Origin of the sequence: Micromonospora zhanjiangensis (assembly GCF_042650605.1) — a bacterium.
Lineage (GTDB): Bacteria > Actinomycetota > Actinomycetes > Mycobacteriales > Micromonosporaceae > Micromonospora_J > Micromonospora_J zhanjiangensis.
Genome location: NZ_JBHSBN010000018.1, coordinates 1 through 56,290, shown reverse-complemented (window position 1 = coordinate 56,290; position 56,290 = coordinate 1). Strand labels below are relative to the sequence as shown.

52 protein-coding genes and 3 pseudogenes (1 of these 55 cut by a window edge) are annotated in these 56,290 nt (G+C 72.6%); 18 read left to right on the top strand and 37 right to left on the bottom strand.

Features of this window, described 5'->3' with window-relative positions:
• The 7 genes from ACFOX0_RS22960 to eno form a co-directional block, all read right to left on the bottom strand.
• Positions 1–261: the start of a transglutaminase domain-containing protein gene (locus ACFOX0_RS22960; protein ID WP_377549479.1), read on the bottom strand. 699 nt of this gene lie to the left of the window's left edge; the window shows 261 of its 960 coding nt (coding positions 1–261); it begins with the start codon at positions 259–261; its stop codon lies off the left edge, out of view.
• Between the two features lie 125 nt (positions 262–386).
• On the bottom strand, positions 387–1,475 hold the full coding sequence (locus ACFOX0_RS22955; protein WP_377549478.1) for a hypothetical protein: 1,089 nt from the start codon (positions 1,473–1,475) through the stop codon (positions 387–389).
• 37 nt (positions 1,476–1,512) lie between these two features.
• Positions 1,513–2,538 (bottom strand): Ppx/GppA phosphatase family protein, encoded by a 1,026-nt coding sequence (locus tag ACFOX0_RS22950; RefSeq protein ID WP_377549606.1) that lies wholly within the window; start codon positions 2,536–2,538, stop codon positions 1,513–1,515.
• A gap of 133 nt (positions 2,539–2,671) precedes the next feature.
• Positions 2,672–3,178, bottom strand: coding sequence for an amino-acid N-acetyltransferase (locus ACFOX0_RS22945; protein ID WP_377549476.1), 507 nt, complete (start codon positions 3,176–3,178; stop codon positions 2,672–2,674).
• Positions 3,168–3,734 carry a DUF501 domain-containing protein gene (locus ACFOX0_RS22940; RefSeq protein ID WP_377549604.1) on the bottom strand — a complete coding sequence of 189 codons (567 nt, stop codon included), beginning with the start codon at positions 3,732–3,734 and terminating at the stop codon, positions 3,168–3,170. The genes ACFOX0_RS22945 and ACFOX0_RS22940 overlap by 11 nt, the downstream gene beginning before the upstream one ends.
• An 8-nt stretch (positions 3,735–3,742) precedes the next feature.
• Positions 3,743–4,384 carry an FtsB family cell division protein gene (locus tag ACFOX0_RS22935; RefSeq protein ID WP_377549474.1) on the bottom strand — a complete coding sequence of 214 codons (642 nt, stop codon included), beginning with the start codon at positions 4,382–4,384 and terminating at the stop codon, positions 3,743–3,745.
• A gap of 159 nt (positions 4,385–4,543) precedes the next feature.
• Positions 4,544–5,827, bottom strand: coding sequence for a phosphopyruvate hydratase (gene eno / locus ACFOX0_RS22930; RefSeq protein WP_377549472.1), 1,284 nt, complete (start codon positions 5,825–5,827; stop codon positions 4,544–4,546).
• Between the two features lie 261 nt (positions 5,828–6,088).
• On the opposite strand from eno, the gene ACFOX0_RS22925 reads away from it, so the two are divergent.
• Entirely contained in the window at positions 6,089–6,796 is a 708-nt protein-coding gene (locus ACFOX0_RS22925; protein WP_377549470.1) for a hypothetical protein, read from the top strand.
• 21 nt (positions 6,797–6,817) lie between these two features.
• On the opposite strand, the gene ACFOX0_RS22920 is transcribed toward ACFOX0_RS22925, so the two are convergent.
• On the bottom strand, positions 6,818–8,437 hold the full coding sequence (locus ACFOX0_RS22920) for a DUF885 domain-containing protein (protein ID WP_377549468.1): 1,620 nt from the start codon (positions 8,435–8,437) through the stop codon (positions 6,818–6,820).
• 74 nt (positions 8,438–8,511) lie between these two features.
• Between ACFOX0_RS22920 and ACFOX0_RS22915 the strand changes: the two genes are divergently transcribed.
• Positions 8,512–9,636 carry a DMT family transporter gene (locus ACFOX0_RS22915; RefSeq protein ID WP_377549466.1) on the top strand — a complete coding sequence of 375 codons (1,125 nt, stop codon included), beginning with the start codon at positions 8,512–8,514 and terminating at the stop codon, positions 9,634–9,636.
• Here ACFOX0_RS22915 and ACFOX0_RS22910 read toward each other — a convergent pair.
• The 5 genes from ACFOX0_RS22910 to ACFOX0_RS22890 form a co-directional block, all read right to left on the bottom strand.
• A complete protein-coding gene (locus ACFOX0_RS22910) occupies positions 9,623–10,603 on the bottom strand; it encodes a nucleoside triphosphate pyrophosphohydrolase (protein WP_377549465.1) in 981 nt (326 codons plus the stop codon). The genes ACFOX0_RS22915 and ACFOX0_RS22910 overlap by 14 nt on opposite strands.
• A 2-nt stretch (positions 10,604–10,605) precedes the next feature.
• Positions 10,606–11,310 (bottom strand): hypothetical protein, encoded by a 705-nt coding sequence (locus ACFOX0_RS22905; RefSeq protein WP_377549463.1) that lies wholly within the window; start codon positions 11,308–11,310, stop codon positions 10,606–10,608.
• Positions 11,311–11,471: 161 nt separating this feature from the next.
• Entirely contained in the window at positions 11,472–15,107 is a 3,636-nt protein-coding gene (mfd, locus tag ACFOX0_RS22900) for a transcription-repair coupling factor (protein ID WP_377549461.1), read from the bottom strand.
• A 213-nt stretch (positions 15,108–15,320) separates the two neighbouring features.
• On the bottom strand, positions 15,321–15,974 hold the full coding sequence (locus ACFOX0_RS22895; RefSeq protein ID WP_377549459.1) for a response regulator: 654 nt from the start codon (positions 15,972–15,974) through the stop codon (positions 15,321–15,323).
• Entirely contained in the window at positions 15,971–17,278 is a 1,308-nt protein-coding gene (locus ACFOX0_RS22890) for a sensor histidine kinase (protein WP_377549457.1), read from the bottom strand. Before ACFOX0_RS22890 ends, ACFOX0_RS22895 begins: the two co-directional genes overlap by 4 nt.
• Positions 17,279–17,511: 233 nt before the next feature.
• On the opposite strand from ACFOX0_RS22890, the gene ACFOX0_RS22885 reads away from it, so the two are divergent.
• Entirely contained in the window at positions 17,512–18,660 is a 1,149-nt protein-coding gene (locus ACFOX0_RS22885) for a serine hydrolase domain-containing protein (RefSeq protein WP_377549455.1), read from the top strand.
• A gap of 25 nt (positions 18,661–18,685) precedes the next feature.
• Here the strand turns inward: ACFOX0_RS22885 and ACFOX0_RS22880 are convergent, their stop codons facing one another.
• Positions 18,686–18,994 carry a hypothetical protein gene (locus ACFOX0_RS22880; protein WP_377549453.1) on the bottom strand — a complete coding sequence of 103 codons (309 nt, stop codon included), beginning with the start codon at positions 18,992–18,994 and terminating at the stop codon, positions 18,686–18,688.
• On the opposite strand from ACFOX0_RS22880, the gene ACFOX0_RS22875 reads away from it, so the two are divergent.
• Both ACFOX0_RS22875 and ACFOX0_RS22870 read left to right on the top strand, forming a co-directional pair.
• Positions 18,993–19,295: a winged helix-turn-helix domain-containing protein gene (locus ACFOX0_RS22875; protein WP_377549451.1), complete on the top strand. Its 303-nt coding sequence runs from the start codon at positions 18,993–18,995 to the stop codon at positions 19,293–19,295. The genes ACFOX0_RS22880 and ACFOX0_RS22875 overlap by 2 nt on opposite strands.
• Positions 19,292–19,546: pseudogene (locus ACFOX0_RS22870) on the top strand (NUDIX hydrolase); the annotation flags it as partial. The gene ACFOX0_RS22875 and the pseudogene ACFOX0_RS22870, both read left to right, overlap by 4 nt.
• Positions 19,547–19,741: 195 nt before the next feature.
• On the opposite strand, the gene ACFOX0_RS22865 reads toward ACFOX0_RS22870, so the two are convergent.
• The 4 genes from ACFOX0_RS22865 to ACFOX0_RS22850 all read right to left on the bottom strand — a co-directional run bounded on the left by ACFOX0_RS22865 (position 19,742) and on the right by ACFOX0_RS22850 (position 22,016).
• Positions 19,742–20,197, bottom strand: coding sequence for an SRPBCC family protein (locus ACFOX0_RS22865; RefSeq protein WP_377549449.1), 456 nt, complete (start codon positions 20,195–20,197; stop codon positions 19,742–19,744).
• Complete coding sequence (locus tag ACFOX0_RS22860; protein WP_377549447.1) at positions 20,190–20,534, bottom strand: ArsR/SmtB family transcription factor; 345 nt, start codon at positions 20,532–20,534, stop codon at positions 20,190–20,192. Before ACFOX0_RS22860 ends, ACFOX0_RS22865 begins: the two co-directional genes overlap by 8 nt.
• A gap of 8 nt (positions 20,535–20,542) precedes the next feature.
• Entirely contained in the window at positions 20,543–20,914 is a 372-nt protein-coding gene (locus ACFOX0_RS22855) for a VOC family protein (RefSeq protein ID WP_377549445.1), read from the bottom strand.
• Between the two features lie 61 nt (positions 20,915–20,975).
• Complete coding sequence (locus tag ACFOX0_RS22850) at positions 20,976–22,016, bottom strand: S66 family peptidase (protein WP_377549443.1); 1,041 nt, start codon at positions 22,014–22,016, stop codon at positions 20,976–20,978.
• A gap of 53 nt (positions 22,017–22,069) precedes the next feature.
• On the opposite strand from ACFOX0_RS22850, the gene ACFOX0_RS22845 reads away from it, so the two are divergent.
• Together ACFOX0_RS22845 and ppc are read left to right on the top strand one after the other, a co-directional pair.
• Positions 22,070–23,134: a hypothetical protein gene (locus tag ACFOX0_RS22845; protein ID WP_377549441.1), complete on the top strand. Its 1,065-nt coding sequence runs from the start codon at positions 22,070–22,072 to the stop codon at positions 23,132–23,134.
• A 175-nt stretch (positions 23,135–23,309) separates the two neighbouring features.
• Positions 23,310–26,096 (top strand): phosphoenolpyruvate carboxylase, encoded by a 2,787-nt coding sequence (ppc, locus tag ACFOX0_RS22840; protein WP_377549439.1) that lies wholly within the window; start codon positions 23,310–23,312, stop codon positions 26,094–26,096.
• A 134-nt stretch (positions 26,097–26,230) separates the two neighbouring features.
• Here ppc and ACFOX0_RS22835 read toward each other — a convergent pair whose 3' ends face one another.
• From ACFOX0_RS22835 to ACFOX0_RS22820, 4 genes are read right to left on the bottom strand one after another with little or no spacing between them, the layout of a single operon-like run.
• A complete protein-coding gene (locus ACFOX0_RS22835; protein WP_377549437.1) occupies positions 26,231–26,944 on the bottom strand; it encodes an ABC transporter permease in 714 nt (237 codons plus the stop codon).
• A gap of 2 nt (positions 26,945–26,946) precedes the next feature.
• Positions 26,947–27,858, bottom strand: coding sequence for an ABC transporter ATP-binding protein (locus ACFOX0_RS22830; RefSeq protein ID WP_377549435.1), 912 nt, complete (start codon positions 27,856–27,858; stop codon positions 26,947–26,949).
• Positions 27,855–28,760, bottom strand: a complete 906-nt coding sequence (locus ACFOX0_RS22825; protein ID WP_377549433.1) for an ABC transporter permease — start codon at positions 28,758–28,760, stop codon at positions 27,855–27,857. Before ACFOX0_RS22825 ends, ACFOX0_RS22830 begins: the two co-directional genes overlap by 4 nt.
• Entirely contained in the window at positions 28,747–29,667 is a 921-nt protein-coding gene (locus ACFOX0_RS22820) for an ABC transporter ATP-binding protein (RefSeq protein ID WP_377549431.1), read from the bottom strand. Before ACFOX0_RS22820 ends, ACFOX0_RS22825 begins: the two co-directional genes overlap by 14 nt.
• Positions 29,668–29,872: 205 nt before the next feature.
• On the opposite strand from ACFOX0_RS22820, the gene ACFOX0_RS22815 reads away from it, so the two are divergent.
• From ACFOX0_RS22815 to galT, 3 genes are all read left to right on the top strand, one after another.
• Positions 29,873–30,469, top strand: a complete 597-nt coding sequence (locus ACFOX0_RS22815; protein ID WP_377549429.1) for a DM13 domain-containing protein — start codon at positions 29,873–29,875, stop codon at positions 30,467–30,469.
• A gap of 181 nt (positions 30,470–30,650) precedes the next feature.
• Complete coding sequence (cysC, locus tag ACFOX0_RS22810) at positions 30,651–32,180, top strand: adenylyl-sulfate kinase (RefSeq protein ID WP_377549427.1); 1,530 nt, start codon at positions 30,651–30,653, stop codon at positions 32,178–32,180.
• A 49-nt stretch (positions 32,181–32,229) separates the two neighbouring features.
• Entirely contained in the window at positions 32,230–33,309 is a 1,080-nt protein-coding gene (galT, locus tag ACFOX0_RS22805; RefSeq protein WP_377549425.1) for a galactose-1-phosphate uridylyltransferase, read from the top strand.
• A gap of 302 nt (positions 33,310–33,611) precedes the next feature.
• On the opposite strand, the gene ACFOX0_RS22800 is transcribed toward galT, so the two are convergent.
• The 3 genes from ACFOX0_RS22800 to ACFOX0_RS22790 form a co-directional block, all read right to left on the bottom strand.
• The gene (locus ACFOX0_RS22800; RefSeq protein ID WP_377549602.1) at positions 33,612–34,829 is read right to left on the bottom strand and encodes an NADP-dependent isocitrate dehydrogenase; all 1,218 of its coding nucleotides are present in this window, start codon (positions 34,827–34,829) and stop codon (positions 33,612–33,614) included.
• 239 nt (positions 34,830–35,068) lie between these two features.
• Positions 35,069–36,022, bottom strand: a complete 954-nt coding sequence (locus ACFOX0_RS22795) for a malate dehydrogenase (RefSeq protein WP_377549423.1) — start codon at positions 36,020–36,022, stop codon at positions 35,069–35,071.
• A gap of 125 nt (positions 36,023–36,147) precedes the next feature.
• Positions 36,148–37,008: a bifunctional methylenetetrahydrofolate dehydrogenase/methenyltetrahydrofolate cyclohydrolase gene (locus ACFOX0_RS22790; protein WP_377549421.1), complete on the bottom strand. Its 861-nt coding sequence runs from the start codon at positions 37,006–37,008 to the stop codon at positions 36,148–36,150.
• A 167-nt stretch (positions 37,009–37,175) separates the two neighbouring features.
• Between ACFOX0_RS22790 and ACFOX0_RS22785 the strand changes: the two genes are divergently transcribed.
• Positions 37,176–37,751, top strand: a complete 576-nt coding sequence (locus ACFOX0_RS22785; RefSeq protein WP_377549419.1) for a hypothetical protein — start codon at positions 37,176–37,178, stop codon at positions 37,749–37,751.
• A 66-nt stretch (positions 37,752–37,817) separates the two neighbouring features.
• On the opposite strand, the gene purH is transcribed toward ACFOX0_RS22785, so the two are convergent.
• Positions 37,818–39,419, bottom strand: a complete 1,602-nt coding sequence (purH, locus tag ACFOX0_RS22780; protein ID WP_377549600.1) for a bifunctional phosphoribosylaminoimidazolecarboxamide formyltransferase/IMP cyclohydrolase — start codon at positions 39,417–39,419, stop codon at positions 37,818–37,820.
• Positions 39,420–40,037, bottom strand: a pseudogene (gene purN / locus ACFOX0_RS22775) (phosphoribosylglycinamide formyltransferase); the annotation flags it as partial.
• 230 nt (positions 40,038–40,267) lie between these two features.
• Between purN and ACFOX0_RS22770 the strand changes: the two are divergent.
• Both ACFOX0_RS22770 and ACFOX0_RS22765 read left to right on the top strand, forming a co-directional pair.
• The gene (locus tag ACFOX0_RS22770; RefSeq protein ID WP_377549417.1) at positions 40,268–40,567 is read left to right on the top strand and encodes a CD225/dispanin family protein; all 300 of its coding nucleotides are present in this window, start codon (positions 40,268–40,270) and stop codon (positions 40,565–40,567) included.
• A gap of 24 nt (positions 40,568–40,591) precedes the next feature.
• Positions 40,592–41,245, top strand: coding sequence for a DUF4190 domain-containing protein (locus ACFOX0_RS22765; protein WP_377549415.1), 654 nt, complete (start codon positions 40,592–40,594; stop codon positions 41,243–41,245).
• A 271-nt stretch (positions 41,246–41,516) separates the two neighbouring features.
• Here ACFOX0_RS22765 and ACFOX0_RS22760 read toward each other — a convergent pair whose 3' ends face one another.
• Positions 41,517–42,827: a cell division protein PerM gene (locus ACFOX0_RS22760; protein ID WP_377549413.1), complete on the bottom strand. Its 1,311-nt coding sequence runs from the start codon at positions 42,825–42,827 to the stop codon at positions 41,517–41,519.
• 156 nt (positions 42,828–42,983) lie between these two features.
• Between ACFOX0_RS22760 and ACFOX0_RS22755 the strand changes: the two genes are divergently transcribed.
• The gene (locus tag ACFOX0_RS22755) at positions 42,984–43,235 is read left to right on the top strand and encodes a DUF4190 domain-containing protein (protein WP_377549411.1); all 252 of its coding nucleotides are present in this window, start codon (positions 42,984–42,986) and stop codon (positions 43,233–43,235) included.
• An 85-nt stretch (positions 43,236–43,320) separates the two neighbouring features.
• Here the strand turns inward: ACFOX0_RS22755 and sucD are convergent, their stop codons facing one another.
• The 3 genes from sucD to ACFOX0_RS22740 form a co-directional block, all read right to left on the bottom strand.
• Entirely contained in the window at positions 43,321–44,208 is an 888-nt protein-coding gene (sucD, locus tag ACFOX0_RS22750; RefSeq protein ID WP_377549409.1) for a succinate--CoA ligase subunit alpha, read from the bottom strand.
• Positions 44,209–44,210: 2 nt separating this feature from the next.
• Entirely contained in the window at positions 44,211–45,389 is a 1,179-nt protein-coding gene (sucC, locus tag ACFOX0_RS22745; protein WP_377549407.1) for an ADP-forming succinate--CoA ligase subunit beta, read from the bottom strand.
• 466 nt (positions 45,390–45,855) lie between these two features.
• Positions 45,856–46,260, bottom strand: coding sequence for a cobalamin B12-binding domain-containing protein (locus ACFOX0_RS22740; protein WP_377549405.1), 405 nt, complete (start codon positions 46,258–46,260; stop codon positions 45,856–45,858).
• Between the two features lie 514 nt (positions 46,261–46,774).
• Between ACFOX0_RS22740 and ACFOX0_RS22735 the strand changes: the two genes are divergently transcribed.
• Both ACFOX0_RS22735 and ACFOX0_RS22730 read left to right on the top strand, forming a co-directional pair.
• Positions 46,775–47,491, top strand: a complete 717-nt coding sequence (locus ACFOX0_RS22735) for a M23 family metallopeptidase (protein WP_377549403.1) — start codon at positions 46,775–46,777, stop codon at positions 47,489–47,491.
• A 275-nt stretch (positions 47,492–47,766) separates the two neighbouring features.
• Positions 47,767–48,519: a M23 family metallopeptidase gene (locus ACFOX0_RS22730; RefSeq protein WP_377549401.1), complete on the top strand. Its 753-nt coding sequence runs from the start codon at positions 47,767–47,769 to the stop codon at positions 48,517–48,519.
• Positions 48,520–48,531: 12 nt separating this feature from the next.
• Here ACFOX0_RS22730 and pcrA read toward each other — a convergent pair whose 3' ends face one another.
• The gene (gene pcrA, locus ACFOX0_RS22725) at positions 48,532–50,949 is read right to left on the bottom strand and encodes a DNA helicase PcrA (RefSeq protein ID WP_377549399.1); all 2,418 of its coding nucleotides are present in this window, start codon (positions 50,947–50,949) and stop codon (positions 48,532–48,534) included.
• A gap of 77 nt (positions 50,950–51,026) precedes the next feature.
• Between pcrA and ACFOX0_RS22720 the strand changes: the two genes are divergently transcribed.
• Both ACFOX0_RS22720 and ACFOX0_RS22715 read left to right on the top strand, forming a co-directional pair.
• Positions 51,027–51,203 carry a hypothetical protein gene (locus tag ACFOX0_RS22720; protein WP_377549397.1) on the top strand — a complete coding sequence of 59 codons (177 nt, stop codon included), beginning with the start codon at positions 51,027–51,029 and terminating at the stop codon, positions 51,201–51,203.
• Positions 51,204–51,480: 277 nt separating this feature from the next.
• The gene (locus tag ACFOX0_RS22715) at positions 51,481–51,792 is read left to right on the top strand and encodes a chorismate mutase (protein WP_377549395.1); all 312 of its coding nucleotides are present in this window, start codon (positions 51,481–51,483) and stop codon (positions 51,790–51,792) included.
• Positions 51,793–51,894: 102 nt separating this feature from the next.
• Here the strand turns inward: ACFOX0_RS22715 and ACFOX0_RS22710 are convergent, their stop codons facing one another.
• The 5 genes and pseudogenes from ACFOX0_RS22710 to ACFOX0_RS22690 all read right to left on the bottom strand — a co-directional run.
• Positions 51,895–52,908, bottom strand: a complete 1,014-nt coding sequence (locus ACFOX0_RS22710) for an ABC transporter ATP-binding protein (protein ID WP_377549393.1) — start codon at positions 52,906–52,908, stop codon at positions 51,895–51,897.
• Complete coding sequence (locus ACFOX0_RS22705) at positions 52,901–53,944, bottom strand: ABC transporter ATP-binding protein (RefSeq protein ID WP_377549391.1); 1,044 nt, start codon at positions 53,942–53,944, stop codon at positions 52,901–52,903. Before ACFOX0_RS22705 ends, ACFOX0_RS22710 begins: the two co-directional genes overlap by 8 nt.
• 8 nt (positions 53,945–53,952) lie before the next feature.
• Complete coding sequence (locus tag ACFOX0_RS22700) at positions 53,953–54,930, bottom strand: ABC transporter permease (protein ID WP_377549389.1); 978 nt, start codon at positions 54,928–54,930, stop codon at positions 53,953–53,955.
• Entirely contained in the window at positions 54,923–55,849 is a 927-nt protein-coding gene (locus tag ACFOX0_RS22695; RefSeq protein ID WP_377549387.1) for an ABC transporter permease, read from the bottom strand. The genes ACFOX0_RS22700 and ACFOX0_RS22695 overlap by 8 nt, the downstream gene beginning before the upstream one ends.
• 142 nt (positions 55,850–55,991) lie before the next feature.
• Positions 55,992–56,290 (bottom strand): annotated as a pseudogene (locus tag ACFOX0_RS22690) (ABC transporter substrate-binding protein); the annotation flags it as partial.

Genomic DNA, 56,290 nt, shown 5'->3' with positions numbered 1-56,290 from the left:
TCGGGGTACGTCCAGCGGCCGGTCGTCGCGCTCGGCGATCCGGGCCAGCAACTGCTCCACCGGCCGCAGGTGGACGGTCTCCCGGTCGGCGTCGGTGAGCGTCACCCCGTACACCTGGGTGAGGTGTTCGTGGACGAGCAGGCCGTGCCCGGCGCGGACGGCACCCGGCAGGTCGGCGGGCATGGTGTCCAGCAGGCCCGCGTACGCCCCGGGCGAGGTCATCCGGCCGGGGCGGGTGTGGGGGAACCGGGTGTCGGTCATCTTTGCCTCCTGACGGTCAGCCGCCGGACCGTGGACACCGGCCGACGCGTCACGCAGAGGATGGCCTAATTTCGGCCTGTTCCACCACCCCGCCCAACCGGGCCGGCGGGCGGCATTTTCACTCACTAGCCGTTGAAACGTTCCCAGTCGAGGCGGGAGCGCAGCGGCCGGAGGGCGGAGCGTTGCCGGCTGCCGACGTTCAGCCAGATACCGTCCTCGCCGACGTCGGCGGCCTCGACGACCAGGCCGGGTGTCACCCAGAGGCGCGTCGGGTCGCCGGGCACCCGCATCGGTCGCAGCGGGACCGGAGCCATGTCCGCGACGAACCGGTCCAGGGTCCGCTGGTCGACGGTGGCGAAGCCGGTGAACGGGGCGCTGGACACCGCCTCCTTCACGGCGAACTGGAGCAGGAAGCGGCTGAGCCGTTCCCGCTCCCGCAACCGGTCCGGGCCGCCGTCGTACCAGACGACCGGGTCGTCCTCGGTGGGGTCGATCAGCGCCCACCAGACGCCCTGGTTCTCGGCCGCGAACGTCACCAGCGGCTCGTCGTCCTCGTACTCGATCTCGTCCAGCGGCGTGAGGTGGTCCTGCCGGCCGAGGACGTCCTCACGGCCGGCGGCGACGTCGTGAAACGCCAGCAACGCCGACGGCAGTCGCATGGCCGCCGGTCGGGGCGCGACCGGTGGCACCGGCACGTCGGCGTACCAGCCGGTGACGAACGACCGCAGCGCCCCGACCGGATCCCGCGGTACGTCGGCCAGCCACTCGATGCCGGGCACCGGCAACACCGGCGTCGGGCGCACCAGGTCCAGCAGGTCGTGGGGCAACCGTTCGGGCCAGGTCAGTTCCGCGTACGTGAGGACGCCCAGCTCACCGGTCCAGGGATCCATCCCGTCGTAGCGGCTCACGGCCTGACGGAGCGTGCCGAGAGCGAGGCAGCCGTCGGCCGTCCGGACGAAGCCCAGCAGCGGTTGCCCGGCCACGTTCTTCGCGTGTATCCACCGGCTCAGCACGCCGGGCAGCGGCTCGCGCAGGATCAGGGTGTTCGCGTTGTCGACGGCGCTGCCGCCCGGCCGGTCGCCCGCCTCGACGATGACGACCAGGGCGTCCGCCCCGTACCCGAAGGTCACCCCGTCGCCCCGCTCGACCTCGGCGTCCGGGCCTGCGGCGGTGACCGCCACCCGCTCCGGTACGACCGGCCACCCCTTGATCATCGGGCGAGTATAGGAGCGGTCCGCTGCCGGCGACGCGCTACAGCAGGCCGTAGGCGATGCCGTCGAGGATGTCGTGTTCGCTGGCGATCACCGCGTCCTTGCCGGCCCGCCGCATGATCGTCTGCAGCACCAGCGCGCCGGCGCCGATCACGTCGGCCCGGCCGGGGTGCATGACCGGGATCTCCAGCCGCTGGGCCGAGGTACGCGCCAGCAGGTCGGCGGTCACCTTGGCCACCTCGTCGTAGGAGATCCGGGCGTGGTGGATGCGTTCCGGGTCGTACCCGCCGAGGCCGAGCGCGATGGCCGCGACGGTGGTCACCGAGCCGGCCAGGCCGACCAGGGTGGCCGCCTCCCGGCCCGGCACGGCCGCCAGCGCCCGGTCCACGGCTGCGGTGACGTCCGCCTCGGCCGCGGCCAGTTCGGCCGCCGACGGCGGGTCGTCGTGCAGGTGCCGCTCGGTCATCCGAACACAACCGACATCCACCGAGACCGCCGCGTGCACCGCCACCCCGGCGGCGCCCGCGCCGGCCCGCGCCAGGCCGCCGACCGGGTCGCCGCCGGCCCGGGTCGGGCCGCCGGGCGCGCTGGCCCCGGCGGCCGGGTCGGTCCGGGAGCCGACCACGAACTCGGTCGAGCCGCCGCCGATGTCGACCACCAGGAACGGCGCCGGCACGTCGGCCGGCAGGCCGCGCACCGCGCCGGTGAAGGAGAGCCGCGCCTCCTCGTCGCCGCTGACCACCTCGGGCTCGACCCCGAGGGTACGGAGCACCATGGCCCGGAACTCGTCCGCGTTCTCGGCGTCCCGGGAGGCGGAGGTGGCGACCATGCGCACCTGCTCCGCGCCCAGCAGCTCGATCTCGGCGGCGTAGTCGGCCAGCGTCGCGCGGGTCCGTTCGATCGCCTCGGGGGCCAGCCGGCCGGTCCGGTCCACGTCCTGGCCCAGCCGGACGATCTCCATCCGGCGCAGCACGTCCACCAGTGGCGCGGTCGCTCCGGCCGCCGGATCCGGCAGGTCGGCCACCAGCAGCCGGATGGAGTTGGTCCCGCAGTCGATCGCCGCCACTCTCGTCACGGCTGTCACCTTACGGCCACCGACCCGGCCGAGCGACGACCCGGCCGACGCACCGGATCAGCCCGGCTGGTGCCGGCCGGCCGGCGCACCGCGGGCCCGGCCGGCGGCGGGGCCGCCCGCGGAATCAGAGGCGCAGCAGCATCCGGGTGTTGCCCAGGGTGTTCGGCTTGACCCGGTCCAGCTCCAGGAACTCGGCCACACCCTCGTCGTACGAGCGGAGCAGTTGTTCGTAGACGGCGTGCGGCACCGGGGCGGCGTCGATCTCGACGAAGCCGAACGAGCCGAAGAAACCGGTCTCGAAGGTGAGCACGAAGACCCGGGTCACGCCCAGCTCCCGGGCGGTGGTCAGCAGTTCGGTGACGATCCGACGGCCGATCTTCATGCCCTGGCACTCCGGGTCGACCGCCACCGTGCGGATCTCGGCCAGGTCCTCCCACATCACGTGCAGCGCCCCGCAGCCGACGATCGCGCCGTCGGTCGGGCGCTGCGCCACCCGGAACTCCTGCACGTGTTCGTACAGGGTGACGGTGGCCTTGTCGAGCAGCAGCCCCGGGCCTTGCAGGTCGATCAGCCGGCGGATGCCCCGTACGTCCGCGGTCCGGGCCCGCCGGATCAGGACGTCACCGTCCATCGGGGTTCTCGGGCAGGTCGACGCAGGGGCCGGCGGTCCACCACGGCTCGATCAGGGCCAGGGTCTCGTCCCCGAAGGGATTCACCCCGGGGCCGGCGCCGAGCGCGTGCCCGACGTGCACGTGCAGGCACTTCACCCGGCCGGGCATGCCGCCGGCGGAGATGCCGGCGATCTCCGGGACCTGTCCGACGGCCTCCCGGCGGGTCAGGTAGTCCTCGTGTGCGGCCCGGTAGCGGGCGGCCAGCTCCGGGTCGGCGGCCAGCCGGTCGGCCATCTCGCGCATCAGTCCGGCCGACTCCAGCCGGCTGCACGCGGCGGTGGCCCGGGGGCAGGTCAGGTAGAACAGGGTCGGGAACGGCGTACCGTCGGCGAGCCGAGGGGTCGTCTCCACCACGTCGGGCAGGCCGCACGGGCAGCGGTGGGCCACCGCGCGGGTGCCCCGGGGCGGGCGGCCGAGCTGCGCCTGGACCGCGGCCAGGTCCCGCCCGGTGGCCTCGGTGCGCCGCGGCGGGGGTACGGACTCCGCCGCGCTGGGCCCGGGCCCCGGATCGTTCACCCGGTCGTTCACTGGCGGTGTCCTTCGCCGTCGGCGGCCCGGATGCTCGACCACAGCGTGTCGTACCAGGGGTCGGCCGGTTGGTTCGGTGTGCCGCCGGCCGGCTGGCCGGGGTTCGCGGGCGCGGCCTGCGGGTCGTCCAGCACCACCAGCGGCACCTGGTCGGGATAGACCATGTAGAACCGCTTCCGCGCCTGGGCCTTGATGTACTCCGGGTCGTCCCAGAGCCGGGCCTTCTCCGACAGCTCACCGATCTTCTTGCGCTGCTCGGCCAGGGCCGCCTCGCGCCGGGCGATCTCGGACTGCTGGCTCAGGTAGACCCGGATCGGGTAGGTGTAGGCCAGGGCGAGCGCGATCAGCACCCCGAGCAGGATGGTCGCCCGGCCGGTGAACCGCCGTGGCTCGGCCGCGGTGGTGCGCTTGACCGCGCCGCCGGCCGCCGCCCGCCGGGCCGCCGCCGGCCGGTTCGCCGAGCGCGCCGGGTCACCGGCCCGACCGGCGCCACCGGTACGTCCGGCCGCGCCCCGCCGATCGCCGCGTACCCCGGCGTCGCGGGCCGTCGACCGGCCGCCGCCCTGGGCACCGCCGCGACCGGGTCGACCCGATCGCCGGGCCGGTCGTTGACCACTCGGTGTGCGGCGCTGGTTCATGCCCGCCACACCTCCTCCCCCGAGTCCTCGCTGACTCGCCCGGGCCCGCGCGGAAAACCGGCCTCGCCGGCTCCGGCACCCCGCACGGATCACCACGTCGTACTGGAACACGCCGTGCGGCCGGGCGCCCGCCGGGGCGCCCGGACCGCAAGATCGTGGTTACGCCGAACGGTAACGCGGGAACGCACCGGCGCCGGCGTAGCGCGCCGCGTCGGCGAGTTCCTCCTCGATCCGCAGCAACTGGTTGTACTTGGCCACCCGCTCGGAGCGGGCCGGTGCGCCGGTCTTGATCTGGCCGCAGCCCATCGCCACCGCCAGGTCGGCGATGGTGGTGTCCTCGGTCTCGCCGGACCGGTGGCTCATCATGCACCGGAAGTTGGCCCGGTGGGCCAGGTCGACCGCGTCGAACGTCTCGGTCAACGAACCGATCTGGTTGACCTTGATCAGGACGGCGTTGGCGGCCTGCTCGGCGATGCCCCGGGCGATCCGCTGCGGGTTGGTGACGAACAGGTCGTCGCCGACGATCTGGATCCGGTCACCGATCGACGCGGTCAGGGCGCTCCAGCCGGCCCAGTCGTCCTCGGCCAGCGGGTCCTCGATCGACACGATCGGGTAGCCGTCGATCAGCTTGTGGTAGTACTGGGTCATCTCGTCGGCCGACTTGCCGGCGCCCTCGAAGGTGTAGGTGCCGTCGGAGAAGAACTCGGTGGCGGCGACGTCCAGCGCGAAGACGATGTCCGTGCCGACCCGGTAGCCGGCCTTCTCGACGGCCTCCGAGATCAGGTCCAGGGCGGCCGCGTTGCTGGGCAGGTCGGGCGCGAAGCCGCCCTCGTCGCCGAGACCGGTGGACAGGCCCTTCTTTTTCAGCACCGACTTGAGTGCGTGGTAGACCTCGGCGCCGGAGCGCAGCGCCTCCCGGAACGTCGGCGCCCCGATCGGGGCGATCATGAACTCCTGGATGTCGACGTTGGAGTCGGCGTGCGCCCCACCGTTCAGGATGTTCATCATCGGCACCGGCAGCAGGTGCGCGTTCGGACCGCCCAGGTAGCGGAACAGGCTCAGCTCGGCGCTGCTGGCGGCGGCCTTGGCCACCGCGAGCGAGACGCCCAGGATGGCGTTGGCCCCGAGCTCGGACTTGTCGGTGCTGCCGTCGATGTCCAGCATCCGCTGGTCGATCAGCCGCTGCTCGCTGGCCTCGAAGCCGATGATCTGGTCGACGATCCGGTCCTCGATGTTGGCGACCGCCTTCTCGACCCCCTTGCCCAGGTAGCGGTCGGAGTCACCGTCGCGCAGTTCGACCGCCTCGAACGCGCCGGTGGAGGCACCGGACGGTACGGCGGCGCGGGCGGTGGTGCCGTCGTCCAGCCCGATCTCGACCTCGACGGTCGGGTTGCCGCGCGAGTCGAGAATCTCCCGGGCGACGATTCCCTCGATGGTGGCCACTGTGTCGCTCCTCGTTGTCGATCAGATCCGTCCGGTGGGCCGCGACGGTGCGGCGGAAGGCGTTCCGATGGCAGCGTATCGGTCTGCCGGTGGGTCGCGGAGCCAGGCTCCGCGACCGACCACCCGCCGGGAGCGGGGTTCCGGCGGGCGCCGCGTCGGCGGGCGCCGGTCCGGACGCTCGGCGCGGCCGTGCCGGCCGCCGGCGGTCCCCGGCGGGAACGGGTTTGCGCGGGCTTGATCCGATCGACCAGTCTGGTGTCCATGCCAGTCCTCTCCAGGCCGTTCCGCCGTGCGCTGGCCGGACCGTCCGTCGCCGTGCTCCTGCTCGCCGGCTGCGACTCGTTGGACGACGCGAACCGGGCGGCCGGCGGCCGGACCGACCTGGTCAACGACCTGGCCAGCCAGTTGGACCGGGCCGCGACGCTGACCTGGTCGGCGGAGTACCAACTGCCGGGCGGGCGGACCGGGACGATCGCCCAGGCCCAGCGGCCCGCCCGGAGCGCGTACGTCTATCCGGGCGGCAAGCTGACCGTGGCACCCGACGCGATCGCCGAGTGCGAGACCGGGGGCCGGCCCACCTGCACGCTGAGCGCGCCGGCCCGGTCCGACGGGCGGCCGGCGCTCACCACGTACGCGGGGGTGGGCCGGCACGGCCTGATCGCCCCGCCCGTGGTGATCGGCCTGTTGAACGACGCGGCGCTCGATCCGACCGCCGAGATCACCCAGACCGACACCACGGTCGCCGGCCGGCACGCCACCTGCGTCCGGGTACGGAACCTCACGCACGCCGCCGCGTCGAGCTTCGACGTGTGCCTCACCGGCGACGGGGTGCTCGGCAAGTTCGTCGGGGTGGTCGACGGCAATCCGGTGGACCTCTCGCTGACCGGCTACCGGGTCGGCGTGGACGCTGAGGTCTTCACCCTGCCGGCCGGTGCCGGCGTGACCGACCGGCGGACCGGCGCCCGCTGACTCCCCGGCCGTCCCGGACCGTCAGTGGCCGAGCAGGGTACGCAGGTGGCGGGGCGGCGGCGAGCCGTACGACAGCATCCGGTCGTGCCACCGCCCGGCCGGTACGTCGGCTGGCCGGGCGGCCGCGATGTCGGCCATCTCGGTGTAGCCGACGAAGTACGTCGACAGCTGGGTGGAGGTGAGCAGGGCCCGCCGCCACTTGCCGGCCGCCTCGCTCTCCTCCTGGAAGCCCCGGCCGGTCATCAGCGCCATCGCCTCGGCCTCGGGCAGGTCGGCGCAGTGCGCCAACTGGTCCAGGATGGCGTTGATCGTCATCCGGAGCTGCATCTTGAGCTGCTGCATCCGGACCGCCGGGCCGCCGAAGCCGGCCCGGACCATCAGCTCCTCGGCGTAGACCGCCCAGCCCTCGACGAACACCCCGGAACCGGTCAGCGCCCGGACCCGGGTGCTGCCCCGGTAGCGACGGGCGTGGGCGAGCTGGAGGAAGTGCCCGGGCATCGCCTCGTGCACGGTGAGGTTGCGGACCATCTGGTCGTTGTACTCGCGGTAGAACGACTCGACCCGGTCCGCCGGCCAGTCCGCCGGGGTGGGTGAGATGCAGTAGAACGTCGACACGTCGGCGGGCTCCAGCGGACCGGGCGCGTCGCAGTAGGCGGCGGCCACGCCGCGGGCGAACTCGGGCATCTCCTGGATCACGCACGGGTCGTCGACCAGCGAGACCAGGTCGTGCGCGCGGACGAAGTCGGTGGTCTCGGCCAGGGTGACCCGGGCCAGGTCCACGATGGAGCCGTCGTCCGGGTGCCGGTCGGCGAGCAGGTCGAGCGCCCGGCGTACGGTCGCGTCGTCGGCCGGGCCGCCGACCAGCTCGGCCGCGACCTCGCGGATCTCGGCGGTGACCCGGTCCAAATTGGCCCAGGCCAGCTCCAGCAGCCGCGCGGCGGAGAGTTCGGTGTCCAGGGTGTGCCACAGCCGGGCCTCCCACAACCGGCGGCCCAACCGGGGCTCCCGGGTCGGGCCGGCCGGATCGTCGGCCGGTCCGGCCAGCCAGGCCACGAAGCCGTCCAGTTCCCGGACGGCCTCCCGAGCCACCCGCTGCACGACCACCCGCGACTCGGGCGCCTCGTCGACCAGTCGAGGCACCTCGTCGCGGATCAGCGTCGCCGTGCCGGCGAACTGGCCCATCGCCGTCTCGGCGTGGATCCGCGGCACGTCACGCAGCACCGACCGGGCCGTGGCCAGCGCGTCCGGCACCGCCGCCAGCCGGCCGACCAGCGCGAGCAGCCGCTCCTGCGCGGGCGCGAACGGGCGGGCGAGCAACGCGTGCAGCAGGTCGCCCGGGTTGTGCGCCAACGGGTTCCACTCGTGCTCGCGCAGGTCGGTCAGCTCGAACAGCTCCCCCTCGACCAGCGAGCTGAGCAGGGCGTGGTCCACCTGTTCGGCCGGGTCGAGGTCGAGTTCGTCGATCTCGGAGAGGGCGTGCGAGGCGTCCCGCAGCATCGCCACGTCGGCCGCCACCGCCGAGGCGGACAGATCCGGCAGCCGGTCGTCGAGCCGGTGGTCGCCGACGTGCGTCGCCAGGCGCGGGCGGTGCTCCAGCAGGGCGTCGACGATCCGTTCGGCGAGCGGCACGAATTCCGTCATGATCTCGACCCTAACCACTTTCTTGTCGTAAGTGGATCTGTGCCGCTGATCACTTACAGCCTAGTGTCTAGTGCGTGCGTGTTTCGAACAGCTTGGCCGTACTGCTCTGTGTGGGTGGTATGGCGATCGTCGGCAGCTCCGTCTCCATCAGTCAGCTGCTCCTGGACTATCCCCCGCTCACCGGTCAGGCGGTCCGCTACGCCCTCGCCGCGGTGGCGTTGTTCGCCGTCGCCGTGCTCTTCCCCGGCCTGTCCGCCCCCATCCCGCGCCCGCAGTGGCGGTACGACGCGCGGGCGGCCGGTCGCGTCGCGCGGCACCGTCCGGTCCGGCCGTCGGGGCGGGACTGGCTGACCCTCACCCTGCTCGCGGCGACCGGCATGGCCGCCTTCAGCGCCTGCATCATGTACGCCCTGCCGCACGCCGACCCGGCCGTGCTGGGCACCGTCATCGGCACCGCGCCGCTCGGCTTCGCCCTGCTCGGCCCGCTGCTGGCCGGCCGCCGCCCGGCGGTCCGGCTGCTCGCCGCGGCGGTGCTGGTCGTCGCCGGCACGGTCCTGGTGGAGGGCGGCGGACGGGCCGACCGGATCGGGCTCGTCCTCGCCTTCGGCGCGCTCGGCGGGGAGATCGCCTTCACCGCCCTCGCCGCCGCGATCCTCCCCCGGCTGGGCCCGGTCCGGGTCGCCGCCTACAGCTGCGCGCTGGCCGTGCCGCTGCTGCTGGCAGCCTCCGTACCGGCCGGCGAGGTGGACCGGTGGCGCCTGCCCACCCGGACCGAGGCGGCCACCCTGGTCTACCTGGCGGCGTTGATGACCGTGGTGGCCTTCCTGGCCTGGTTCGTCGGACTGCGCCGGCTCGGCGTGGAACGGGCCGGCATGATCTGTGGCGTGATGCCGATCGCCACCCTGCTCACCGCGGCCGCGCAGGCCGGTGAGCCGCCGCGCCTCGACCAGAGCGCCGGCGTACTCGTGGTGACCGTCGGCCTGGCTCTCGGCCTCACCCGCCGGCCGGACCGTCCCCGGCACGCGCAGCTCGCCCTGAGCGCCGCCCCGGAGGAACCGCCGGCGCCGGCGGACCACGACCGCCCCGGCCCGCCGCCGACCCCACGGCCGACCCCACGGCCGACCCCGCTGCCGCGCCGCCGGCCGATGACCGGGGACGCGGTCACGACCGGGACGGACCTGGCCGTCACGAAGAGATAGGGCCGCCCGCCGGCTCGGCGGCACGCACCGCGTCGGCGTAGCGGAGGGCGACGCGCCGCAGCGCGGCCTCCGGGTCCAGACCGGCCGCGCGGGCCTGGGCCACGGTGGCCAGCAGGTGCGCGCCGAGCCGTTCCGGTTCGTCGGCGGGCTCGGGCAGCGGTACGTCCAGCCCGGCCCGACCGGCCCGGTGCAGGATCTTCGCCGCCAGCGACAGCGCGGGCTGGGACAGGGCGATCCCGTCCAACGCCGAACCGGCGGGCTTCTCCGCCCGCTTGATCCGCTCCCAGTTGGCGGTGATCTCCTCCACCGTGTCGACCCGCTCGTCGGCGAACACGTGCGGGTTGCGCCGGATCATCTTGTCGACCAGCCCGCCGGCCACGTCGTCGACGTTCCACCGCTCGCCGTCCGGCAACTCCTCGGCCAGCCGGGCGTGCAGCACCACCTGCAGCAGCACGTCGCCCAGCTCCTCGCGGAGCGCGGCGAGGTCGCCCGCCGCGATCGCGTCGTACGCCTCGTAGCACTCCTCCAGCAGGTACTGGGCGAGCGAGGCGTGGGTCTGTTCCCGTTTCCACGGGTCACCGCCGGGTGACACCAGCCGGTCCATCACCGCGACCGCGTCGAGCAGCCGGGCGCCGGGCGGGTCCCAGGAGCCGTACATCAGCTCCAGCTCGGCCAGGCCCGGTTCGCGGGCCAGCCGGAGGCCGAGTTCCCGGGCCAGCGACTCGTCACCGGCCGGACCGGCCAGCCACACCGCCGTACCGTGCGCGGTCGCCGCGTGCAGCAGCGCGTCGGCGGCCCGGTCCGCGATCACGGTGACCTCGGCGCCGGCCGACCGCACGGCCGTGGCCAGCGCACCGTCCGCCCCGGTCAGGACCGGATTCTCCCGTACGACGTCCCAGGCCGCCGCGGTCAGCAGCCCGGCCGGCAGCCGGGGCGAGGTGACCAGCAGGACGACCCGGGCCGGCATGCTCAGGGTTCCGGCGTCGCCGTCGGCGCGGCGCTGGTGGGCAGATCGGTCACCGGGCTCTCGGTGCCCCGCACCGGCACGCCCAGCCAGAGGTTCACCTGCCCGATCTGTCCGGGCACCTGGAACACCTGGTCACCGAAGCCCGGGTTGACGGTCACCTTCGCCTCGGCGAACGCCTCCCGCAGCGCGTTCCGGACCCCGACGACCTTGCCGAGCTGCTCCTTGCCCAGGTATTTCTGGACGGCCTCGAACTGGTCGGTGACGGGCTGCCCCTGCACGGTGCTGTTCGCCAGCGCCTCCCGCTGGTCGGCCTCGCTGGGCGCGACCGACGGCGCGGCCTGCTGCAGGGCGGTCAACGACGCCGCGATGCCGGCGAGCAGCTCGGTGTGCCGCTTGTCGGCCGGCAGGCCGCTCTCCTGCGCGTAACCGGCCACGTCCGGGGCGGGGACGGTGATGTCGTGGTTCTTGGCGTACCGGGCGATCGAGTCCCGCACGGCCAGCAGCTGGACGACCTGACCGCGGATGAGCTTGACCTGCTCCGGCTTGGTCTGGTTCGGGATTTCGGCGGCGACGGCGTCGACCTCGGCCCGGGAATAGCTGTGCCCGTCCACGTAGAGAGCGACATCGGGGTCGGTACCGCAACCGGACAGGCTGAGGGCGCCCATCACGGCGACGGCCGCGATCGTGGCGAGACGGCGAGCACGCATGACGGTCACTCTCTCATGACCCGGCGTCGGCCGTCCCGGCGGCCACCGGCTCACCAGAGCCGATCTTCGCTTCGCGACTGCGGGGCTCGCAAAACCGGCTCACTCCTCGCGCTCGCCTGAGCCGATCTTTGCTTCGCGACTGCGGGGCTCGCAAAACCGGCTCACTCCTCGCGCTCGCCGAGAACATCTTTCAGGAGTTGGCCGCACCATTCCAGCAGGGCCTGGTCGCGCAGCGGCTCGCCGCCGATCCGGCGGGTGCTCGGGCGGGGCACGCTGACCTGGTCGGTGGCCTGCTTGTAGACCGCGTCCGGGTGGTAGCGCTTGAGCCGTAGCTGCTTGGAGTCCGGCAACGGCAGCGGGCCGAACCGGACGTGCTTGCCCTGCAGGGTGACCTCGGTCAGCCCGTACCGGCGGGCCAGCAGGCGGAACCGGGCCACCGCGACCAGGTTCTGCACGGCGGCCGGCGGCTCGCCGTACCGGTCGGTCATCTCGGCCACCACCTCGGCCAGTCGGGTGGCGTCCCGGGCCTCGGCGAGCTTGCGGTACATCTCCAGCCGCAGCCGCTCCACGCCGACGTAGTCGTGCGGCAGGTGCGCGTCCACCGGCAGGTCGATCTTGACATCGACCTGCTCCTCCGGCTTCTCGCCCTTGAACTGCTGGACCGCCTCGCCGACCATCCGGACGTACAGGTCGAACCCGACGCCCTCGATGTGGCCGGACTGCTCGCCGCCGAGCAGGTTGCCGGCGCCCCGGATCTCCAGGTCCTTCATCGCCACGTACATGCCGGCGCCCAGCTCGGTGTGCTGCGCGATGGTGGCCAGCCGCTCGTGGGCGTGCTCGGTGAGCGGCTTCTCCGGCGGATAGAGGAAGTACGCGTACGCCCGTTCCCGACCCCGGCCGACCCGGCCGCGGATCTGGTGCAGCTGGGCCAGGCCGAGCAGGTCGGCCCGCTCCACGATCAACGTGTTGGCGTTCGGGATGTCGATGCCGGACTCCACGATCGTGGTGCAGACCAGGACGTCGTACTCCTTCTCCCAGAAGCCGACCATGACCTTCTCCAGGGCGTCCTCGCCCATCTGGCCGTGCGCCACCGCCACCCGCGCCTCGGGCACCAGCTCCCGGATCCGGCGGGCCGCCCGGTCGATCGACTCGACCCGGTTGTGCAGGTAGAACACCTGACCGTCGCGGAGCAGCTCGCGGTGCACGGCGGCGGCCACCTGCTTGTCGTCGTACGCCCCGACGAAGGTCAGCACCGGGTGCCGCTCCTCGGGCGGGGTGGCGATGGTGGACATCTCCCGGATGCCGGTGATCGCCATCTCCAGGGTCCGCGGGATCGGGGTGGCCGACATGCTCAGCACGTCCACCGAGGCGCGCAGCGTCTTGAGATGCTCCTTGTGCTCGACGCCGAACCGCTGCTCCTCGTCGACGACCACCATGCCCAGGGACTTGAACCGGGTGGCCGCCTGGAGCAGCCGGTGGGTGCCGATGACGATGTCCGCGCTGCCGTCGGCGGCCATCTCCAACGTCTGCTCGGCCTCCTTGGGCGTGGCGAACCGGGACAGCTGCCGGATCTGCACCGGGAACTGGCCCATCCGCTCGGCGAACGTGTTGTAGTGCTGCTGGGCCAGCAGCGTGGTGGGCACCAGGACGGCCACCTGTTTGCCGTCCTGGACCGCCTTGAAGGCCGCCCGGACCGCGATCTCGGTCTTGCCGTAGCCGACGTCGCCGCAGATCAGCCGGTCCATCGGGACCGTCTGCTCCATGTCCCGCTTGACCTCCTCGATGGCGGCCAACTGGTCCGGCGTCTCGGTCCACGGGAAGGCGTCCTCCAGCTCCCGCTGCCACGGGGTGTCCGGGCCGAAGGCGTGCCCCCGGGACGCCTTGCGGGCGGCGTAGAGCTGGATCAACTGGGCGGCGATCTCCCGGACCGCCTTGCGGGCCCGGGCCTTGGACTTCTGCCAGTCCGAGCCGCCCATCTTGTGCAGCGTGGGCTGCTCGCCGCCGACGTACCGGGAGAGCTGGTCGAGCTGGTCGGTGGGGACGAACAGCCGGTCGCCGGGCTGGCCGCGTTTGCTCGGGGCGTACTCGATGACCAGGTATTCCCGGTCGGCGCCGTTGACCTTGCGCTGCACCAGCTCGACGTACCGGCCGATGCCGTGCTGTTCGTGCACCACGTGGTCGCCGGCCCGCAGCTCCAGCGGGTCGATGGTGTTGCGCCGCCGGCTGGGCATCTTGCGCATGTCGCGGGTGGTGGAGCCGCGCCCGCCGGTGATGTCGTTGCCGGTGATCACGGCGAGCCGCCGCCCGGGGTCGACGAACCCGTGGTTCAGTCCGCCGCAGGTGACCAGCAGCTCACCCGGGCCGGGCGGGGTCAGGATCGTCTCGGTGGACGCGGCGCCGATGCCGGCGTCCCGGAGCACCTCGACGGCCCGCTGCGCCGGCCCGTGCCCCTCGAAGACCAGGGCCACCGACCAGCCGTCGCCGGTCCAGCGCTTGAGGTCGTCGACCAGCCGGTTGGTCTCGCCGTGGTAGAGCGGAACCGGCTGCGCGGCGGCGGCCAGCGCCGCGCCGTCGTCCGGCGTGACGGTGACCGGCTCGGGCTCGGCCAGCCACGGCTCGGACCCGCCGCCGGCCGCCGGCTCCGCCTCGGTCAGCCCGAACGGGGAGGTCGACCACCACGGCTGGCCCAGCACCGCGGCCGCCGCCCGCACGTCGGCGAGGGTGCGGAAGGCGGCCGCGCCGAGGTCCACCGGAGCCTGGCCGCCGACCGCGGCCGCGGCCCAGCTGGCCTGGAGAAACTCCTCCGAGGTACGCACCAGGTCGTGCGCCCGGGTCCGGATCCGCTCCGGGTCGCAGAGCAGTACGTGGGTGCCGGCCGGCATCCGGTCCACCAGCAGTTCGAGGCTCTCGGTGCCGAGCAGGGCCGGCGCGAGCGACTCCATCCCCTCCACCGGGATGCCCTCGGCCAGCTTGTCCAGGATCTCGGCCAGCTCCGGGTGCCGCTCGGCCAGCGCGGCGGCCGCGCGCCGGACCGCCGGGGTGAGCAGCAACTCCCGGCAGGGCGGCGCCCACAACTGCGGCACCTGGTCGATGGTCCGCTGGTCGGCGACGGCGAAGGTGCGGATCTCCTCCACCTCGTCGCCCCAGAACTCGACCCGGGACGGGTGCTCGTCGGTGGGCGGGAAGACGTCCAGGATGCCGCCCCGGACGGCGAACTCGCCGCGCTTGGTGACCAGGTCCACCCGGGCGTACGCCAGGTCGGTCAACCGGCGGGCGACCTGGTCCAGGTCGGCCTCGGCGCCGGCGGACAGGCGTACCGGTTCGAGGTCGCCCAGGCCCTTGAGCTGTGGCTGCAGCATCGACCGGACCGGCGCCACCACCACCTGCAGCGGCCCGGCCGGGCCGGTCGTACCGGGTCCGTCGGCGTCCGGGTGGGCCAGCCGGCGCAGCACGGCGAGCCGGCGCCCGACGGTGTCCGAGCGGGGCGACAGCCGCTCGTGCGGCAGCGTCTCCCAGGCCGGGAAGACCGCGACCTGGTCGGCCGGCAGCAGGCTGCCCAGCGCCGAGGCGAGGTCGTCGGCCTCCCGGCTGGTGGCGGTGACGGCCAGCACCGGCCGCCCGGCGCCGCCGGCCTCGGCCCGCGCCGCGACGGCCGCCACCACGAACGGGCGCAGCGCCGGCGGCGCGGTGAGGTCCAGCCCGTCGGCGGCCGCGAAATCACCCCGGGCGAGGTTCCTGGCCCGGGTGAGGGCGGAGTCGCCGAGGGCTGCGGTGAGCAGGCCGGCGAGCGTCGTCATGATCACAACCTTCGATTCGGCACACGACAATTGCCCCACGTCCGGCCGGGGACGGGGGTGTCACCTCCCGAGACTATCCCCCGCCAGGGACAATCCGCCGGGGCAGCCGGACTCTCCGCCGGCGCGGTCCGACGCGGAGCCGACGCGGTCCGACGCGGAGCCGACGCGGTCCGACGCGGAGCCGGCGCGGTCCGACGCGGTCCGGCGGCCCGGTCAGGCCCGCAGGTGGCGCAGCACGGCCAGCACCCGGCGGTGGTCGACCTCCGACGGCGGCAGGCCGAGCTTGGCGAAGATGTTGGTCACATGCTTCTCCACCGCGCCGACGCTGAAGTGCATCGTCGCGGCGATCGCGACGTTGGACCGGCCCTCGGCCATCAGTCGCAGCACCTCCTGTTCCCGAGGGGTGAGCCCGGCCAGCGGGTCGTCCCGGCGCGGCGCCCCGAGGAGCCCGTCGACCACCTCCGGGTCGAGCACCGTGCCGCCGCCCGCCACCCGACCCAGCGCGGCGACGAACTCACCGACGTCGGCCACCCGGTCCTTGAGCAGATAGCCGACCCCCTCCGCGCCGGTGGCCAGCAACCGCGTGGCGTACCGGGGCTCGACGTACTGGGAGAAGACCAGGACGGCCGGACGCGGCTCGCCGGCCCGCAGCGCCACGGCGGCGCGCAGCCCCTCGTCGGTGTGCGTGGGCGGCATCCGGATGTCCACCACGGTCACGTCCGGACGGTGCTCCGCGACCGCCCGGCGCAGCGCGTCCCCGTCACCCACCGCGGCCACCACCCGGTGTCCCCGATCGGCCAGCAGATGGACCAGCCCGTCGCGCAGCACCGCGGAGTCTTCCGCGACGACCACCCGGAGCGCGGTCACCGGCGGGCCGGCAGGTCGACGGTGACCACCGTGGGGCCGCCGGGCGGGCTGTCGATCTCCAGGTCGCCGTCCACGGTCCGGACCCGGTCCCGCAGGCCGGCCAGGCCGCCAGTGACGCCGGGCCGGGCGCCGCCGGACCCGTCGTCGGCCACCCGCAGCACCAGCCGCGGACCCCGGCCGAGCACCGCGACCGTGGCCTGACCGGCGCCGCTGTGCTTGGCCACGTTGGTCAGCAGTTCCGCGACGCAGAAGTACGCGATGGTCTCGACCGCCGGTGCCGGCCGGTCCGGTACGTCCACCCGCAGGTCAACCGGCACCGACCCGCGCCGGACCAGCGTGGCCAGCGCCGGTTCGAGCCCGGTGTCGAGCTGGGGCGGGTGGATGCCGCGGGCCAGGTCGCGCAGCTCGACGATCGCGTCCTTGGCGTCCTGGTGCGCGGTGTCGACGAGCCGGCGCAGCTCCGGCCCGGCCACGCCGTCCAGTTTCTCCCTGACCAGGCCCAGCCGCATCGCCAGGGCGACCAGCCGGGCCTGGGCGCCGTCGTGCAGATCCCGCTCGATGCGGCGCAGCCGGGCCGCCGAGTCGTCCACCGCGTACGCCCGGCTGCGCTCCAGGTCGTCCACCCGACCGGCCAGGCCGGTCGGGCCGAGCAGGCCACGCGCCAGCAGCCGGTCCAGCAGCAGGACACCGTGCAGCAGCCATGGCCCGACCAACAGCAGGACGACGCCCACCAGGGCGAGCAGCAGGGCCCGCGGCCAGCTGTCGAAGAAGAAGTCCCCCAGTTGCAGGGCGGCCCGGTGCGGACGGCCCCGGCTGTCGAGGTTGACCGGCCGGACGGCCCGCCACCAGAACGGGAAGCTGACGAAGACCAGCCCGTAGCCGGCGAAGGCCACGCCCAGCACGGCCGCGACGATCGCCACCGGTGGCTTGAGCACCAGGTAACCGACGGCCCGCCAGCCCGTACGGTCGGTCAGCCCGGCCCGGATCCAGCCGATCATCGGGCTCGCCACCGTGGTCGTCCGGGCTGCCGTCCCGGTGCTCGCCGCCCGGGCGGTCGAACGGCCCGGCGGGCGGGGTGCGGCGACGTCGGTGCCGAGCATCCGGCGGGCCAGCCCCCGGTGCACGGCGCCCCAGCCGCGGGCGCCACGTACCGCACCGGCCAGCACCGGCAGGCCGAGCAGCGTCACCGACAGGACCGCGCCGACCAGCACCCCGACCACCACGTACGCCAGGCCGGCCACCGCCAGCGGCAGGCCGAGCAACGCGTACCCCAGTTCCCGCGGGGCCCGGCGGTATCGCGACATCGGTCCCTCCCCGGCGTTCCGCTGGTCGGGCGGCGCCTCGTTACCCGGCGGACGAGGGCCGGCCGCCGGTCGGGTGTCAGCCTGCCCAACGGGGGCGGGCGATGGCCATGGGGTTAACCCCCGGGTTTCCTCGGGCTGCCCGGACCGCGGCGTCGGGCTGGCCGGATCGACCCGGGCGACACCGGGCGGCACGGTCGAAGGGTCAATTTCCGCGCAATCGAAGGGAGGACCCGATGCGTCGTTCGTTGCGGGTTCTGGTGTCGGGTGGGACGGTGGCCGTCCTGCTGGTCGGCGGGATCGCCGCGCCCGTACCGGCGGGAGCCGCCGCCGGGGCCGGTGTGCCGGCCGGGCTGCGGGCCGCCGTCGAGCAACAGGTGGCGGACGGCTACCCGGGGGTGGTCGCGTACGCCCGGGTGGGCGACCGGAACGGGCGGGTCTCGGCCGGGGTGGCCGACCTGGCGACCGGCGCGCCGGCCCGGCCGGACGACCGGTTCCGGATCGCCAGCAACACCAAGGCGTTCGTCGCCACCGTGCTGCTGCAACTGGTCGGCGAGGGGCGCCTGTCGTTGGACGATTCGGTGCAGCGGTGGCTGCCGGGCGTGGTCCGGGGGAACGGGAACGACGGATCGAGGATCACCGTCCGACAGCTGCTGAACCACACCAGCGGGATCTGGGACCCGACCGGCGAGCGGGACTTCTGGGCGCCCTGGCTGGACCGCGACGACCGGGGATACGTCTACCCGCCCCGGCGGGTGGTGGCCGACGCGATGGCGCACCGGCCGGACTTCCCGCCGGGCAGCTCGTGGCACTACTCCAACACCAACTACCTACTGATCGGCATGATCATCGAGTCGGTCACCGGGAAGCCGGCCCCGGCCGAGGTGCGGCACCGGCTGATCGACCGGCTCGGCCTACGGGACACCTCCTTCCCGGTCACCGATCCGGAGATCCACGGCCGGCACCTGCACGGCTACGACCTCGCGCACCGGGACCTGACCACCTTCAGCCCGTCGTACGACTGGACCGCCGGTGCCATGATCTCCACCGTGGCCGACCTGGCCCGGTTCCACCGGGCGCTGTTCGGCGGCCGGTTGCTGCGGCCGGAGCAGCAGCGCGAGCTGCTGACCGTGGTCCCGGACAGCGGGTACGGCCTGGGGGTGCAACGGATGGCCCTACCGTGCGGGTCGGGCCCGGTCGACGTGTGGACCACCGACGGCGGCGGCCCCGGCTTCACCAGCCTGGCCGCGACCACGGTCGACGGCGCCCGGCAGGTCGTCCTCGCGACCAACGTCTTCGACATCGACCGGGACGTGCGCGGCCTGCCGCCGGTGCCACCGAGCCAGGGGCCACTGGCCGCGCTGCGCGCCGTGCTCTGCGACTGAGCCGGAACCGTCGCCGCCCGGCGGCTCAGGCCGCCGGCGCGACGGCGGGCGTGGAGAGGCGGAGCAGGCCGCCCAGGACCGGCACGAGATTGGCGGCCTGGGCCAGACCGATCGGCCACCGCTCGACGTGGTCACCGGCCGACAGCTCCAGCAGTACGCCCTCCGGCGTGGCCGGACCGACGTCCATCCGCCACCGGGCGGCCCCGACCTGGATCACCTCCGTGCCCAGCGGAGCGGCACTGACCAGCCGGGACAGGTGCAGGCCACCGGACGACGCGCAGTCCGGACCGCGCAGACACCAGGGTGGGTGGGCAGGGGTGGGTAGATTGCGCATGGGCCGGGCTCCTTCCCGGTCAAGGCCCGGGGATCGGAGCTGCAACTCCACCCCGGGCACCTGCCACGGAAGCCTGCCCATGCCTGCGTACACGAAGAAGCAGAAGCTCATCGACGCCCTGACCGAACGGATCGAGTCGGGCGTCTACCCGCCGGGATCGAAGCTGCCCTCCGGCACCGAACTGTGTGCCGAATTCGGCGTCTCGCGTCAGGTCGTCCGGTCGGCGGTCGACTGGCTGAAGGCGCGCGACCTGGTGGACGGGGCTCCCGGAGCCGGCGTCTTCGTCCGCGAGCAGCGGTAGGTCGGGAGTCGAGCGTGGCGATCGTGCCGGCGAGCGCCACGCACCTCGGCACCTTCTCCGCCCAGGCGCACGGGCATCCGGACGGCCTGCTGGTCCGGATGACCTGTTACGGGGCCGACTTCACCGGCGACCTGCGACCGGACAGCGAGATCGAGGAACTCGTCTGGCTCACCCACGCCGACCGCCACCGCGTCTCCCCCGTCGACCAGATCATCTTCGACCACCTGCACGCCACAACCCGCCTCCGCTGACCACCGCCCCGCGCCACCGCGGTTTGTGCGCATCCAGTGTCGCGATGACCGCAGTGGATGCGCACAAACCGAGCGCCGCCGCCGTGGCAGAGTCGGCGGCAAGCCGAGCTGGGTGCAGTTGTTGTCGCTCCAGCAGCAAGAAGTGCACCCAGCCCAGCCTGGCCAGCCGCGACGCGGGTGGCGGCACGGCGGGACCTACATGTGGTCGACGGTGTCGCGGAGGGCGGTCAGCACCCGGGAGCGCCAGCCGCCGGACATGATCTGGCGGGCCCGCTGCTGGACGGGGTTGTCCGGATCGAAGCCCTCGTGGACGACGAACAGCCGGGTGCCTCTCCCCTCGGCGCGCAGGGTCCAGGTGATCGTCCAGTCCACCTGGGCGCCGGGCGCCGGGTCGGCGTCCCGCCAGCCCAGCCGCAGCATCCGTTCCGGCTCGAAGGCCAGCACCTCGGCCCGTACCGTGCCGGAGAAGCCGGTGGCCGGCACGGCCAGCCCGCGCATGGTGTAGCGGTGACCGACCTCCAGCCGGAAGTCGCCGGGCATCAGCCACCGTGCGATCAGCTCCGGCTCGGTCAGTGCCCGCCACACCTTCGCCGGCGGATGCGGCAGGAACTGATCGACCCGCACGACGGTCGGATCCGGGTCGTCAGCCATCGGCGTCCTCGTCCATCGTGTCGAGGACGGTACGCAGGTCGGTGAGCTTCCCGCGCCAGAACCGCTCGAACGGGTCGAGCCAGTCCCGCACCTCGGTCAACGGTACGGCCTCCAGCTGGTAGAGCCGCTGCCGGCCGACCCTGCGTTCGCTGACCAGCCCGCACTCGCGCAGCACCCGCAGGTGCTCGGAGAAGCTGGGCCGGGCCATGTCGAAGGATCCGGCCAACCGGGCCACCGGCTGCGGCCCGGCGTCCCGCAGCAGCCGCAGCACCTCCCGGCGTACCGGGCTGGCCAGCGCCGCGAAGACCCGGTCGGCGGGGGCGTCCGTGGTCGGCATCGCGGCGCTCAGAAGCCGACCGGCGTCGGGGTGGCCAGGACCAGCCGGTTGCCGTCCGGGTCGGTGAACACGGCCTGTCGACCCCAGGGGTACTCGGTCGGGCCCTTCACGAGGGCGCCGCACTCGGTCAGTCGGGCGCAGTCGGCCTCCAGGTCGGCGCTCTCCAGCACGATGCCCTGGGCGCTGCCCGGCTCGAAGCCCGCTGCGGTGGCCAGCGTGAAGCTGGTCTGGGCGCCCTTCGGCGCGACCTGGATCCAGCGGACCGGCCCGACCCGGCGGTCGACGACCACCTCGAAGCCGAGGGTGTCCACGTAGAAGGCCCTGGCCCGGTCCTGGTCGGTCACGGGCACGGTGACGAATCTGGTGTGGGTGATGTTCATGCCCGAAGAATAGGTAGGAAATTTCCTACCTGTCAACACCGACCAGGCCGGGGCCCCGGGATCAGTAGCGGGCGTGGACGCGACGGGTGGTGCCGTCGACCCGGACGGTGCCGCCGTACGGGAGGATCAACTGCGGGTCGGTGTGCCCGACGTCGAGGTCGAAGACCACCACCGCGTCCGGGGCGTACTCGGCCAGGGCGCGGGTGACGGCGGCGCGCTGGGCGGTGACGTACGCCCGCTTCTCCGGCCCGGCGAGCGGGCGCTCGTGGTGCCACGCCTTGGCCCGACCGACCAGAACGGCCGGGAAGCCGGCCAACAGGCCGCGCTCGCCGAGGTTGCGCAGGATGCGGTAAACCTCGACGTCCGGGGGCAACTCCTCCGAGGTCTCGATCAGGAAGACGCAGCCGGCGAGGCCGGCGGTCGGGCCGATCCGGTCGGCCTGCGCCAGCCAGGACAGGATCTCCAGGTTGCCGCCCCAGAGGGTGCCCTCGACCAGCCGCTCCGGGCCGGCCCAGGTCCACCCCTCGCCGGGGAACATCCGCGGCGGGCCGGCCAGGACGTCGTGGTCGCGCCAGTCGCCGGGCTCGTCGGTCCAGTCGACGGACGGGCGCAGTTCGTACCAGTCGGAGTCGAACAGCGCGGCGCGCAACGAGTCGGCCGTGGCCGGGTGCAGGCCGCCGGCGCGGCCGAGGTGGACCATGACCGAGCCGCCGTGGTAGCCGACGAGGCCCAGCCCGTACAGGTGGTTGAGCAGGTTGGTGTTGTCCGAGAAGCCGAAGAACGGCTTGGGGTTGGCCCGCAGCACCGCGTCGTCCAGGTGCGGCAGGACGGTGATCTGGTCGTCGCCGCCGATGGTGGCCAGCACCGCGGCGATCGACGGGTCGGCGAACGCGGCGGTCACGTCCCGGGCCCGGTCGGCCGGGTCGGCGCCCATGATCCGGGTGGTCGGGTACTCGACCGGGATCAGCCCGAAGGTGTCACGCAGCCGGCGCAGGCCCAGCTCGTGCACCTCGGGGAAGATCGCCGGCAGGCCGGCAGACGGGGAGAGCACGGCGACCCGGTCGCCGGGTCGCGGCTTCGGTGGATAGGTCAACGGGGACATGACCGCACGCTATCGGCCAACCCAAACGGTTAAAACTACCATATTATGACGAAATGAGCAGCGAGGAACACCGGGCCGGCGAGAGCCTCGGCGTCCGCGCCGAGCCGACCGGAAACCGCGAGTTCCGCCGGGCGACGGTCCGTGGCGCGGCCCTGCTGTTCGGCACGCTGGTGCTGGCCACCGCGTTCATCGCGGCCTACGCCGGCGCGCTGCACAAGCCAACGCCGCGCGACGTACCGGTCGGGGTGGTCCGCGACGACCGCGCCGCGCGGGAGCTGACCGACACCGTCGTGACCCGCACCGACCAGATCACGACCTTCCAGTACGCCGACCGCGCCGCCGCCGACGCCGCCCTCACCGACCGCGCGGTCTACGCGGTGCTCACCTCGAACCCGCCCGACGGGACACCCGGGTTCACCCTGACCACCGCCAGCGCCGCCGGGCCGATCGCCGCCGACCTGGTCGACCAGGTCATCGGTACGGCGGCCCAGCGGGCCCAACTGCCGCTGACCGTCACCGACCGGGTGCCGGTGTCGCCCGACGACCCGCGCGGGCTGGTGCCGTTCTACCTGGCCATCGGGTTGGTGCTGGGCGGCTACCTCGGGTCGGCGGTGCTCGGCATCTCGATCGGCACCACCCCCGCCACCACCCGCCGGGCCGGCCTGCGGGTCGCCGCGTTCGCCGGCTACGCGGCGCTGCTCGGGCTGGCCGGGGCGCTGGTCACCGGCCCGCTGCTGGGCGTGTGGCAGACCCGGTTCGCCAGCGTCTTCGCCGCGAACGTGCTGATCGTCTTCGCCGCGGCCACCGCCGCCGCCGCGGTGCAGGCCTGGCTCGGCCTGCTCGGCACCGGCCTGGTCATCCTGCTGCTGGTGGTGATTGGCAACCCCGGCTCCGGCGGGATCTACCCGCCCGAGTTCCTGCCCGGTTTCTTCGCCGGCATGCACCGCTGGAACCTGCCCGGCCTGGCCACCGACCTGATCAAGTCGGTCGCGTACTTCCAGCCCCGGGCCGCCGGCTGGCCGCTGGTCTGGCTGGCGGTGTGGGCGCTGGTCGGCCTGCTCGCCCTGTTCGCCGCCACCGTGCTGTCCCGCCGCCGGGCCGACCGGAGAGTACGGTAGCCGGCCGAAGTGTGAGGTAGTCCTCACCGAAACCTCCCGGCCCTGCGCGTAAGGACTTTTCGGGTCGTGCACAGAGCGACAAACCCGGGTCCGCTCGGCACCGGGGGCCCGGTCACGGCTACGATCCAGCATGTCGGACAGCGCGGTCCAGCCCCACCAAGGTTAGGAGCGGACCGTGACTGACTCCCCGCGACATGACGGCCCCGACGCGGCCCTCCGGGCCGACATCCGCCGACTCGGCACCCTCCTCGGCCAGACCCTCGCCCGGCAGGAGGGTCCACCCCTGCTGGACCTGGTCGAGGAGATCCGGGCCCTGGTCCGGTCCGACGCTGACGCCGCCGCACAGCGGCTCGGCACGATGGACGTCGGCACCGGCACCAAGCTGGCCCGCGCCTTCTCCACCTACTTCCACCTGGCCAACATCACCGAGCAGGTGCACCGCGCGCGCGACCTGCGCCGGCAGCGGGCCACCCACGGCGGTTGGCTGGACCAGGCGGCCAAGCTGATCGCCGAGCGCGGGGTGCCCGCCGAGGAGGTGGCCGCCACCGCGCGTCGGCTGGCCGTACGGCCGGTCTTCACCGCGCACCCGACCGAGGCGGCCCGCCGGTCGATCCTGTCGAAGCTGCGGGCCGTCGCCGACGAGTTGGACGCGGAGACCGCCGCCGCGATCCTGTACGGCGCCAGCGACGAGGGCCCGGCCAACCGACGGCTGGCCGAACTGCTCGACCTGCTGTGGCAGACCGACGAGCTGCGGTTGGACCGGCCGGACCCCACCGACGAGGCCCGCAACGCCATCTACTACCTGCGCGACCTGTACGCCGAGGCGGCCCCGCAGGTGCTGGACAACCTCGCCGAGACGCTGCGCAGCGTGGGCGTGGAGACCTCACCCACCTCCCGGCCGCTCACCTTCGGCACCTGGATCGGCGGCGACCGGGACGGCAACCCGTTCGTCACCCCGCAGGTCACCCGCGAGGTGCTACTCATCCAGCACGAGCACGGCCTGCTCGCCGCCGACGCGGCGATGGAGTCGCTGATCAACGAGGTGTCGGTGTCCCGCCGGCTGCGCGGGGTGTCCCTGGACCTGTCCGCCAGCCTGGCCAAGGACCTGGACGCGCTGCCCGAGGTGGCGACCCGGTTCCGCCGGATCAACGCCGAGGAGCCGTACCGGCTCAAGGCCCGGTGCGTCCGGGCCAAGCTGGCCAACACCCGGCTCCGGCTGCGCCAGGGCACCCCGCACGTACCGGGGCGGGACTACCTGGGCTCGGCCGAACTGATCGCCGACCTGGAGCTGATGCGCGCCTCGCTGGCCCGCAACTCCGGGCAGCTCACCGCGATCGGCCGGCTCGCCTCGGTGATCCGTACCGTGTCGGCGTTCGGGTTGCACCTGGCCACGATGGACGTCCGCGAACACGCCGAGGCGCACCACGTCGTGCTCGGCCAGCTGTACGGGTTGGTCGGCGAGGTGGCCGACTACCACGGCCTCAGCCGGGCCGACCGGACCAAGCTGCTCGCCGAGGAGCTGGCCGGCCGCCGCCCGCTGTCCCGGCTGGACACCCCGCTGACCGAGCCGGCCCGCAAGACCTTCGACGTGTTCGGCGCCATCCGCGACGTCCAGGACCGGTTCGGCGAGGAGGTCGTCGAGTCGTACATCATCTCGATGACGATGGGCGCGGACGACGTGCTGGCCGCGGTGCTGCTGGCCCGCGAGGCCGGCCTGGTGGACGTGCACAGCGGCCGGGCCCTGATCGGGTTCGTCCCGCTGCTGGAGACCCCGGCCGAGCTGAAGGCCGGCGGCGACCTGCTGGACGAACTGCTCTCCATCCCCGCCTACCGGGCCGTGGTGTCCGCCCGGGGCAACGTGCAGGAGGTGATGCTCGGCTACTCCGACTCCAACAAGGAGGCCGGCATCACCACCTCCCAGTGGTCCATCCACCGGGCACAGCGCGCGCTGCGGGACGTGGCCCACCGGCACGGCGTACGGCTGCGGTTGTTCCACGGCCGGGGCGGCACCGTGGGGCGCGGCGGTGGGCCGACGCACGAGGCGATCCTGGCCCAGCCGTACGGAACGCTGGACGGCGCGATCAAGGTGACCGAGCAGGGCGAGGTGATCTCCGACAAGTACACCCTGCCGTCGCTGGCCCGGGAGAACCTGGAACTGACCCTGGCCGCCGTGCTGCAGAGCGCGCTGCTGGTGACCGCGCCGCGGCAGCCGGCCGAGACCCTGCAGCACTGGGACGCGACGATGGACACCGTCTCCGAGGCTGCCTATCGGGCGTACCGGTCGCTGGTGGAGGACCCGGACCTGCCGGCGTACTTCTGGGCGTCCACCCCGACCGAGCTGCTCGGCGCGCTGAACATCGGTTCCCGGCCGGCCAAGCGGCCCAACACCGGGGCCGGGCTGGCCGGCCTGCGGGCCATCCCGTGGGTGTTCGGCTGGACCCAGACCCGGCAGATCGTGCCCGGCTGGTTCGGCGTCGGGTCCGGCCTGGCCGCCGCCCGGGAGGCCGGGCTGGCGGACGTGCTGGCCGAGATGCACCGCAGCTGGCACTTCTTCTCCACGTTCCTGTCGAACGTCGAGATGATGTTGACCAAGACCGACCTGAACATCGCCCGCCGGTACGTCGAGACGCTCGTCCCGGAGCCGCTGCGGCCGATCTTCGACAAGATCAGCGAGGAGTACGAGCTGACCAAGCGCGAGGTGCTGGCCATCACGTCGTCCCCCGCGCTGCTGGAGAACTCGCCGGTGCTGCAACGCACCCTGGCCGTCCGGGACACCTACCTGGAGCCGCTGCATCACCTCCAGGTGGCCCTGCTGCGCCAGTACCGGGAGTCCGGCGCCCCCGGTCGGGCGGTGGCCACCGCGCCGGGCGGTCGGCGCGCCCCCGGCGACGGCACCGCCCTGGAACGCGCCCTGCTCACCACGGTCAACGGCATCGCCGCCGGCATGCGCAACACCGGCTGAGCACCGGAACCGCCCGGCGACCCCGCGTGGCGCGGGACCGCCGGGCGTGGCCACCGGCCCCGCTGGGTGGGGCCGGTGGTCGTCGCGTCGGCCGATCGGCCGGCCGGCAGCGCCCGCGTCGCCGGGGACCGCGGTCAGCTCGTCTCGCCGGCCACGCTGAACGAGCGGAGCCGGTCGACGGCCAGCGCGGTGAAGCCGACCGTGATGACCGCGCACATCGCGACCGACACCCCGAACGAGACCGTGGTGCCCAACAGCGGCGTTGACGCGATCTTGTCGGCGATGGCGATCACGTAGTGCTGGATCGACAGCACCCGGGTGCCGGTGACCAGGTTGCTCAGCAGGCCCTCCCAGATCAGCACGTAGACCAGGCCGAGCAGCACCGGCCGCCGGGTGACCAGGCTGAGCGCCAGGAACAGCGCCGAGTAGGCCAGCGCGCCGACCGCGCTCGCCGCGGCCAGGGCCAGCCCGAGCCGGGCCGAGTCGGCCAGCACCCCCGCGACGTACAGCGGCAGGGCCGCGGTCAGCGCGGTCACGCCGGCCGCGACGGCCAGCTTCGGCAGCACGATCTGCCAGCGTGGCAGCGGCTTGGTGAGGATGTGCACGATCGTGCCGTCGTCGATCTCCGAACCGAGCACGCCGGTGCCGACGATCAGGGCGATCACCGGCAGCACCACGCCGAGCCCCAACCCGACCAGCACGGGCTGGGCCCACTGTGCCCCGTCCACGCCGGCCGTCCGGGCCACCACGGCCAGCCCGACCAGCAGTACGGGCAGCGGCAGCAGCAACAGCACCCGGCGACGGCCGAACAGTCCGCGCGCGGTGATCCAGGCGATGGTCGCGTTCACCGTTAAACCTCCACCAGGTAGCTGAAGACGCTCTCGAGGGACTCGTCGGAGGGCAGCAGTCGGCGTACCCGGATCCCGGCGCGTAGCGCGATCTTGGGTAGCGCCCGGGTGAAGCTGCCGTAGTCGCCGGCCCGGACGGTCAGCCCGGCCCGGTCGATCTCGACGCCGGTGACCGACGCCTCGGCCATCAGCGCCACCGCCAGCGCCCGGTCGTCGGTGGACTGGACGGCGAAGACGTGCGGCCGGTTGGTCATCAACCGGCGGATCGTCCGGAAGTCGCCGGAGGCGGCCAGCCGACCGGCCACGATCACCTGCACGGTGCCGGAGAGCTGCTCGACCTCCTCCAGGATGTGCGAGCTGAACAGGATGGTCCGGCCCTGGCCGCCGAGCGCGTGCAGCAGCTCCATCATGTGCAGGCGCTGCCGCGGGTCCATGCCGTTGAACGGCTCGTCGAGCAGCAGTACCTCCGGGTCGTGCACCAGCGCGGCGGCCACCCGGGTCCGCTGCCGCATCCCCTTCGAGTACGTGGCGATCCGGCGGTCCTGGACGTCGGTCATCTCGACCAGTTCGATCGCCCGCCGGGCCGCCGCCTCCGGCTCGTCCAGCTTGTGCAGTTTCGCGCTGGCCAGCACGAACTCGTAGGCGCTGAGGAAGCCGTGCACCGCCTCCCGCTCGGTGACCAGCCCGATCTGCCGGTAGACGGCCGGGTTGCGCCAACTCGGCGTGCCGCCGACGGTGACCGCGCCCCGGGACGGGGACAGGAACCCCGCCATCATGTGCAGCACGGTGGTCTTGCCCGCGCCGTTCGGGCCGAGCAGGCCGGTCACGCCCGCGCCGAGGGTCATCGTGATGTCGTTGACCGCCACCACGTTGCCGTACCAGCGGGACACCCCGCGCAGTTCCACGTTGGTCATGACGAGGCGACCTTCCGGTAACGCAGGAGCAGCAACAGGGTGCAGGCGACGACCAGGACCATGGCGACCGCGCCGTAGACCGGCCCGAAGTGGCCGGTCGACAGGCCGCCCTCCCGGCCCGCGGTGATCAGCTGGCCGTGGAACAGCCAGCCGCCGACGCCCTGCACCAGGCTCGACGGCGAGACCAGGCCGGCCAGCTCGTTGACCGTCCGGGACGGCAGGACCGACAGCACCCCGGCGACCGGGGTGGTCATCAGGAACACCGCGACGATGCCGCCGGCGGCGAACGCCCGCTTGCCGGTCAGCGAGGCCACCAGCAGGCCGACCGAGGCGAACACCGCCGCCCAGATGCCGGCGTAGGCCAGGCCGGGCAGCAGGTCCAGGAACTCGTCCCAGACGCCGCGCAGGCCGTTGCCGGTGGTGAACGCCGCGCCGAGGAACATCAGCAGCTGCGGGCCGCCGAGCAGCAACCAGACCGCGGTGAACATGGCGCCGAGCTTGGCCAACGCGTAGTCGCCGCGGCGCAGCGGCCGGGAGAAGTGAAGCGGCAGCACGCCGCTGCGGATGTCCCGGGAGACCAGTTCCGGACCGATCACCGCGACGAAGAAGATCACCAGCCAGCTCATCGAGTCGGCGAACTGGGCGTAGGTCATGATGACCTGGCCGAACTGGGCCCGGACCGCGGTCAGCACGGTGGCGACCACCACCACGATGCCGACGATCAGCCACGGGAAGATCTTGGCCTTGGCGCTGCGGCCCAGGCCGAAGGCGGTCCGCAGCGCGTGTCCGTAGAGCGCGCCGACCACGTGCCGCCGGCCCAGCCGCGGCCCGGCGTAGCGCTGGTAGCCGATGTCGTGGATGACCCCGTCCGGTGCCGAGGTACGGGTCTCAAGCGTTGGCACTGGCGGTCTCCCTGCTGGCGAAGAGCTCGGCGACCCGGTGCCGGCGCTGGTCGAGCCGGTGCAGCGGCAGGTCCAGCTCGGCCACCGCGGTCAGGATCTGGTCGTACGTGCCGTCGTCGGCGAGCGGCACCAGCAGCAGCCGGCCGTCCCGCTGGACCGGCAGGTCGAGCGCCGCGAGGCGGGCGGCCAGCTCGTCGGCGCCCTCGCTGACCTCGATCGACAACACGTCGGTGGCGGTGGTCATCGCGGCGATGTTGTCCGACCGCAGCAGCCGGCCGCCGTCGATGGCCACCAGCGAGTCGCAGATCCGCTCGACCTCGCCGAGCAGGTGCGAACAGACCAGCACCGAGATGCCGAACTCCCCGCCGATCCGCTGGATCAGGGCGAGCATGGCGTCCCGGCCGGCCGGGTCCAGGCCGTTGGTCGGTTCGTCGAGCAGCAGCAGGTCCGGATCGTGCACCAGCGCCTGGGCCAGTTTCACCCGCTGCTTCATGCCGGTGGAGTAGCCGCCGACCTGGCGGTAGCGCTCCTCGTAGAGGCCGACGTGCCGCAGCGCCTCGGAGGCCCGCTCGCGGGCGGCGGTCCGGGGCAGGCCGCTGATCCGGGCCATGTGGGTGACGAACTCGGCCGCGGACAGGTCCGGCGGCAGGCAGTCGTGCTCGGGCATGTAACCCACCCGGGCCCGGACCGCCATCGGCTCGGTCGTCGGGTCGAGGTCGAGCACGCGGGCCTGCCCGCTGGTGGGTTCGAGCAGGCCGAGCAGGATCTTGATGAAGGTGGACTTGCCGGCGCCGTTGGCGCCGACCAGCCCGACGATGCCGGGTTCGACGGCGACCGTGAGGTCGGACAACGCCGTCACCCGCCCGCCGTACGTCTTGGTGAGCGACTGGGTCGCGATCAGGGTCACGCCCACAGCGTATTGACCGCGCGCACCACCGTGGTCCAGGCTCGACCCTGGTCGCTCCCTGGTTCCCCCGGCCGACCCGCCCCTAGGGGGACACCGCCGCAGCCGGCTTCGGCCCGCCCGGACCGGCGTCGACGGGACGAGCCGTAAGCACCCGGTAATCCCGGCCGGCCCCGCGCCGGGGCCGCACCACGGTTGACTGGGGGCCATGTTCGCTCGTCTGCTCCGCGCGCCGCTGACCTGGATCGTGCTCGCCGTTCTCCTGGTCGGTGCCGGCGCCGGTCTGTACTGGTTCCAACCCTGGAAGCTGGTCACCGACCAGCAGGTCACCGAGAGCCTGGCCACCCCGGAAGCCGGGCCGTCGGCACCGGCCGGCACCCCGGGTACGACCGCACCGTCCGGCGCGCCGGGCAGCACCGCGACCGCCGGGCCGGCCGCGGGGGCGACCCGGCCGGTGCTGGTCAGCCGGGGTGAGTTCGTCAGCCACGAGCACCGGACGACGGGCGCCGCCCGAATCGTCCGGCTGCCCGACGGGTCGCACCGGTTGGAGCTGGTCGGCCTGGCCACCTCGAACGGTCCGGACCTGCGGGTCTGGCTGACCGACCAGCCGGTCCGTACCGGTCGGGCCGGCTGGCAGGTCTTCGACGACGGCCGCTGGGTCGAGCTGGCCCGGTTGAAGGGCAACCGCGGCGACCAGAGCTACCCGATCCCGGCGAACGTCGACCTCACCGACCTGGGCAGCGTCACGATCTGGTGCAAGCGGTTCGCGGTCTCCTTCGGCGCCGCCCCGCTCCAGCCGGCCTGACGACCCCTTCCGCACCTGGTACCGGGCCCGCTGCGGCACCGCCGCCGGTCCGGCCCGGGCCGGCGGCACGGCCCTCGTCGGCACCCGTTCCGATCAGGTCGGTGGGCACTCGTGGAGTGGCGCTCTCGACCGACGGGCCGTGTACTGCGAAACTGTGTGCCGGTCGGAAGGTGGGGGTGCGATGAGCAACGGGTGGACGTTGCCCGACGAGGTGCTGCGCGACGCGCCGGCGTACACGCCGCGTCCGTACGAGCTGGCCGATCTGGAACTGCTGGTCAACGGGGCGTACGCGCCGTTGACCGGGTTCATGGGCCGGGCCGACGTCGCCTCGCTCGGCCGCCGGGGACGGCTCGCCGACGGTACGCCGTGGCCCGCGCCGGTGACCCTGCACGTGCCGACCGCCGTGGCCGAGGAACTCGACCCCGGTGACCCGGGGCGGCGGACCCTGGTGCTGACCGACACCGAGGGCGCCCCGATGGCGCTGCTGGAGGCCACCGACGTCTGGTCGGTCCGGGAGGGCCTGTCCGGTGTCGGCGGTCCGATCCGGCGCATCGGCGACGGCGGGCACGGTCCGTTCCAGCGGTTGCGCCGGATGCCGGACGAGGTGCGCGGCCTGCTGCCGCCGGGGCGGGTGCTCGGCGTCATCGCCGACCGGCCGCTGCACCGCCCGCAGCTGGCGCAGATCGCCCACGCGGCCCGTACCCTCGCCGCGCACCTGCTGGTCCTGATCCCGATCAGCGAGCCGGCGGCGGACGGGCTGCCGCCGGAGGTGCTGGTCCGCAGCGTGTTCGCAGCGAGGGACCGGATGCCGCCGGCCACCCTGGTGGCGGTGCCGCTGGCCCGCCGCGGTGACGAGATCCGGGACGCGCTGCTGCGCGCCCGGGTGGCCGCCGCCTTCGGCGTCACCCACCTGCTGTCCACCGGCGAGATGCTCTCCGGCGGTGGGTTGCGGGTGCTGGTGCCGCGCGAGCTGGCCTACGACAACCGGGACGGTCAGTGGCGCTGGCGGGACGACATCCCGCCGCGCAACCGGCGGTTGGCGCTGCGCGCCGAGGAGATCGAGGACCTGCTCGACCGGGGCTTCCCGCTGCCCGAGTGGCACACCCCGCCGGCGGTGGCCAAGGAGCTGGCCCGGGCCCGGCCGCCCCGCCGGCACCGCGGCGTCGTGGTGTTCTTCACCGGCCTGTCCGGTTCCGGCAAGTCCACAATCGCCCGCGGCCTGGCCGACGCGCTGCGGGAGAGCGGGGACCGGACGGTCACCCTGCTGGACGGCGACGTGGTCCGCCGGGAGTTGTCCGCCGGGCTCGGCTTCAGCCGCACCGACCGCGATCTCAACGTACGCCGGATCGGCTGGGTCGCCGCCGAGGTGGCCCGGCACCGCGGCATGGCGCTGTGCTGCCCGATCGCCCCGTACGCGAAGGCCCGCGCGACCGCCCGACAGATGGCCCTGGCGGCCGGTGCAGGGTTCCTGCTGGTGCATGTCGCGACCCCGCTGGAGGTCTGCGAGCGGCGCGACCGCAAGGGCCTGTACGCCCGGGCCCGGGCCGGCCTGCTGACCGGGATGACCGGTGTCGACGACCCGTACGAGGAGCCGACCGACGCCGACCTGGTGCTGGACACCAGCGCGCTGACCGTGGAGGAGGCGGTGCAGGCCGTGCTGGCCCATCTGACCGACACCGGCTGGGTCGAGCCCCGGCTGCAACCGGCCTGATCACACCCCACTTACCGCCGCCGCGACGGGCGCGCTAGCGTTCGTCGGCATGAGACGCACCGCGGTCCGACTCGCCGACGGGCGCGAGTTGATCTATTTCGACGAGCGCGACGACGCCGTCCGGGAGGTGCCGGACCGGCGGGACCTGCCACCGCCACCGCCGGCCTCGCAGCTGCGCTACGACCCGCTGGTGGACGAGTGGGTGGCGGTCGCCGCGCACCGGCAGACCCGGATCTTCCTCCCGCCGACCGACCAGTGCCCGCTGTGCCCGTCGACGCCCGAGCGGTCCACCGAGATCCCGGCGTACGACTACGACGTGGCCGTCTTCGAGAACCGGTTCCCGTCGTTCAGCGACCGGCCCGGGGAGCCCGCCGGTGAGCTGACCCCGCTGTCACCGACCCGGCCCGGGACCGGGCGGTGCGAGGTGGTCTGCTTCACCGCCGAGCACGACAGCTCGTTCGCCCGGCTGGCCCCGCCCCGGGTACGTACCGTGCTGGACGCGTTGGCCGACCGGACCACCGCGCTGTCCGGGTTGCCCGGGGTGGAGCAGGTGTTCTGCTTCGAGAACCGGGGCGTGGAGATCGGCGTGACGCTGCACCACCCGCACGGCCAGATCTACGCGTACCCGTTCGTCACGCCGCGTACCCGGGCGATGCTGGCGGCGGCGCGGCGGCACGCCGAGCGCACCGGCGGCGGCAACCTGTACGCCGACGTGCTGGCCGCCGAGCGGGCCGCCAAGGACCGGGTGGTCGCGGAGAACGAGCACTGGACCGCGTACGTGCCGGCGGCGGCCCGCTGGCCGTTCGAGGTGCACCTCGCCCCGCACCGGCCGGTGCCGGACATCCCGGCGTTGGACGACGCCGAGCGGGACGCGTTCGGCCCGCTCTACCTGGACCTGTTGCGCCGGTTCGACCGGCTGTTCGACAAGCCGATGCCGTACATCTCGGCCTGGCACCAGGCCCCGGTCCGGACCGACCGGGAGCTGGGCCACCTGCACCTGCAGCTGTTCAGCATCCGGCGGGCGGCCGACAAGCTGAAGTACCTCGCCGGTTCGGAGTCGGCGATGGGCGTCTTCATCAACGACATCGCCCCCGAACAGGCCGCGGACCTGCTCCGCCAGGCGGCCTGACCGCCGCCCCGGACGGGGGCGCGGGGGGCCCGGGACAGGGCCCCCCGCTGGGAAGGGACGGCTGGCTGTGCGCGACAGCCGGAGAGACCTCCGGGCGTCCACCCCAGGCGGGGTGGACTCTCGATCGGCCGGTTCTCCCGGACGCGACTGGCATCGCATCCACCTAGTCCAACGAGCCGAGGCCGCCCCGGGTGACGTACCGGCGTCCGCTCGGGCCCGCGCGGGGCGGCCCCTTTTTCCCGTACGCGAAAAGGCCCGCCGCCCCGATCGGGTCGGCGGGCCTTCGCGGCGGGTGACCGGGGTCAGCCGTTGATCTTCTTGGCGAGGTTCTCGTCCAGGGCGTTCATGAACTCGTCGGTGGTCAGCCACGGCGCGTCCCGGCTGATCAGCAGGGCGAGGTCCTTGGTCATCTGGCCGCCCTCGACGGTGTCGACGATGACCCGCTCCAGGGTGTCGGCGAACTCGGTGACCGCCGGGGTACCGTCCAGCTTGCCCCGGTGGGCCAGGCCCCGGGTCCAGGCGTAGATCGAGGCGATCGGGTTGGTCGAGGTCTTCTCGCCCTTCTGGTACTGCCGGTAGTGCCGGGTCACCGTGCCGTGCGCGGCCTCGGCCTCGACGGTACGTCCGTCCGGGGAGAGCAGCACGGAGGTCATCAGGCCCAGCGAGCCGAAGCCCTGGGCGACGGTGTCGGACTGCACGTCACCGTCGTAGTTCTTGCAGGCCCAGACGTAGCCGCCCTCCCACTTGAGCGCGGCGGCGACCATGTCGTCGATCAGCCGGTGCTCGTAGGTGATGCCGGCGGCGTCGAACTCCGACTTGAACTCGTTCTCGAACACCTCGGCGAAGATGTCCTTGAACCGGCCGTCGTAGGCCTTGAGGATGGTGTTCTTGGTGGACAGGTAGACCGGGTAGCCACGGTCCAGGCCGTACCGGAACGAGGCGCGGGCGAAGTCCCGGATCGACTCGTCGAAGTTGTACATGCCCATCGCGATGCCGCCGCCGGGGAAGTTGGCGACCTCCATCTCGATCGGGTCGCCGCCCTCGGACGGGGTGTACGTGATGGTCACCGTGCCCGGGCCGGGGACGACGAAGTCGCTGGCCTTGTACTGGTCGCCGTGCGCGTGCCGGCCGATGATGATCGGCTTGGTCCAGCCGGGCACCAGCCGCGGCACGTTGGACATGATGATCGGCTCGCGGAAGACGACACCGCCGAGGATGTTCCGGATCGTGCCGTTCGGCGAACGCCACATCTTCTTGAGGCCGAACTCCTCGACGCGGGCCTCGTCCGGGGTGATGGTCGCGCACTTCACGCCCACGCCGTGTTCCTTGATGGCGTTGGCGGCGTCGACGGTGACCTGGTCGTCGGTGGCGTCGCGGTGCTGGATCGACAGGTCGTAGTAACGCAGGTCGACGTCGAGGTAGGGCAGGATCAACTGCTCGCGGATCTGCTTCCAGATGATCCTGGTCATCTCGTCGCCGTCGAGTTCGACGACCGGGTTGGTCACCTTGATCTTCGCCACGGCCGGGCGCTCCTCTCGGGGGACGGTAGTCAACAGTACGAGCGTACTGGATGCCCTCCGGCGCGCCACCCCGGCCCGGGCCGACCGCTGCCGCAGGCTCTCCGGCTCGATGCTCTCCTTACCCGTACCCAGGTAGACCAGGTTGAAGCCGACCCCGTCCCGGAAGCGGACCGCCCCGCGACCCGGTGCGGGTCGCGGGGCGGTGTCGGTCTGCCGCCGAACGGGCGGCTGAGCCGTCGTCAGAGGTTGGCGATGTCCGACTGCTTGGCCCGGACGGCCTCGGCGGCGGCGTTCAGCGCGGCCAGCTCGTCGGAGTCCAGCGGGGTTTCGACGACCTTGCGGACGCCCTCCCGGCCGATCTCGGCCTCGACGCCCAGGTAGACGCCCGAGATGCCGTACTCACCGTCGACCCAGGCGCAGACCGGCATGACCTCGCCGGAGTCCTCGATGACGGCCCGCGCCATCCGGGCCGCCGCCGCCGACGGCGCGAAGTACGCCGAACCCGTCTTCAGCAGCGCGACCACCTCGGCGCCGCCGTTGCGGGTCCGGACCACGAGCTCCTCGATCTGCTCGGCCGGCATCGCCTCGCGCAGCGGCTTGCCGTCGACGGTGCTGCGGGACGGGACCGGGACCATGGTGTCGCCGTGCGAGCCGAGGGTCAGCGTCCGCACCGAGCCCACCGGTACGTCCAGCGCCTCGGCGACGAAGTTGCTGAACCGGGCGGTGTCCAGCATCCCGGCCTGGCCGAGCACCCGCTGCTTCGGGAACTGGGTGGCCAGCTGGGCCATCGCGGTCATCTCGTCGAGCGGGTTGGAGACCACGATCACGACGGCGTTCGGGGCGAACTTGGCGACGTTCTCGGCGACCTGGCGGACGATCTTGGCGTTGGTCTCCAGCAGGTCCATCCGGCTCATGCCCGGCTTGCGGGCCAGTCCGGCGGTGATGACCACGACGTCGGAGCCCTCGATGACCTCGTAGCCCTCGCCGCTCGGGCCGGTGGTCTTTCCGACGACCTTCGTCTCGAAGCCCTCGATCGGGCGCGACTGGTTGAGGTCCAGCGCCAGCCCCTCCGGCTTGCCGTCCACGATGTCGGTGATCACGACCGTGTCGAAGACGTTGTACTCGGCCAGGCGCTGCGCGGTGGTCGAGCCGTAGAAACCGGCACCGACGACGGTGACCTTACCCTTACCCATGGTCGTCCCACTCCCTGTACGCGACGGCTTTTTCCGGACCGTATCAGTCATGTTGGCACTCAACGGGTCAGGGGCGTCGGCCGTTGACCGGATCACCCATCCCGGGACCGCCGGGTCGGCCGGCGTCAGCCGCGCTCGGCGCGTTCGACCACGTTGGTCAGCAGCATGGCCCTGGTCATCGGGCCCACTCCGCCGGGCATCGGGGCGACCGCCCTGGCCACGTCCGCCACCTCCGACGCGACGTCGCCGGTGTAGCGGCCCTTGCCGTCCGCGCCGACCACCCGGGTGATGCCGACGTCGACCACCACCGCGTCCGAGCAGACCATGTCCGCCGTGAGCAGCCCCGGTACGCCCGCGGCGACGATCACCACGTCGGCCGTCCGGGTGTGCTTCGCGAGGTCCAGGGTGCCGGTGTGGCAGAGGGTGACGGTCGCGTTCTCGCTGCGCCGGGTCAGCAGCAGGCCGAGCGGACGACCGACGGTGTTGCCCCGGCCGACCACGGCCACCTCGGCGCCGCGCAGCGGTACGTCGTACCGGCGGAGCAGCTCGACGATGCCCCGGGGGGTGCACGGCAGCGGCCCGGCGTAGCCGAGCACCAGCCGGCCGAGGTTGACCGGGTGCAGCCCGTCGGCGTCCTTGTCCGGGTCGATCCGCTCCAGCACCCGTTGGGTGTCCAGGTGCTCGGGCAGCGGCAGCTGGACGATGTAGCCGTGGCAGGCCGGGTCGGCGTTGAGTTCGGCGACGACCGCCTCGACCTGGTCCTGGGTGGCGTCCGCCGGCAGCTCCCGACGCAGCGAGGCGATGCCCACCTCGGCGCAGTCCCGGTGCTTTCCGTTGACGTACGCCTGCGAACCGGGATCCGCGCCGACCAGGACGGTGCCCAGACCCGGGACCACTCCCCGCTCCGCGAGCGCCTTGACCCGGATCCGGAGCTCGTCCTTGATCTCCGCCGCGGTTGCCTTGCCGTCCAGAACGATCGCTGTCACGCTCCTGATCGTCTCACGCGCGCCACCCGGCCGGACCGCCACCACCCGATGCCGTCACCCGCCGATCGGCACGCGGGAACCGGGAATGGAACCGGGAGACGGAGGGCGGACTCGTGATGGGCATGAGTCGACCGCCGCACACCCCTCCCCCGCCTGGATCGCCATCGGTGCACCGGCCGGTCCGGGCCCGCCGGGCACAGCTGTTACTCGCGCCGCTCCTGCTGCTCGCCGGCTGCACCCCGGGCGCCACACCACCGTCGACCACCGGTCCGGCGACGAGCGCCGTACCAGCGTCGACGACCGCCGGCTCACCGGCGGCGGGCAGCCCGCTGGCGGCCGGCGCCGCGCCCGTGCCACCCACCGGCGGGCCGGCGCCGGCCTGTCCGGCCGGCCCCCGCTACTCCCCCGGTCCGAACGGTTTCGAGGTCGAGGGCGCCGGCGACCGGTCGTTGTGGGCGCTGCTGTTCCTCACCCCCGACCACCAGGGCGGCATCCCCGCCGGTCGGGAAGTCAAGATCGTGCTACGGATGACCGGCGACGGTGACCTGGCCGTCCTCGCGACCGGGCCCGACGGGCGGCAGGTCCGGCCGCAGTGGGGCCCGGACAAGCACGGCGGCAGCACCTGGACCCGACCCGGCGACGAGTGGGGCACCGGTTGGACCTTCCCGCTCGCCGGTTGCTGGGTCATCCGGGCCGCCCGCGCGGACGGCGGCACCGCTGCCCTGACCCTCCGCTCGGCCTGACCGGCCGCCCGATCCCGTGCGACCCAACGGGGGCACAGCCCGGTGCGCGGGAGGGTGCGGTGTCGGTCAGTGGAAGAAGTGGCGGGTGCCGGTGAGGTACATGCTGACGCCGGCGGCCTGGGCGGCGGCCAGGACCTCCTCGTCGCGTACCGAGCCGCCGGGCTGCACGACGGCCCGGACCCCCGCGTCGATGAGCACCTGCAGGCCGTCCGCGAACGGGAAGAAGGCGTCCGACGCGGCCACCGCGCCCCGCGCCCGCTCGGCACCGGCGCGGCTGACCGCCAGGTACGCCGAGTCGACCCGGTTGACCTGTCCCATCCCCACCCCGACGGTGGCCCCGTCGCGGGCCAGCAGGATGGCGTTGCTCTTCACCGAACGGATCGCCCGCCAGGCGAACGCCAGGTCGCGCAGCGTCTCGGCGTCCGCCGGGTCGCCGGCTACCAGCCGCCAGCTGTCCGGGTTGTCGCCGGGGGCGTCGATCCGATCGGCCAACTGCACCAGTACGCCGCCGCTGACCTGCCGCCACTCGGCCGGCTGCGGGCGCCAGGCCGGTGCCCGCAGCAGCCGCAGGTTCTTCTTGCCGGAGAGCACCTCGATCGCCTCGGCCGCGAAGTCGGGCGCGACGACCACCTCGGTGAAGACGTCCGCGATCTGCTTGGCCAGCTCGACCGAGACGGTGCCGTTCACGGCGATCACCCCGCCGTACGCGGAGACCGGGTCACAGGCGTGCGCCTTGCGGTGGGCCTCGGCCACGTCCGTGCCGGTGGCGATGCCGCACGGGTTGGCGTGCTTGATGATGGCGACCGCCGGCAGGTCCGGGCCGAAGTCGTTGGCCGACCGCCACGCCGCGTCGGCGTCGACGTAGTTGTTGTAGGACATCTCCTTGCCGTGCAGCTGCTCGGCCTGGGCCAGCCCGGCCGGCGCGTCCGGATCGGTGTAGAGCGCCGCCCGCTGGTGCGGGTTCTCCCCGTACCGCAGGGTGGCGCGCCGACCCAGGGCGAGGCCGGCGAACTCGGGCCAGTCCCGCTCGGGCGCCGCGGGTGCCGAGGCCGCCGCGGGCTCCGCCGTCGCCGCGAACCAGTTGGCCACCGCCACGTCGTACTCGGCGATGTCGGCGAAGGCCCGCGCCGCGAACGCGCGGCGCTCGGCGAGGGTGAAGCCGCCGCCGGCCAGGGCGCGCAACACCATCGGGTACGCGGCGGGGCTGGTCACCACGGCCACCGAGGCGTGGTTCTTGGCGGCCGCCCGCACCATCGCCGGACCGCCGATGTCGATCTGCTCGACGCACTCGTCCGGGCTCGCGCCGGCGGCCACCGTCTCCCGGAACGGGTAGAGGTTGGACACCAGCAGGTCGAACGGCCGGACGCCCAACTCGTCCAACTGCCGGACGTGGTCGTCCAGGCGCAGGTCGGCCAGCAGGCCGGCGTGCACCTTCGGGTGCAGGGTCTTGACCCGCCCGCCGAGGCACTCCGGGAAGCCGGTGACCTCCTCGACCGGGGTGACCGGGATGCCGGCCGCCGAGATGACCCCGGCGGTGCTGCCGGTGGAGACGATCTCCACCCCGGCGTTGTGCAGAGCCTGCGCGAGGTCGGTCAGTCCGGCCTTGTCGTACACGCTGACCAGGGCGCGCCGGACCGGACGGCGGCCGTCCGAGGAGGGGTTGCTCACGCCGATCGAGACCTTTCGTCCGGTGATGGTCCAGCCCTCGCGGACCAGCCGGCCGACCTGCTCGACCAACTGCTGCCGCTCGGCCTGCTTGATGCGTTCGGTGAGGGTGTCCTCGTCGTCGTCGTCGAGCACCGGCACCGCCACCTGGGCGACGATCGGGCCGGTGTCGACGCCCGCGTCGACGAAGAACAGGGTCGCCCCGGCGACCTTGACGCCGTATGCGAGCGCGTCCCGCGGGCCGTGGATCCCGGGGAACGCGGGCAGCAGGGCGTTGTGGGTGTTCAGGTATCGGTCGCCGAAGGCGGCGAGGAAGTGCGCGCCGACGAGCTTCAGGAAACCGGCGGAGACGACCAGGTCGGGCCGGTACTCGGCGACCCGCTCGGTGAGCGCCCGGTCCCAGTCCTCGCGACTGGGATAGGACCTGACCGGGCAGACGAAGGTCGGCAGTCCTGCCGCCTCGGCACGCTCCAGACCCGTGATACCGTCCCGGTCCGCGCCGACCGCGACGACCCGAGCGCCGTACGCCGGGTCGCGGCCGGCGTCCAGAAGCGCCTGGAGATTGCTGCCCGATCCGGAGACCAGTACGACGACGCGGGCGGCCGATCCGGGCTCAGTCACGCTCAGCACCCTAACCGGCGCACCGGTCCGGGCGGTCGGCGGCACCGCCGGATTTCATCCGGAGAACCGGCCGGGACCGCTCCCATCGGCATGTCGCCGTTCGCGGGCCCCCGCCAGTGGCATTGAGCAGGTACGCTGCCGGTCGCTCGGGCAATGAGGCCCGAACCCATCCACACTCACCGTCATATTATATTGACGTTGAGTAGCGCTCTTGAGGAGTTCGTCAACCAATGCAACCCGGCTACCCCTCACAGCAGCCGCAGCAGATCGACAACAACATGACGATGTCCATCGTCGCGATCTTCCTGTGCTGGCCGCTGGCGATTCCCGCCATCATCAACGCCTCCAAGGTCAACCCGGCTCTCCAGCAGGGTGACTACGCCGGGGCCCAGGCCGCCGCGGCCGAGTCCAAGAAGTGGTCGAAGCTGGCTCTGATCATCGGCGCCTGCCTGTGGGCCGTCAGCATCATCTGCTGCATCATCTATTTCGTGGTCCTCGCCAGCGCGGCGAACTCCGCGAGCAGCTACTGAGCCACTGCCTAGTTAGGAGCTTCCATGCAGCCCGGCTACCCCGGCCAGGACCCGTACGGCCAGCAGCCGCCGTCCCAGGACCCGACTGCGCCGCAGCACCACGACCCGTACGCGCAGCAGCCGTACGGCCAGCCGACCTCGGGACAGCCGGCGTACGGGCAACAAGGTCCCACCTCCGGCCAGCCCTATGGTCAGGACCCGTACGGCCAGCCGCAGTACGGGCAACCGCAGTACGGCCAGGACCCGTCGGGCCAGCCCCAGTACGGCCAACCCACGTCGGGCCAGCCGTACGGCCAACCCGTCTCGGGGCAGCCCCAGTACGGCCAGGATCCGTACGGCCAGCCCGCCTCGGGACAGCCGTACGGGGCCGCTCCCGGCTACCCGGCGTACGGGCAGCCGGGCCAGGGTCAGAACAACACCCTCGGCCTGCTGTCGATGATCCTCGGCATCGCGGCGATTCCGCTGCTCTGCTGCTTCAACGTCGGCATCCTGGTCGGTATCGCCGCGGCGGTGCTGGGCTTCCTCGGCAAGCAGAAGGCGGACCAGGGGCTCGCCTCGAACCGGGGCCAGGCCATGGCCGGACTGATCTGCGGCGCGAGCGCCGCGGCGCTCGGCATCGTGCTGATCATCCTCAGCGTGGTGGCCCGGGTCAGCCTGCCGGGCACGATCGGCAACTGACCTCCACCCACCGCACCTGGCGGGGCGTCCCGGATCCGGGACGCCCCGTCCCGCTTTCCCGGCCGGCCCCACTCCGCGAACTCACCCGGCCGCCATACACACCGGCCGGGCGCCACCCGGCGATCCCGCCGGGCCGCCGCACACACCGGCCGGGCGCCACCCGGCGATCCCGCCGGGCCGCCGCACACACCGGCCGGGCGCCACCCGGCGATCCCGCCGGGCCGCGTCCCCGGGGTCGGGGTGGCCGGCGAACCACGGCCGGCCGGGTGGCTCAACCGCGGCCGCGGGTGTCGCCGCGGTCGGGGGTGGCGAAGGCCCGCACGGCGGCGGCACCGATCATCGCTCCGACCGCCACCACCAGCGCGGCGACCAGGGCGACCTGCCAGCTCACCGGACCGATCCGGGCCAGCCGACCGGCGCCGAGCGAACCGCCGGAGACCAGCGCCGCGAGGCCGAGCAGCACGGCCGCCACCGGACCGGCCGTGGCCGCCGCGCCGAGCAGCGGTCCCCACCCGACCTCGGTGCCCGCCCCCGGCCCGGTCGACCGCCGGATCCGCCGGTACAGCAGCACGCCGGCACCGATCCCGGCGAGCACCGGCACCAACAGCAGGGCCGCCCCGAAGCCACCGACCGGGCCGTGCGGAAGGCCGGCCAACAGCGGTACGGCGGGCAGCCCGCCGAGGGTGACCTCGGTGGTCCGCACGGCGGTGCCCACGCCGACCGCGAACCCGGGTCCGAGCAGGTAACAGGCGGCCCAGACGGCGGCGTTGGGCGAGTAGGCCAGGCTGACCAGGGTGATGCCGGCCTGCCCGGTGACCCCGGTCCGGTAGGCGGCGATCATGTCGCTGGCCTCGCCGCCCCCGGTCGCCACCGCCAGCCCGGCGACCGCCGCCCCGGCGGCGAGCACCAGCAGCGCGGCGACCAGACCGGTACGTACCCCGTCCCGCAGCACGGCCGGGGTGGACCGGGCCAGCAGGCTCAGCACGCCGGTCCGGCGCAGGGCGCCGACCAGGGCGGCCGCCGCACCGAACCCGGCCAGGGTGAGCCCGGCCCGCAGCGGGTCGGCGACCGGTGCGTCGTCGGCGACGAGCGACGCGGCAAGGGCACCCAGCAGCCCGTACCAGAGGCCTACCGTGACCGCGACGCCGAGCGCCCGGCCCGGCGGTGACCCGCCCCGCCGGTTGCCGGCGGCCCGGCTGACGTGCAGTCCGGCCCGGGCCACCCGCCAGGCGGCGAACGCGCCCAGCGCGAGCGGCGGCAGGGCCAGCGGCCCGGCGCTGGTCTGCAGCGGTACGCCGTGCCCGAGCAGCCAGGCGGCGAGGCCGACCCGGGCGGCTCCGACCGGGGTGGTCGCCTCCCCGGCGAACCGGGCGAGTCCCATCACCAGCGCCACCGGCAGGTACGACACCAGGGCCGCCCAGCCGGTGGCCACGGCGGCCGCGACGATCAGCGGTGCCCGGCGCGGACCGGACCTGCCGACGTCCGGCCGCTCGGGCCGACGTGCGGCCGGCCCGAGCCGAGCCGGCGGATCGACGTCCGGCCGACCTGGACGGTGGGGGTGATCGGGGGTGACGGCAGACATTGAGCCCTACTCTGGCACGTCACCCGCTTCCGAGGGGGTCGACACCACCGCCTCGCGTCGGTGACTTTCTCCGAATATCCGCCCCAACCGCCAGGTACCGGATTAGCCTCGGTGCCGGGAGTTCGATCATGAGACGTCGGCAGGCCGGAGGTCCGGATGACTGGTCCATATCCCGCACAGCCGCGCGCCGGCAACGACCGTTCGGTCCTGTGGGGCGTTCTCGGCATCGTGCTCGGCCTGATCTGCTGTGGACTGCTCGGGTTCCTGTTCGGCTACCTGTCGATCCGGGACGCCAAGCGGTACGGCAGCTCGCCGACGCTCGGGTACGTGGCCATCGCGGTGGGCGTGATCAACCTGGTCGCCAGCCTCGTCCTGCGGGCCACCGGCTCCTACCCGTACTGGCGCTGATTTGCCGCCGTCGGCCGGATCGGCCGGTGGTGGGACGACGAAGCGGGGGCCGGCTGTGCCGGCCCCCGCTTTGCGTGCCTGTCGCTCAGCTGCCGGACATGATCTCCCGCATCAGGTTGGCGGTCTCGGTCGGCGTCTTGCCGACCTTGACGCCGACCGCCTCCAGCGCTTCCTTCTTCGCGTCGGCCGTGCCGGCCGAACCGGAGATGATCGCGCCGGCGTGTCCCATGGTCTTGCCGGGGGGCGCGGTGAAGCCGGCGATGTAGCCGACCACCGGCTTGGTCACGTTGGCCTTGATGAACTCGGCGGCCCGCTCCTCGGCGTCGCCGCCGATCTCACCGATCATCACGATCGCGTCGGTCTCCGGGTCGTCCTGGAACGCCTTCAGCGCGTCGATGTGGGTGGTGCCGATGATCGGGTCACCGCCGATGCCGACGCAGGTGGAGAAGCCGATGTCGCGCAGCTCGTACATCATCTGGTAGGTCAGCGTGCCGCTCTTGCTGACCAGGCCGATCCGGCCGGCGCCGGTGATGTCGGCCGGGATGATGCCGGCGTTCGACGCGCCCGGCGAGGCGATGCCCGGGCAGTTCGGACCGATGATCCGGGTCCGCCCGCCCTGCGCGACGTTGTACGCCCAGAAGGCGGCCGTGTCGTGCACCGGCACGCCCTCGGTGATCACCACGGCGAGGTCGATGCCGGCGTCGATGGCCTCGATCACCGCGGCCTTGGTGAACTGCGGCGGCACGAAGATGACGGTGGCGTCCGCACCGGTGGCGGCCATGGCGTCGGCGACGCTCGCGAACACCGGAAGTTCGGTGCCGTCGAAGTCGACGGTCTGCCCCGCCTTACGCGGGTTGACCCCACCGACCACGGTGGTGCCGGCGGCCAGCATCCGTCGGGTGTGCTTGGACCCCTCGGATCCGGTCATCCCCTGGACGATGACCTTCGAGTCCTTGGTCAGCCAGATTGCCATTGTCAGACCCCCGCAGCCGCGAGCTCGGCGGCCCGCTCGGCCGCTCCATCCATGGTGTCGACCCGCTCGACGAGCGGGTTGGCCGCGCCTTCCAGGATCGCCCGCCCGGCCTCGGCGTTGTTGCCGTCCAGCCGGACGACCAGCGGCTTGGTCACCTGCTCGCCGCGCTGCTCCAGCAGGGCCAGCGCCTGGATGATGCCGTTGGCGACCTCGTCGCAGGCGGTGATGCCGCCGAAGACGTTGACGAACACGCTCTTGACCGAGGGGTCGGACAGCACGATCTCCAGGCCGTTGGCCATCACGGCGGCGCTGGCGCCACCGCCGATGTCGAGGAAGTTCGCCGGCTTGACCCCACCGTGCCGCTCACCCGCGTAGGCCACCACGTCGAGGGTGGACATGACCAGCCCCGCGCCGTTGCCGATGATGCCGACCTCACCGTCCAGCTTGACGTAGTTGAGGTCCTTCTCCTTGGCCCGCTGCTCCAGCGGGTCGACCGTGGCCTGGTCGACCAGGGCCTCGTGGTCGGGGTGCCGGAACGCGGCGTTGGCGTCCAGCGTGATCTTGGCGTCCAGCAGCAGGACCGTGCCGTCCGCGGTCCGGGCCAGCGGGTTCACCTCGACCAGCGTGGCGTCCTCGGCGACGAACGCCTGCCACAGGCCGACGGCGATCTCGGTGATCTGGTCCGCGACGTCGGCCGGGAAGCCGGCCGCGTCGACGATCTCCCGCGCCTTGGTCCGGTCCACCCCGGTGTTCGCGTCGATCGCGACCTTGACCACCTTGTCCGGGGTCTCGGCCGCGACCTGCTCGATGTCCATGCCGCCGGCGACGCTGGCGATGCACAGGAAGGTGCGGTTCGCCCGGTCCAGCAGGTAGGAGAAGTAGTACTCCTCGGCGATGTCCGCGGTCACCGTGATCATGACCTTGTGGACCGTGTGGCCCTTGATGTCCATGCCGAGGATGTCGGTGGCCCGGGCCACCGTCTCGTCCGGCCCCTCGGCGAGCTTGACCCCACCGGCCTTGCCCCGGCCGCCGACCTTTACCTGGGCCTTGACGACCACTCGGCCGCCGAGGCGATCGGCGATCGCGCGGGCCTCCTCCGGGGTAGTGGCGACGCCGCCGGCGAGCACGGGCAATCCGTGCCGCTCGAACAGCTCGCGCCCCTGGTATTCGTACAGGTCCACGATTGCGCGTCCCGTCCCGTCTCCGCGGCGCGCCGTCGCGCCGCCGCCAGCGTGAAAAAAGAGTTGACCCCTGTTGTTGAGTGAAACAGGCCGTCGGCCGCAGCCTAGCGAGGACGCCGATACCGGCAACCGAGCGGGTACGCGGTGTGCGGTAATCCACACGCGGTGGTGCTCGCGCCCGGGCCGCCGGAAATCTTCCGGTGATCCGACCGGCAACCCGCGTAACCCCGTCCGCGACCCGTCGTTGAGTTCTGTGTCGGAGCGCTGATCAGCGCGATGACAGGCGGCCGATGCCCTGTCGGTCGAGGGGTGGCGGCGGGGCATCGTGCATAGAGGGGCCGGACGTGTGAGGGGTGCGTCCGGCCCCTCCCCCTGTCCAAACCCGACCGGACCCCGACGGCCACGCCGCGGCCGGACCCCGACGGCACGCCGCGATCCGGATCCTGGCGGTACGACGCGGTCGGGCTCAGCCGACCGGCTGGCCGACGTGTTCGCGGACCCACTCGACGATCGACTGCGTGGTCGCGCCCGGAGTGAAGATCTTGGCGACGCCGAGCCGTTCCAGCTCGGGAATGTCGGCCTCGGGGATGATCCCGCCACCGAACACGACCATGTCCTGGGCGTCCCGCTCGGCTAGCAGCTCCACCACCCGCCGGAAGAGCGTCATGTGCGCCCCGGAGAGCACCGACAGGCCCACGGCGTCGGCGTCCTCCTGGATGGCCGCCTCGACGATCTGCTCGGGCGTCTGGTGCAGCCCGGTGTAGATGACCTCCATGCCCGCGTCCCGCAGGGCCCGGGCGACCACCTTGGCGCCGCGGTCATGCCCGTCAAGGCCCGGCTTGGCGACGACGACCCGAGTCCGTGAGCTCATCAGCGCAACACCCTTCGAGGACATACCCGGCAACGACCTGAACGAACGGTAACGCGGGCCCGGCCGGCGACGGAATCCGGGACCACCGACAGCGCCCGGGCGACCCGGTCGAAACCAGAGTGCGAGAACCGACCGACCGAGCCCGACCGGACCCACCGGCGTCGCCCGAGGGTGCCGGCCAGGGCCCGGGACAGACCCCGAATCCCCTAAGGGAAACCCGGAGAATGACGCCAGCGGTGGCCGAACGGATGACCAGCCGTCATACGCATCGTCACAGATAGCCACTATCGAGCCCAACCACAAAAGACCACAAAACCGGATGATATAGAACGGACAGGAACACAGCGTGTCAGGAATTCGGCGGTGCAACTTGTGACTTGACTAGGGGTTGGCTACCGTGGCTGACGGTCGTCACACCAGTCCCACCGGACCGATGCGCGACAAGGTTTCACCGGAATTTCACCGCAACCCAGGCCGGTGACAACCGCCAACGAGCAGACAACGGAGGGTGTTCGTGCGTCAGCGCCTGTCGTCTGAGCCCGATAGATATCGCGGCCGACGCCGCGTTCCCACCCCTCCCCGCACCCGCTACGCAGCGGTCGTCACCGGTGCCGTCGTCGGTGCCGGTCTGGTCGCCCTCGGCGCCGCCGGGATGCCGGACGCCAAGACGGTCGACCCCTCGGTCCTGTCGGACCTGCAGCACGCCGCCGCCGCCAAGGCCGACCTCAGCGCCCGGGCCGACGACGCCAGTCGCGCCTCCCGGGGCGTGGACCGCGCCGACCTGGCCAGCTCGATGGCCACCACGCAGGACGTGTGGATGCTGCCGGTGGAGGACTTCAACTTCACCGCGCCCTACGGAGTGCGCTGGGGCAAGCTGCACACCGGCATCGACCTGTCCGCCAAGGAAGGCACCCCGTACCAGGCCATCCACGCCGGCAAGGTGGTCAAGGCCGGCTGGTTCGGTGGCTACGGCTACGCCGTGATCCTGCAGCACCCGGACGGCTCCGAGTCCATCTACGGCCACTCGTCCCGGCTGCTGGTGCAGGAGGGACAGCAGGTCAAGGCGGGCCAGCAGCTCGGCCTGGTGGGCAACACGGGCCACTCGTACGGCTCCCACCTGCACCTGGAGATCCACGTCGACGGCGCTCCGCAGGATCCGATCCCCTGGCTCGCCGAGCGGGGTGTGGACATCCAGCTGCAGACCGACAACTCGCTCGGCGCCGCGTCCTGACCCTGGGCGTCGCACGCCCGACCGCCCGGACCGCTGGTTCGGGCGGTTTTTTCGTGCCTGGCGGAAAGCCCGGAAGTTGTCCTTCGCCACACCCGAAACCGTGACCGGCGCCACCCTGGGACACCCGCTGGTTACCGGTCAGTAGGGTTCAAAGACGGGCATAGCCGACCACCCGGGCCGAGGCGACGGTCACCCAACCCGTACCCGGGCGGCGCCGGGCCAAACCGGGTCGACCACCATCTCCCGGTCAGTGTCCCCGACCTCGAAGGTTGCTCGTGCAGGAGAACATCCCGACCGACAGCGCAACCCCGAACGACGACCGGACCCCGCGCCACGCCGCCGGCCGGCGCCGGTATGCGATCGGCGCCGTCGCCGCGGCCGGTCTGCTCGGCCTCGGCGCGACCGGCGTCACCCTCGCCACCGCCGACCGGGCCGCCAGCGAGACGCCCCCATCCAGCTCGGTCGCCGCCGAGGTGCAGGCCCGGGCCGACGCCGCCCAGCGGGCCGACCGGTCCGACCGGCAACCGGCAACCCCCACGGGGAGCCCCACCGCCACCCCCAGCGCCCGGGCCACCACCAAGGCACCGGTGCGCAGGAGCACGCCGAAGCCCAAGCCCAAGCCGCGGCCCGCCTGGGTCAGCCCGATGCCGGGCGCCGGGACGACCTCCTGCTTCGGCCTGCGCGGCGGCGTCCAGCACGCCGGCATCGACCTGGCCGAACCGGCCGGTACGCCGATCCACGCCGCCGCGGCGGGCACGGTGACCGACGCGGGCTGGGCGTTCAGCGGCTACGGCATCTCGGTGGTGATCGACCACGGCAACGGTTACCTGACCCACTACGCCCACCAGGAGCGGACCGTGGTCGCCGTCGGCCAGCGGGTCAAGGCCGGACAGCTCATCGGCTACGAGGGCGCCACCGGCGACGCGAACGGGCCGCACCTGCACTTCGAGGTGCACCAGGGCACCCTGTGGAACCAGATCGACCCGACCCCGTTCATGCGTCAGCGCGGGGTGAACCTGGGCTGCTGAGCGCCGCCCCGGTCAGAGCTTCTCGATCGGGGCGTGCCGCAGCACCAGCCACATGGTCTGGTCACCGAAGTCGATCTGTGCCCGGGCCCCGGGGCCGTGGCCCTCCACGGCGAGCACCCGGCCCAGGCCGTACCGCTGGTGGTTGACCCGGTCCCCGGCGGCGACCTTCGGTGCCTGCGGCAGCTCGCTGGCGGTGGCGAGCCGACTGCCGTCGACGCCGAGCCGGGCGGCGAGTTGCGCGGCCTTCGGCGTACCGCCGGCGAAGCCGCCGCCCCGACCGGCCGGCATCCGGTCGCCGGCCGCGCCGCGACCGCCGACGCCGCCCCGGCCGCCGGACCAGGAGGTGTACGCGGCCTCGGTGCGCTCCCAGCGCAGCAGGTCGCCCGGCAGCTCCTCCAGGAACCGCGAGGCCGGGTTGTACGACGGCTGGCCCCACGCCGAGCGGGTGACCGCCCGGGACAGGTAGAGCCGCTGGCGGGCCCGGGTGATGCCGACGTAGGCGAGCCGGCGCTCCTCCTCCAGCTCCCGGGTGTCACCGAGCGAGCGCAGGTGCGGAAAGACGCCGTCCTCCAGCCCGGTCAGGAAGACCACCGGGAACTCCAGCCCCTTGGCGGTGTGCAGGGTCATCAGGGTGACCACGCCCTGGTGGTCGGGATCGTCCGCGGGGATCTGGTCGGCGTCGGCGACCAGCGCCACCTGTTCGAGGAACCCGGCCAGGGTGGCCCCCGGGCCACCCTCCTCGGCCAGCGCCTCGGCCCGTTCGGTGTACTCCCGGGCCACGCTGACCAGCTCCTGGAGGTTCTCCACCCGGCCGGCGTCCTGCGGGTCGAGGCTCTCCTCCAGCTCGGCGAGGTAACCGGAGCGGGTCAGCAGCGCCTCCAGCACCTCCTCGGGCGGCGCCGTGGCGGCCAGCTCGCGTACCCCGTCCAGCAGGGCCACGAACTCGGCGATGGCGTTCGCCGCGCGGGTGGAGATGCCCGGCGCGTCGCCGGCCCGGCGCAGCGCGGCGCCGAACGAGATCCGGTCCCGGCCGGCGAGGGCCTCGACGCAGGCCTCGGCGCGGTCGCCGATGCCCCGGCGGGGGGTGTTGAGGATCCGCCGGATGCTCACCGTGTCGTCGTCGTTGACCACGGCACGGAGGTACGCCAGCGCGTCCCGGACCTCCTTGCGTTCGTAGAACCGGACCCCACCGACCACCTTGTACGGCAGGCCGACCCGGATGAACACCTCCTCGAAGACCCGGGACTGCGCGTTGGTGCGGTAGAAGACGGCCACGTCACCGGGGCGGGTGTCGCCCTCGTCGCAGAGCCGGTCGATCTCCCGACCCACCCAGTCCGCCTCGGCGTGCTCGGTGTCGGCCACGAAGCCGACGATCTGCTCGCCGGCGCCGGCGTCGCTCCACAGCCGCTTCGGCTTGCGGGAGGTGTTGTTGTCGATGACCGCGTTGGCGGCGTTCAGGATCGTCTGGGTCGAGCGGTAGTTCTGCTCCAGCAGGATGGTGCGGGCGTCGGTGAAGTCCCGCTCGAACTCCAGGATGTTGCGGATCGTGGCGCCCCGGAAGGCGTAGATCGACTGGTCGGCGTCACCCACCACGCACAGCTCGGCCGGGTCGATCCCGGCGGTGCCGCCGTCGGCCGCGCCGGACCCGCCGACCAGCTCCTTGACCAGTGTGTACTGCGCGTGGTTGGTGTCCTGGTATTCATCCACCAGGACGTGCCGGAACCGGCGGCGGTAGCTCTCCGCCACGTGCGGGTGGGACTGCAGCAGGTGCACCGTCGTCATGATCAGGTCATCGAAGTCGAGCGCGTGCGCCTCGACCAACCGGCGCTGGTAGAGCGCGTACGCCTCGGCCAGGGCGCGCTCGTTCGGCCCCTTCGCCCGGTCGGCGAACTCCACCGGGTCGACCAGCTCGTTCTTGAGGTTGGAGACCTGTGCGGCCAGCCCGCGGGCCGGGTAACGCTTCGGGTCCAGGTCCAGCTCCCGGGCGACCATCTGCATCAGCCGGCGGGAGTCGTCCGCGTCGTAGATCGAGAAGGTGGACTTCAGCCCGGCGTGCTCGTGCTCGGCCCGCAGGATGCGCACGCAGGCCGAGTGAAAGGTGGACACCCACATCAACCGGGCCCGGGGGCCCACCAGGGCGGCGACCCGCTCCTTCATCTCACCGGCGGCCTTGTTGGTGAAGGTGATCGCGATGATCTCGCCCGGATGCACCTGCCGGGCCGCGAGCAGGTAGGCGATCCGGTGGGTCAGCACCCGGGTCTTGCCCGAGCCGGCACCGGCGACGATGAGCAGCGGCGAGCCGGCGTGGGTGACCGCGTCCCGCTGCGGGCCGTTCAGTCCGGCCAGCAGCGCTGCGGGGTCCAGACCGGCCGCGGCCACCGGGCGGGCGGGTCTGGCGGGCAACGGTGGGGTTTCGAAGAGAGCATGCATCGCACCGCGAGTCTATGCCGACCGCCCGACATCCCCGCCGCCCGCCGTACCGTCCGGGTCCCCCGTACGGCGGGTCGGTGCTGCGCCATCTCGCGGCGCCCGCCCTCGCCCTGGCCGTCGTGGCCACCCTGCCGGTGGCCGGCACCGCCCGGACCACCGCACCCGGCTTCGACGTCGACGCGCTGGTCGGCTACCTGGGCGCCGGCACGCCGGTCGCCCCGGGACCCGCCAACCGGATCACCAAGCTGGGCTGAGCCACGCCGTACCCGGTCCGGGCCGTCCCCGTGACGACCCGGACCGGGTACGCCCGGCGGGCCGCCCGCTCTGCGGGAAAGCTTGCGGGAGGCGGCCCGGCTTGGGCATACTCGACGGCGTGCGGACGCGATTTTACTTTTACTACGGCTCCGGGAGTCCGGCAGCCGTGGGTCGCGCCTGATCAACTGACCTACGAAAGCCCCGGGCTCTTGGAGCCCGGGGCTTTTCGCTTCGGGATCCGGACAGACGGTGGCCCCAGCAACGAGGGAGCACCACATGCCTACCGACGTCGCAGACTCCTCGACCGGTTCCGCCGGCGCCCAGACCGGCACGAACTCGCCCGAGGCGTCCCAACGCATCCAGGCCATCCGCGAGCGGATCGACGAGATCGACGAGACGCTGATCGCGCTGTGGCAGGAGCGGGCCGCCCTGTCACAACAGGTGGGCGCGACCCGGGTCGCCAGCGGCGGCACCCGGCTCGTGCTGTCCCGGGAACGGGAGATCCTGGACCGGTTCCGGACCGCGCTGGGTGCGGACGGGACGCAACTCGGGCTGCTGATCCTGCGCGCGGGCCGCGGCCCGCTCTGAGCCCACCCGGCCGGGAAAACGCACCAGGGCCCGTCCGGCACGGACAGACCCTGGTGCGTTCGTGGACCGTGCTCCCGGCCGGACGGACCCGGCGCGGGCGGATCAGACCTCGTGCGTGGCGACGATCTCCCGCTTCTCGGCGAAGTGGCAGGCGCTGGGGTGGTCGGTGCCGGGCCGCTCGACGAGCAGCGGCACCTCCTTGGCGCAGATGTCCTGCGCCTTCCAGCACCGGGTGCGGAACCGGCAACCCGACGGCGGGTTGGCCGGGCTCGGCACGTCGCCGGTCAGCCGGATGATCGCCTTCTTCTCCCGGCTGGTCGGGTCCGGCACCGGCACCGCCGACAGCAGCGCCTGCGTGTACGGGTGGGTCGGCCGCTCGTAGATCTCGTCCTCGGTGCCGATCTCGGCGATCTTGCCGAGGTACATCACCGCGACCCGGTCCGACAGGTGCCGGACCACCGACAGGTCGTGCGCGATGAAGACGTACGACAGGCCGAACTCGCTCTGCAGCTGTTCCAGCAGGTTCATCACCTGGGCCTGGATCGACACGTCCAGGGCGCTCACCGGCTCGTCGCAGACGATGATCTCCGGCCGCAGGGCCAGCGCCCGGGCGATGCCGATCCGCTGCCGCTGACCGCCCGAGAACTGGTGCGGGTAGCGGTTGATGTGCTCCGGGTTGAGCCCGACCACGTCCAGCAGTTCCCGGACCTTCTGCCGCCGGCTGCCCCGGGGGGCGACCTCCGGGTGGATCTCGAACGGCTCGCCGATCAGGTCGCCGACCGTCATCCGGGGGTTCAACGAGGTGTACGGATCCTGCATGACCAGCTGGATCTGCCGGCGCATCCGACGCAGGGCGCTGCCCTTGAAGCGGGAGATGTCCTGCCCCTTGTAGAGGACGCTGCCGGCGGTCGGCCGTTCCAGGTTCATCAGCACCCGGGACAGCGTGGACTTGCCACAACCCGACTCGCCGACGATGCCGAGCGTCTCCCCCGCCTTCAACTCGAAGGAGACCCCGTCCACCGCCTTGACCTGGCCGATGGTCTTCTTGAAGACCACGCCCCGGGTCACCGGGTAGTGCTTGACCAGGTCACGTACTTCGAGGATCGTCTCAGACACGGTTCACCAGCTCCTCGGCGAAGTGGCAGGCGCTGGCCCGGCTCGCGCCGAGCTGCAGCAGCGGGGGCACCTTCTCCTGGCACACCTGCTGGGCCATGGGGCAGCGCGGATGGAACGGGCAGCCGGTGGGGATCCGCATCAGGTTCGGCGGCAGGCCCTTGATCGTACGCAGCTCCTGGCCCTTCTCGTCGATCCGCGGGATCGAGTTGAGCAGACCGATCGTGTACGGGTGGGCCGGGTTGGCGTACAGCTCGTGGACGTCCGCCTGCTCGACGATCCGACCGGCGTACATGACCGCGATCCGGTCCGCCACGTCGGCGACCACGCCCAGGTCGTGGGTGATCAGGATCATGCCCATCTGCCGCTCGCGCTGCAGTTCGGCGAGCAGGTCCATGATCTGCGCCTGCACCGTCACGTCGAGAGCCGTGGTCGGCTCGTCGGCGATCAGCACCTCCGGGTCGAGGGCCAGCGACATCGCGATCATGACGCGCTGCCGCATACCGCCGGAGAACTGGTGCGGGAACTCGGTGACCCGCTGCTTGGCGTTGGGGATCTTGACCAGGTCGAGCATCTCGACGGCCCGCTTCTTGGCCTCCTGGCGGCTGAGACCCTGCCGGATGCGGAACTGCTCCCCGATCTGGAACCCGACGTTGAAGACCGGGTTCAGCGCGGACAGCGAGTCCTGGAAGACCATGGCGATGCCCGCGCCGCGGATCTTCCGCCGCTCCTCGGCCGACATCTTGAGCATGTCGCGACCGTGGAACCGGATCTGGCCGCCGGTGACGAAGCCGGGCGGGGTGTCGAGGATGCCCATGATGGTCTGGGCGGTGACGCTCTTGCCGGAACCGGACTCACCGAGCACGGCGAGGGTCTCTCCCGCGTCGACGTGGTAGGTCACCCCGTTGATGACCTTGGCGACGCCGTCACGGGTACGGAACTCCACCCGGAGGTCTTCGACCTCGAGCAGCCGTCCGGCCGGCCGGCCGGAGCCTTCTGAGCTCGGGCCGGACCGCTGGGAAACGAGTATGTCGGACACTGGATCTCCTACCGGAGTTTCGGGTCGAGAGCTTCGCGGACCGCCTCACCGAGCATCACGAAGCTGAGCACGGCGAGGACGAGGAACGCGGCCGGGAAGTACAGCAGGTACGGGGAGACCCGGATCCAGTCCTGCGCCTCGTTGATCATGATGCCCCACGAGACGACCGGCGACTGCAGGCCCACACCGAGGAACGACAGCGTCGCCTCGGCACCGATGAACGCCCCGATCAGGATCGTCGAGTAGACCAGCAACGGCGCCAGGCAGTTCGGCAGCAGGTGCCGGAACACGATCCGGCCGGCACCCGCGCCGAGCGCCCGGGCGGCCATGATGTAGTCCGCCTGCTTGGTGGCGAGCACCGACGACCGCATGATCCGCATCGACACCGGCCAGGTGAGGATCACCAGCGACACGATCACCAGCATCATGATCTTGAACTTGCTGTTGTTCGAGCCCGGCTGGTTGAACGTGGTGAGGATGACGATCGCGCCGAGCAGGAACGGCAGGCCGAAGAAGATGTCCGCGATCCGGGACAGCAGGGCGTCCACCCAGCCACCGCGGTAGCCGGCGACGATGCCCATCGCACCGCCGAACAGGATCGTGCCGAGCGTGGACAGCAGTGCCACCACGATCGAGGCGCGGGTGCCGTAGATGACCCGGGCGAAGACGTCCCGGCCCTGCACGTCGTACCCGAACCAGGCGTTGCCGCCCGGCTCGACCCGGCTGCGGGCCAGGTCGCCCTGGGTCGGGTCCACCGAGGAGAACAACGACGGGAAGGCCGCCATCACGACGAACAGCGCGATGAACGCCATCGAGATCCAGAACATCGGCTTGTGCCGCAGGTCGTACCAGGCGTCACCGAGCAGACCACGCGGCTTGTCGGCGCGCCGCTTGCCGGATTTATTCGGCGGCGCGGTGGTGTCCGCCGCGCTAGGCTGCTCCACGGTCGGTGTGGTCACCATCGATCCGGCGGTCGGGTCACTCATAACGGATCCTCGGGTCCAGGGCGGCGTAGAGCAGGTCCACGATCAGGTTCATCAGCAGATAGACAAGGACCAGGATGACGACGATGGAGACCACCGTCGACCCCTCCTTGGTGATGATTCCGCGGAAAACCTCTCTACCGACGCCGTTGATGTTGAAGATGCCCTCGGTCACGACGGCGCCGCCCATCAGGCTGCCCAGGTCGGTGCCGAGGAACGTTATCACCGGGATCAGCGAGTTACGCAGCAGGTGCACCCCGACCACCCGCCGCATCGGCAGGCCCTTGGCGATGGCGGTGCGGACGTAGTCGGCGCGCCGGTTCTCGGCGATGCTCGTTCTGGCCAACCGGGCGATGTACGCCATCGAGATGCTACCGAGCACCAGGCCGGGTATCAGCAGCTCGTCGAACCGGACCTCGCTGGAGACCGTCGGCTTGATGATGTGCCACTGGACACCGAGCAGGGTCTGCAGCACGAAACCGGTGACGAAGGTCGGCAACGCGATCAGGAACAGCGTCGAGACCAGGACCAGGTTGTCCAGGAAGCCGTTGCGGCGCAGGCCGGTGAGCACGCCGGCGGTCAGGCCGATGATCGCCTCGACGGCGAGACCCACCAGGGCGAGCTTGATGGTGTTCGGGTACGCCGCGGCGATGATGTCGTTCACCGACCGGCCACCGAAGGTGGTGCCGAAGTCTCCGGTGAGCAGGTTCTTCATGTAGTTGCCGTACTGCACGATGACCGGCTCGTTGAGCTTGTACCTCTCGGTCATCTGCGCGACGTACTGCTCCGGGCAGCGCCGGTCGCCACACTTGCCGGCGAACGGATCACCGGGCACCGACCAGACCAGGTAATAGATCATGAATGTGGTCCCGATGAACACCGGGATCAGTTGGAGAAGCCGCCTCAACAAGTAACGGCCCATGGGTCGTCCTCCAGGTCAGCGCGTCGGACGCCCGACACGGATAGCGATACGACGACGAGCGCGCGGTCCGCGCGCCCTCGGCAGGGGACGGCCCCGGGCCGGGCCCACCGATAGGTGAGGCCCGACCCGGGGCACGATCGCGTTACTTGAGTTCGACCGAGGCCAGGTCGATCGGGCCCTTGGCGCTGAGCTCGACCTTCTTGAGCTTGTCGGAGTAACCCGACTGCTGACCGTAGAAGTAGATCGGCATGGACGGCACGTCCTTGTCGACCAGCGCCACGGCGTCGGCGAACTTGGCGTGCGCCGCCTCGACGTCGGCCGCCGCGGTGCCCTCCTTGTAGAGCTTGTCCACCTCGGGGTTGGTGTACTGGCCGTCGTTGGAGGAACCGCCGGTGACGAACAGCGGACCGATCCAGTTCTCCACGTCCGGGTAGTCCTGCT

Coding starts and splice junctions, on each gene's coding strand:
- ACFOX0_RS22955 (WP_377549478.1), bottom strand. CDS start 1,475: ATGATCAAGGGGTGGCCGGTCGTACCGGAGCGGGTGGCGGTCACCGCC.
- ACFOX0_RS22945 (WP_377549476.1), bottom strand. CDS start 3,178: ATGGACGGTGACGTCCTGATCCGGCGGGCCCGGACCGCGGACGTACGG.
- ACFOX0_RS22935 (WP_377549474.1), bottom strand. CDS start 4,384: ATGAACCAGCGCCGCACACCGAGTGGTCAACGACCGGCCCGGCGATCG.
- ACFOX0_RS22925 (WP_377549470.1), top strand. CDS start 6,089: ATGCCAGTCCTCTCCAGGCCGTTCCGCCGTGCGCTGGCCGGACCGTCC.
- ACFOX0_RS22920 (WP_377549468.1), bottom strand. CDS start 8,437: ATGACGGAATTCGTGCCGCTCGCCGAACGGATCGTCGACGCCCTGCTG.
- ACFOX0_RS22910 (WP_377549465.1), bottom strand. CDS start 10,603: ATGCCGGCCCGGGTCGTCCTGCTGGTCACCTCGCCCCGGCTGCCGGCC.
- ACFOX0_RS22905 (WP_377549463.1), bottom strand. CDS start 11,310: ATGCGTGCTCGCCGTCTCGCCACGATCGCGGCCGTCGCCGTGATGGGC.
- mfd (WP_377549461.1), bottom strand. CDS start 15,107: ATGACGACGCTCGCCGGCCTGCTCACCGCAGCCCTCGGCGACTCCGCC.
- ACFOX0_RS22890 (WP_377549457.1), bottom strand. CDS start 17,278: ATGTCGCGATACCGCCGGGCCCCGCGGGAACTGGGGTACGCGTTGCTC.
- ACFOX0_RS22885 (WP_377549455.1), top strand. CDS start 17,512: ATGCGTCGTTCGTTGCGGGTTCTGGTGTCGGGTGGGACGGTGGCCGTC.
- ACFOX0_RS22875 (WP_377549451.1), top strand. CDS start 18,993: ATGGGCCGGGCTCCTTCCCGGTCAAGGCCCGGGGATCGGAGCTGCAAC.
- ACFOX0_RS22880 (WP_377549453.1), bottom strand. CDS start 18,994: ATGCGCAATCTACCCACCCCTGCCCACCCACCCTGGTGTCTGCGCGGT.
- ACFOX0_RS22865 (WP_377549449.1), bottom strand. CDS start 20,197: ATGGCTGACGACCCGGATCCGACCGTCGTGCGGGTCGATCAGTTCCTG.
- ACFOX0_RS22860 (WP_377549447.1), bottom strand. CDS start 20,534: ATGCCGACCACGGACGCCCCCGCCGACCGGGTCTTCGCGGCGCTGGCC.
- ACFOX0_RS22855 (WP_377549445.1), bottom strand. CDS start 20,914: ATGAACATCACCCACACCAGATTCGTCACCGTGCCCGTGACCGACCAG.
- ACFOX0_RS22850 (WP_377549443.1), bottom strand. CDS start 22,016: ATGTCCCCGTTGACCTATCCACCGAAGCCGCGACCCGGCGACCGGGTC.
- ACFOX0_RS22845 (WP_377549441.1), top strand. CDS start 22,070: ATGAGCAGCGAGGAACACCGGGCCGGCGAGAGCCTCGGCGTCCGCGCC.
- ACFOX0_RS22830 (WP_377549435.1), bottom strand. CDS start 27,858: ATGACCAACGTGGAACTGCGCGGGGTGTCCCGCTGGTACGGCAACGTG.
- ACFOX0_RS22815 (WP_377549429.1), top strand. CDS start 29,873: ATGTTCGCTCGTCTGCTCCGCGCGCCGCTGACCTGGATCGTGCTCGCC.
- cysC (WP_377549427.1), top strand. CDS start 30,651: ATGAGCAACGGGTGGACGTTGCCCGACGAGGTGCTGCGCGACGCGCCG.
- galT (WP_377549425.1), top strand. CDS start 32,230: ATGAGACGCACCGCGGTCCGACTCGCCGACGGGCGCGAGTTGATCTAT.
- ACFOX0_RS22795 (WP_377549423.1), bottom strand. CDS start 36,022: ATGGGTAAGGGTAAGGTCACCGTCGTCGGTGCCGGTTTCTACGGCTCG.
- ACFOX0_RS22770 (WP_377549417.1), top strand. CDS start 40,268: ATGCAACCCGGCTACCCCTCACAGCAGCCGCAGCAGATCGACAACAAC.
- ACFOX0_RS22765 (WP_377549415.1), top strand. CDS start 40,592: ATGCAGCCCGGCTACCCCGGCCAGGACCCGTACGGCCAGCAGCCGCCG.
- ACFOX0_RS22760 (WP_377549413.1), bottom strand. CDS start 42,827: ATGTCTGCCGTCACCCCCGATCACCCCCACCGTCCAGGTCGGCCGGAC.
- ACFOX0_RS22755 (WP_377549411.1), top strand. CDS start 42,984: ATGACTGGTCCATATCCCGCACAGCCGCGCGCCGGCAACGACCGTTCG.
- sucD (WP_377549409.1), bottom strand. CDS start 44,208: ATGGCAATCTGGCTGACCAAGGACTCGAAGGTCATCGTCCAGGGGATG.
- ACFOX0_RS22740 (WP_377549405.1), bottom strand. CDS start 46,260: ATGAGCTCACGGACTCGGGTCGTCGTCGCCAAGCCGGGCCTTGACGGG.
- pcrA (WP_377549399.1), bottom strand. CDS start 50,949: ATGCATGCTCTCTTCGAAACCCCACCGTTGCCCGCCAGACCCGCCCGC.
- ACFOX0_RS22715 (WP_377549395.1), top strand. CDS start 51,481: ATGCCTACCGACGTCGCAGACTCCTCGACCGGTTCCGCCGGCGCCCAG.
- ACFOX0_RS22700 (WP_377549389.1), bottom strand. CDS start 54,930: ATGAGTGACCCGACCGCCGGATCGATGGTGACCACACCGACCGTGGAG.
- ACFOX0_RS22695 (WP_377549387.1), bottom strand. CDS start 55,849: ATGGGCCGTTACTTGTTGAGGCGGCTTCTCCAACTGATCCCGGTGTTC.